The sequence below is a fragment of the Pseudomonas sp. NCHU5216 genome (assembly GCF_052156495.1).
Classification (GTDB): Bacteria; Pseudomonadota; Gammaproteobacteria; order Pseudomonadales; family Pseudomonadaceae; genus Aquipseudomonas.
The window spans coordinates 1-57,411 of the sequence record NZ_JBQLIX010000025.1 but is presented as its reverse complement, the minus strand read 5'-3'; the positions used below and the strand labels follow the sequence as shown (position 1 = coordinate 57,411).

Annotated in this window: 45 protein-coding genes (1 of these 45 only partly in view); 20 read left to right on the top strand and 25 right to left on the bottom strand. The window is 63.9% G+C overall.

What is annotated here, in order from left to right:
• Positions 1-246, top strand: the end of a protein-coding gene (gene nahK / locus ACSVIK_RS17305) for a hybrid sensor histidine kinase/response regulator NahK/ErcS' (protein ID WP_442445483.1). Its footprint begins 2,400 nt before the window's first position; the window shows 246 of its 2,646 coding nt (coding positions 2,401-2,646); its start codon lies off the left edge, out of view; it ends in the stop codon at positions 244-246.
• A 1,210-nt stretch (positions 247-1,456) separates the two neighbouring features.
• Here nahK and ACSVIK_RS17300 read toward each other — a convergent pair.
• The 4 genes from ACSVIK_RS17300 to fnr form a co-directional block, all read right to left on the bottom strand.
• A complete protein-coding gene (locus ACSVIK_RS17300) occupies positions 1,457-2,293 on the bottom strand; it encodes a metal-dependent hydrolase (RefSeq protein ID WP_442445482.1) in 837 nt (278 codons plus the stop codon).
• 297 nt (positions 2,294-2,590) lie between these two features.
• Complete coding sequence (locus tag ACSVIK_RS17295; RefSeq protein WP_442445481.1) at positions 2,591-3,403, bottom strand: ion transporter; 813 nt, start codon at positions 3,401-3,403, stop codon at positions 2,591-2,593.
• Positions 3,404-3,626: 223 nt separating this feature from the next.
• Positions 3,627-4,175, bottom strand: a complete 549-nt coding sequence (locus ACSVIK_RS17290; protein WP_268177939.1) for an adenine phosphoribosyltransferase — start codon at positions 4,173-4,175, stop codon at positions 3,627-3,629.
• A 96-nt stretch (positions 4,176-4,271) separates the two neighbouring features.
• Positions 4,272-5,006 (bottom strand): fumarate/nitrate reduction transcriptional regulator Fnr, encoded by a 735-nt coding sequence (fnr, locus tag ACSVIK_RS17285; protein ID WP_268177938.1) that lies wholly within the window; start codon positions 5,004-5,006, stop codon positions 4,272-4,274.
• Between the two features lie 146 nt (positions 5,007-5,152).
• Here fnr and ACSVIK_RS17280 point away from each other — a divergent pair, with 146 nt between their 5' ends.
• Positions 5,153-5,602, top strand: coding sequence for a hypothetical protein (locus tag ACSVIK_RS17280; protein ID WP_442445480.1), 450 nt, complete (start codon positions 5,153-5,155; stop codon positions 5,600-5,602).
• 159 nt (positions 5,603-5,761) lie between these two features.
• On the opposite strand, the gene hemN is transcribed toward ACSVIK_RS17280, so the two are convergent.
• The 14 genes from hemN to ccoN (ACSVIK_RS17210) all read right to left on the bottom strand — a co-directional run bounded on the left by hemN (position 5,762) and on the right by ccoN (ACSVIK_RS17210) (position 19,540).
• Positions 5,762-7,144, bottom strand: coding sequence for an oxygen-independent coproporphyrinogen III oxidase (hemN, locus tag ACSVIK_RS17275; RefSeq protein WP_442445479.1), 1,383 nt, complete (start codon positions 7,142-7,144; stop codon positions 5,762-5,764).
• A gap of 165 nt (positions 7,145-7,309) precedes the next feature.
• Entirely contained in the window at positions 7,310-7,993 is a 684-nt protein-coding gene (locus ACSVIK_RS17270) for a sulfite exporter TauE/SafE family protein (protein ID WP_442445478.1), read from the bottom strand.
• Positions 7,986-8,192, bottom strand: a complete 207-nt coding sequence (gene ccoS, locus ACSVIK_RS17265; protein WP_442445477.1) for a cbb3-type cytochrome oxidase assembly protein CcoS — start codon at positions 8,190-8,192, stop codon at positions 7,986-7,988. Before ccoS ends, ACSVIK_RS17270 begins: the two co-directional genes overlap by 8 nt.
• A 101-nt stretch (positions 8,193-8,293) precedes the next feature.
• Positions 8,294-10,690 (bottom strand): heavy metal translocating P-type ATPase, encoded by a 2,397-nt coding sequence (locus ACSVIK_RS17260; RefSeq protein ID WP_442445476.1) that lies wholly within the window; start codon positions 10,688-10,690, stop codon positions 8,294-8,296.
• An 8-nt stretch (positions 10,691-10,698) separates the two neighbouring features.
• Positions 10,699-11,217, bottom strand: a complete 519-nt coding sequence (locus tag ACSVIK_RS17255; protein WP_442445475.1) for a FixH family protein — start codon at positions 11,215-11,217, stop codon at positions 10,699-10,701.
• Positions 11,218-11,230: 13 nt separating this feature from the next.
• Entirely contained in the window at positions 11,231-12,640 is a 1,410-nt protein-coding gene (gene ccoG / locus ACSVIK_RS17250; protein ID WP_442445474.1) for a cytochrome c oxidase accessory protein CcoG, read from the bottom strand.
• 161 nt (positions 12,641-12,801) lie between these two features.
• On the bottom strand, positions 12,802-13,797 hold the full coding sequence (gene ccoP / locus ACSVIK_RS17245) for a cytochrome-c oxidase, cbb3-type subunit III (RefSeq protein ID WP_442445473.1): 996 nt from the start codon (positions 13,795-13,797) through the stop codon (positions 12,802-12,804).
• A complete protein-coding gene (locus tag ACSVIK_RS17240; protein ID WP_268177928.1) occupies positions 13,794-13,988 on the bottom strand; it encodes a cbb3-type cytochrome oxidase subunit 3 in 195 nt (64 codons plus the stop codon). The genes ccoP (ACSVIK_RS17245) and ACSVIK_RS17240 overlap by 4 nt, the downstream gene beginning before the upstream one ends.
• 6 nt (positions 13,989-13,994) lie before the next feature.
• A complete protein-coding gene (gene ccoO / locus ACSVIK_RS17235; protein WP_322981204.1) occupies positions 13,995-14,603 on the bottom strand; it encodes a cytochrome-c oxidase, cbb3-type subunit II in 609 nt (202 codons plus the stop codon).
• The gene (gene ccoN / locus ACSVIK_RS17230; protein WP_442445472.1) at positions 14,603-16,045 is read right to left on the bottom strand and encodes a cytochrome-c oxidase, cbb3-type subunit I; all 1,443 of its coding nucleotides are present in this window, start codon (positions 16,043-16,045) and stop codon (positions 14,603-14,605) included. Before ccoN (ACSVIK_RS17230) ends, ccoO (ACSVIK_RS17235) begins: the two co-directional genes overlap by 1 nt.
• 342 nt (positions 16,046-16,387) lie before the next feature.
• On the bottom strand, positions 16,388-17,314 hold the full coding sequence (gene ccoP / locus ACSVIK_RS17225; RefSeq protein WP_442445471.1) for a cytochrome-c oxidase, cbb3-type subunit III: 927 nt from the start codon (positions 17,312-17,314) through the stop codon (positions 16,388-16,390).
• A complete protein-coding gene (locus tag ACSVIK_RS17220) occupies positions 17,311-17,487 on the bottom strand; it encodes a cbb3-type cytochrome oxidase subunit 3 (RefSeq protein WP_268177924.1) in 177 nt (58 codons plus the stop codon). Before ACSVIK_RS17220 ends, ccoP (ACSVIK_RS17225) begins: the two co-directional genes overlap by 4 nt.
• 5 nt (positions 17,488-17,492) lie before the next feature.
• Complete coding sequence (gene ccoO, locus ACSVIK_RS17215) at positions 17,493-18,101, bottom strand: cytochrome-c oxidase, cbb3-type subunit II (protein ID WP_442445470.1); 609 nt, start codon at positions 18,099-18,101, stop codon at positions 17,493-17,495.
• The gene (gene ccoN, locus ACSVIK_RS17210) at positions 18,101-19,540 is read right to left on the bottom strand and encodes a cytochrome-c oxidase, cbb3-type subunit I (protein WP_442445469.1); all 1,440 of its coding nucleotides are present in this window, start codon (positions 19,538-19,540) and stop codon (positions 18,101-18,103) included. The genes ccoO (ACSVIK_RS17215) and ccoN (ACSVIK_RS17210) overlap by 1 nt, the downstream gene beginning before the upstream one ends.
• Before the next feature lie 101 nt (positions 19,541-19,641).
• Here ccoN (ACSVIK_RS17210) and ACSVIK_RS17205 point away from each other — a divergent pair, with 101 nt between their 5' ends.
• The 4 genes from ACSVIK_RS17205 to ACSVIK_RS17190 all read left to right on the top strand — a co-directional run bounded on the left by ACSVIK_RS17205 (position 19,642) and on the right by ACSVIK_RS17190 (position 24,087).
• Entirely contained in the window at positions 19,642-20,337 is a 696-nt protein-coding gene (locus tag ACSVIK_RS17205) for an alpha/beta family hydrolase (RefSeq protein WP_442445468.1), read from the top strand.
• A 593-nt stretch (positions 20,338-20,930) separates the two neighbouring features.
• The gene (locus ACSVIK_RS17200) at positions 20,931-22,340 is read left to right on the top strand and encodes a circularly permuted type 2 ATP-grasp protein (RefSeq protein ID WP_442445467.1); all 1,410 of its coding nucleotides are present in this window, start codon (positions 20,931-20,933) and stop codon (positions 22,338-22,340) included.
• A 2-nt stretch (positions 22,341-22,342) separates the two neighbouring features.
• A complete protein-coding gene (locus tag ACSVIK_RS17195) occupies positions 22,343-23,293 on the top strand; it encodes an alpha-E domain-containing protein (RefSeq protein ID WP_442445466.1) in 951 nt (316 codons plus the stop codon).
• Complete coding sequence (locus tag ACSVIK_RS17190; protein ID WP_442445465.1) at positions 23,290-24,087, top strand: transglutaminase family protein; 798 nt, start codon at positions 23,290-23,292, stop codon at positions 24,085-24,087. Before ACSVIK_RS17195 ends, ACSVIK_RS17190 begins: the two co-directional genes overlap by 4 nt.
• A gap of 80 nt (positions 24,088-24,167) precedes the next feature.
• On the opposite strand, the gene ACSVIK_RS17185 is transcribed toward ACSVIK_RS17190, so the two are convergent.
• Positions 24,168-24,971, bottom strand: a complete 804-nt coding sequence (locus tag ACSVIK_RS17185; RefSeq protein WP_442445464.1) for a c-type cytochrome — start codon at positions 24,969-24,971, stop codon at positions 24,168-24,170.
• The gene (locus tag ACSVIK_RS17180) at positions 24,968-25,321 is read right to left on the bottom strand and encodes a rhodanese-like domain-containing protein (protein WP_442445463.1); all 354 of its coding nucleotides are present in this window, start codon (positions 25,319-25,321) and stop codon (positions 24,968-24,970) included. Before ACSVIK_RS17180 ends, ACSVIK_RS17185 begins: the two co-directional genes overlap by 4 nt.
• 587 nt (positions 25,322-25,908) lie before the next feature.
• Between ACSVIK_RS17180 and ACSVIK_RS17175 the strand changes: the two genes are divergently transcribed.
• The 3 genes from ACSVIK_RS17175 (at position 25,909) to rluB (ending at position 30,728) form a co-directional block, all read left to right on the top strand.
• The gene (locus tag ACSVIK_RS17175) at positions 25,909-27,114 is read left to right on the top strand and encodes an acetyl-CoA C-acetyltransferase (RefSeq protein ID WP_442445462.1); all 1,206 of its coding nucleotides are present in this window, start codon (positions 25,909-25,911) and stop codon (positions 27,112-27,114) included.
• A 161-nt stretch (positions 27,115-27,275) separates the two neighbouring features.
• Positions 27,276-29,420, top strand: a complete 2,145-nt coding sequence (locus ACSVIK_RS17170) for a 3-hydroxyacyl-CoA dehydrogenase NAD-binding domain-containing protein (protein WP_442445461.1) — start codon at positions 27,276-27,278, stop codon at positions 29,418-29,420.
• Positions 29,421-29,579: 159 nt separating this feature from the next.
• Entirely contained in the window at positions 29,580-30,728 is a 1,149-nt protein-coding gene (gene rluB / locus ACSVIK_RS17165) for a 23S rRNA pseudouridine(2605) synthase RluB (RefSeq protein ID WP_442445460.1), read from the top strand.
• Between the two features lie 63 nt (positions 30,729-30,791).
• Here rluB and ACSVIK_RS17160 read toward each other — a convergent pair whose 3' ends face one another.
• The 5 genes from ACSVIK_RS17160 to ACSVIK_RS17140 all read right to left on the bottom strand — a co-directional run bounded on the left by ACSVIK_RS17160 (position 30,792) and on the right by ACSVIK_RS17140 (position 35,582).
• Entirely contained in the window at positions 30,792-31,718 is a 927-nt protein-coding gene (locus ACSVIK_RS17160; RefSeq protein WP_442445459.1) for a GGDEF domain-containing protein, read from the bottom strand.
• Between the two features lie 217 nt (positions 31,719-31,935).
• Positions 31,936-32,676 carry a YciK family oxidoreductase gene (locus ACSVIK_RS17155; protein WP_442445458.1) on the bottom strand — a complete coding sequence of 247 codons (741 nt, stop codon included), beginning with the start codon at positions 32,674-32,676 and terminating at the stop codon, positions 31,936-31,938.
• Between the two features lie 90 nt (positions 32,677-32,766).
• Positions 32,767-33,438 (bottom strand): N-acetylmuramic acid 6-phosphate phosphatase MupP, encoded by a 672-nt coding sequence (gene mupP, locus ACSVIK_RS17150; protein ID WP_442445457.1) that lies wholly within the window; start codon positions 33,436-33,438, stop codon positions 32,767-32,769.
• Positions 33,439-33,443: 5 nt separating this feature from the next.
• Positions 33,444-34,142: a bifunctional 2-polyprenyl-6-hydroxyphenol methylase/3-demethylubiquinol 3-O-methyltransferase UbiG gene (gene ubiG / locus ACSVIK_RS17145; protein WP_442445456.1), complete on the bottom strand. Its 699-nt coding sequence runs from the start codon at positions 34,140-34,142 to the stop codon at positions 33,444-33,446.
• Between the two features lie 114 nt (positions 34,143-34,256).
• Entirely contained in the window at positions 34,257-35,582 is a 1,326-nt protein-coding gene (locus ACSVIK_RS17140; protein ID WP_442445455.1) for a TRZ/ATZ family hydrolase, read from the bottom strand.
• Between the two features lie 153 nt (positions 35,583-35,735).
• Here ACSVIK_RS17140 and mtnA point away from each other — a divergent pair, with 153 nt between their 5' ends.
• From mtnA to recD, 11 genes are all read left to right on the top strand, one after another.
• Complete coding sequence (mtnA, locus tag ACSVIK_RS17135) at positions 35,736-36,812, top strand: S-methyl-5-thioribose-1-phosphate isomerase (RefSeq protein WP_442445454.1); 1,077 nt, start codon at positions 35,736-35,738, stop codon at positions 36,810-36,812.
• A 222-nt stretch (positions 36,813-37,034) separates the two neighbouring features.
• Positions 37,035-39,812, top strand: coding sequence for a DNA gyrase subunit A (gyrA, locus tag ACSVIK_RS17130; RefSeq protein ID WP_442445453.1), 2,778 nt, complete (start codon positions 37,035-37,037; stop codon positions 39,810-39,812).
• Positions 39,813-39,949: 137 nt separating this feature from the next.
• Positions 39,950-41,035: a 3-phosphoserine/phosphohydroxythreonine transaminase gene (gene serC / locus ACSVIK_RS17125; RefSeq protein WP_442445452.1), complete on the top strand. Its 1,086-nt coding sequence runs from the start codon at positions 39,950-39,952 to the stop codon at positions 41,033-41,035.
• Position 41,036: 1 nt separating this feature from the next.
• Positions 41,037-42,131 carry a prephenate dehydratase gene (gene pheA, locus ACSVIK_RS17120; protein WP_442445496.1) on the top strand — a complete coding sequence of 365 codons (1,095 nt, stop codon included), beginning with the start codon at positions 41,037-41,039 and terminating at the stop codon, positions 42,129-42,131.
• Positions 42,132-42,242: 111 nt separating this feature from the next.
• On the top strand, positions 42,243-43,352 hold the full coding sequence (hisC, locus tag ACSVIK_RS17115; RefSeq protein WP_442445451.1) for a histidinol-phosphate transaminase: 1,110 nt from the start codon (positions 42,243-42,245) through the stop codon (positions 43,350-43,352).
• Positions 43,353-43,363: 11 nt separating this feature from the next.
• Positions 43,364-45,595 carry a bifunctional prephenate dehydrogenase/3-phosphoshikimate 1-carboxyvinyltransferase gene (locus ACSVIK_RS17110; protein WP_442445495.1) on the top strand — a complete coding sequence of 744 codons (2,232 nt, stop codon included), beginning with the start codon at positions 43,364-43,366 and terminating at the stop codon, positions 45,593-45,595.
• Positions 45,592-46,257 carry a (d)CMP kinase gene (gene cmk, locus ACSVIK_RS17105; protein ID WP_442445450.1) on the top strand — a complete coding sequence of 222 codons (666 nt, stop codon included), beginning with the start codon at positions 45,592-45,594 and terminating at the stop codon, positions 46,255-46,257. The genes ACSVIK_RS17110 and cmk overlap by 4 nt, the downstream gene beginning before the upstream one ends.
• 170 nt (positions 46,258-46,427) lie before the next feature.
• Positions 46,428-48,110: a 30S ribosomal protein S1 gene (gene rpsA / locus ACSVIK_RS17100; RefSeq protein WP_268177900.1), complete on the top strand. Its 1,683-nt coding sequence runs from the start codon at positions 46,428-46,430 to the stop codon at positions 48,108-48,110.
• A gap of 145 nt (positions 48,111-48,255) precedes the next feature.
• A complete protein-coding gene (recC, locus tag ACSVIK_RS17095; protein WP_442445449.1) occupies positions 48,256-51,672 on the top strand; it encodes an exodeoxyribonuclease V subunit gamma in 3,417 nt (1,138 codons plus the stop codon).
• Positions 51,669-55,301 (top strand): exodeoxyribonuclease V subunit beta, encoded by a 3,633-nt coding sequence (recB, locus tag ACSVIK_RS17090; RefSeq protein WP_442445448.1) that lies wholly within the window; start codon positions 51,669-51,671, stop codon positions 55,299-55,301. The genes recC and recB overlap by 4 nt, the downstream gene beginning before the upstream one ends.
• Complete coding sequence (gene recD / locus ACSVIK_RS17085) at positions 55,298-57,304, top strand: exodeoxyribonuclease V subunit alpha (RefSeq protein WP_442445447.1); 2,007 nt, start codon at positions 55,298-55,300, stop codon at positions 57,302-57,304. Before recB ends, recD begins: the two co-directional genes overlap by 4 nt.
• Positions 57,305-57,411 lie beyond the last annotated feature (107 nt).

The window sequence follows — 57,411 nt, the reverse complement described above, 5'->3', positions numbered from 1 at the left end:
GAGGCCGACCTGTTGATCGCCGACTACCACCTGGACGACGAGCGCAACGGCGTCGATGCCGTGGCGCAGATCAACGCGCGGCGCAGCACGCCACTACCGGCGCTGATGATCACCGCCAACTACAGCAACGAACTCAAGCTGCAGATGCGCGAACTTGGCCACAGCCTGCTGCACAAGCCGGTGCGGCCGATGAAGCTCAAGGCCGCGATGAACCATCTGCTCGAACGCGGTGCCGTGCAGGCCTGACTTGGCAGACTGTTGAAAAACGGGTTCTTCGCGGAACCTCGGGGAAATCAGCATTGATATCGGACTGGCAAGTTTGTGTGTTGGCTTGTGTTGGTGTTCTGGACGCCGCTTTGGGTGTTTTCAGAGACTCCGGGTTTCGCCCCCTCGGGCGACTCACTTTTCTTTGAAGTGCGCAAAGAAAAGTAAGCAAAAGAAACGCACCCCCGCCATCCGGGTCTCGCTTCGCTCGACTTCCCTCACTCCGGCACTGCTCCGGGGTCGGCTTACAAGGGCCATCCCTGGCCCTTTAAGCCTCTCGCGGCATCCATGCCGCTCGCCCCCTGCGCAGCGCCTACGTTCGGCCTCCTGAAGGGGGCATTTGCGCGCCTGAACGAACGGGCACTTCATAGGTTGCTCAGCGTGTTCTGGTAGCTGTGGAGTCGTGATGTGGCCGTCGAATTAAACCAATAGTTTCATTCGCGCAGTTTCATTCGCTTGAACAGCTTGCCGGCTTGCAGCCGGCATCTCGGTCAGATACAAGGGCGTACTCGCGAAGCAGTACGCCGTTGGGAGTATTGGACATGAGCCGTGGTGTCGAACTGAACATGGCCCGGCGGACTGTTCGCTGGCGCTACGAGCGGTCGGCGCCCCGATCCGCCCTACGGCTGACCTCATGTTCAAGCACTCCACGCTATTCTGGGTTACCGCTGGTTCAGGCGCGTGCAGAGCCCGCCCAGGAGGGCGAACGGAATCGTCGTGGAAGAAGTTGAGCGACATGGATGTCGCGAAAGCCGCGATAGGCCATGGATGGCCCACCGCGGCGGGCCTCTGGAGCGGCGATGGAGTGAGCGAACCCTCGCGCAGCGAGGGCCGGATGAAAGGGCGGAGGTTTTGGTTACTTTTGCCCCAAAAGTAACTCGCCCGGGAGGGCGAAACCAAAAACATCAACAAAAACGCGGCAATTCGGAACAAGCACCCGAACAAGCAACAGGCCCACACGCAAAACTGCCAGTCCGGTGGCAACCAGGCATTCCCCCTGAAAGTGCGAAGAACCGAAAAGCTACCTGCCTCGCCCAATGCCAATCAGTTACGCGTCCACCTGGGGTTTGGTTTCCACGCCCCCACAAACGTGTAGGAGCGAATTCATTTGCGATCATGGTCAGGCACGGAGCCAAACCTTATCGCGAATGAATTCGCTCCAGTGGCAAAACCTTATCTTTTCAACGGCCTGTTAGCTGGAGAAGCCCAGGCGCTCGCGCCAGCGGTTTTCCAGCTCGGTGGTGTCGTGATCCTTGGGGTGGAAGCCTGGGCGGTAGTAGTCCAGGTAAGGGCCGATCATCTTGGTGAAGAAACCTTCACGAGGGCCGAACAGTTTCTTCAGACCCAGCGCCCAGCTACGCCAGTTGAACAATTGACCGTCCTTGCGCAGCAGGTGCAACTGGAACCAGCCGATCACCCCGGCGAACATCACCGTGGTCGTCATCATCACGAATACGCGGGTGAAGTAGCCGCCGTAGAGCGACTGGTAGACGTCATAGCAGACTGCCTTGTGCTCGTTTTCCTCGATGGCGTGCCACATCCACAGTTGGTAGAGCTTGGGGTCGTTCATCTGGGTGGTGAGGTCTTCGCGCTTGAGCAACTGCTCGGCCATGGTCGCGGTGAAGTGTTCCAGCGCGCAGGTAGCCGCCAGGCGATGCTTCTTGGTGCTGAAGCGGGTCGTCCATTCCAGCAGCACCTTGATGCGCAGTTCCAGGCGCTCCAGGTCGATGCCGTGCTCGTTGGCGTAATCGTTGTAAGCCGCGTGCTCCTTGGAGTGCATGGCTTCCTGGCCGATGAAGGCACTGATGTCCTTCTTCAACTGCGGGTCGGTGATCTCGTCACGCACGGCGCGCACGCTGTCGACGAAGAACTTTTCGCCATAAGGGAACAGCGACGACAGGTTGTTCATGAACTGGCTCATGAACGGGTCGTTGTAGAACCAGTACTTGGGCGTCGCAGTGAAGCTGAAATCCATACGGCGAACCGGGAAACTGGATTTCGGTTGGGGCAGAGCGGTGCTTGCATTCATCGTTCGAGTCCTTGGGAGTCGTGCTCCCGATTGTTATGCGGCTCTCTTTGGCGCCAGTCGCGGGTAGGGCCGCATGCCTCCTGCGGCGACTTTGCCATTGAACGATGTAACTATCGGATTTCATGCGGCCCAACGCCGCCAACTTTAGGCGGGTCTTACACCTGCCAAGGTCTGTTGACGCTTCGTTCGTGGCCGTGACGGAGCCAACCTTTTTGCGCAGCCAGGCACGAAGTTACGGGGGGCTGCTCACTCAAATGAGTCCCCGGCAAAACGATATGCGCGAAACGGCAACAGCCCCTATGACTTCTGACGCAGCTCGGCCACTTCCTGGCGCAATGCGCGAAGCTCGTCGAGGATGGCCTGCTCGCGTGCCACCGCCGCCTGTTCTTCGGCATTGGGCTCATGGGTGCTCTGCATGGCGTTGACGATCACCGCGATGAACAGGTTGAGCATCATGAAGGTGGCGATGAGGATATAGGGCACGAAGAACAGCCAGGCCAATGGGTGCTGTTCCATCACCGGGCGGACGATGCCCATTGACCAGCTTTCCAGGGTCATCACCTGGAACAGGGTATAGAGGCTGGCGCCGATGTTGCCGAACCACTCGGGAAAGCTCTGGCCGAACAACTGCGTGGCCATTACCGCGGCGACATAGAAGATCAGCCCCATAAGCATGACGATGCTGCCCATGCCCGGCAGCGAGGCCAGCAGCGCCTGCACCACCTTGCGCATGCTCGGGTTGATCGACACCAGGCGCAGCACCCGCAAGACGCGCAGGGCGCGCAACACGGCGAAGGGGCCGCTGGCTGGAATCAGGGCGATGCCGACCACCAGGCAGTCGAACACTGCCCAGGGGTCGCGCAGCAGCTTCAGGCCGCGTGCGGTGAAGCGCAGAGCCAGCTCGATGACGAAGCAGACGAGGATCAGCGCGTCGAGAATCAGCAGTGGTTTGCCCCATTGCGCCATGATGTTCGTCGAAGTCTGCATGCCGAGGATGGCGGCATTTATCAGGATCAATACCGTGATCAGACGCTGTACGGACTTGCCGTCCATGACGGCGCCCAGGCGCTGACGCCAATCAGGGCTCGGATGCGTAGTGAGTTCGTTCATGGTCAAGGGGCAATCGAGATTCGGTCAGGGGAGTGAGCGAAGGATTCTAAGGTTTCCAGACCGAAGCTGATCAGGTGCTGGAGGGCTTGCCCTGGGTATTTAGGGTTACCCATTGTTTCCGTGAGCCGCTGAGCCCTTGTCGCCAGGCTTCGCTCACAGCCGTTGCGGCCGTGACGAAGCCCTGTGCGGATCGGAGCGCCTGGAGGCGGCGCTGACCTGGGGATTACTGCTCGTCGAGGGCGAAGGCGGTCAGGGTGAAGGTGGCGATGCCGGCGTCCTGCAGCTTCTGCGAACCGCCCAGCTCGGGCAGATCGATGATCGCGGCTGCCTCATGGATGGTTGCACCCATGCGCCTTACCAGATTGGCGGCGGCGATCAGGGTGCCGCCGGTGGCGATCAGGTCATCGAAGATCAGCACCGAATCGCCTTCGCACAGGCTGTCGGCGTGCACTTCCAGGAAGGCTTCGCCGTACTCGGTCTGATACCCCTCGCTGAGCACGTCGGCTGGCAGCTTGCCTTGCTTGCGAAACAGCACCAGCGGCTTGTTCAGTTCATAGGCGATGATCGAGCCGATCAGGAAACCACGGGCATCCATGGCGCCGATATGGCTGAACTCGGCTTCGACGTAGCGCTGGATGAAGCTGTCGGCGACCATGCGCAACGCACGGGGTGACTGGAACAGCGGGGTGATATCACGGAACACCACGCCGGGCTTGGGGAAGTCCACCACCGGGCGGATCAGGGTCTTGATGCTGAATTCGTCGAAGATCATGGGGTGTCCTGCTGGAATCGCGCGGACGAAAACGCCGCGCATGCGCGGCGCTGTCGTGCTGGAGGGAAACCGCTGGTGTCAGAGACAGCGGTGGTTTCAGATGTCGATATTGCCACCGGCCAGGGCGCACAGCTCGATGGGGTCGAGAATGTGCACTTCCTTGCCTTCGGCCTCGAGCAAGTTGTTCTGCTGGAAGCGGGTGAACACGCGGGACACCGTCTCCACGGCAAGACCCAGGTAGTTACCGATTTCGTTGCGCGACATGGCCAGGCGGAACTGGTTGGCGGAGAAGCCACGGGCGCGGAAGCGGGCGGAGAGGTTGACCAGGAAGGTGGCGATGCGCTCGTCGGCGGTCTTCTTCGACAGCAGCAACATCATCTGCTGATCGTCGCGGATTTCGCGGCTCATGATGCGCATGAGCTGGCGACGCAGTTGCGGCAGTTGCAGGGCCAGGTCATCCAGGCGCTCGAAGGGGATCTCGCACACCGAAGTGGTTTCCAGAGCCTGAGCCGACACCGGGTAGCGCTCGCCATCGACGCCGGACAGGCCGACCAACTCGCTGGGCAGGTGGAAGCCGGTGATCTGTTCCTCGCCCGAGTCGCTCAGACCGAAGGTCTTCAACGCGCCGGAGCGCACCGCGAACACCGAGCCGAAGGCATCGCCCTGGCGGAACAGGAACTCGCCTTTCTTCAGTGGCCGACCGCGTTTGACGATTTCGTCGAGGGCGTCCATGTCTTCCATGTTCAGCGAGATCGGCAGACACAGGCTAGCCAGGCTGCAATCCTTGCAATGGGCTTGGTGCTGTGCCCGCAGCTTGATGTTCTCGGACATCGTTCCGCTTCCTGATAAACACGCAATGGCGTTAAAGATTACAGCAGGGCAAGGCTTGCGGCCAGTCGAAAGAAAGCTGAACTGACGTTCAAGTTTTTCCGGGTGCGGCCGACAACGGAGCAATCGAGAGCAAGGGAGGTGCGAAGATGCGCATCGACGCCAATACTCCGCTGAGCAACCTGAGCAAAGCTTCTCAGCGACAAAATATCGCAGTCGAGCAGACGCCTGAAGAGGTGCGCGATGGCTTGCGGGTCAGCCTGTCGGAGTTGGGCAAGAGCCTGTCTGCCAGCAAGGGCGAGGCAAGCAACAAGGACATCGATGAGAGCGGCTTGCCGGACAGCATCAAGGAGTTGCTGAAGATGATCCGCAAGCTGAAGGCGGAGATCGCCGCCAAGCAGGCCGAACTCAAGGCGCTGATGGCCGACCAGAGCCTGGATGCGGAAACCAAGCGGGCCAAGGCCGAAGCCTTGCAGACGGAGCTGAGCAGCCTCAACAGCGCACTGACCTCGGCCAATGCCAACCTGATCAGGCAGATGCGTGAGCAGGGGCTGAGCAAGGAGCAGATGCAGACTGCTTCATCCCTGGCCATGGGTTGAACACGGTGCGGTGCCAGCCCGTTTCGCGGATGAATCCGCTCCTACCGACCGTGCCTCCAGGCGCAGCGGATGCTCTGCTGTTGTAGGAGCGAATTCGTTCGCGATTGGCGCCAACCCTTTCGCAGAGAAAGCCGCACCCCAAACCACTGGCCGTGCTGCTCAGATCACCCGTGAGAAGCGCTGACGCACCTGGTCGGTCAGGTAACGGTCGAACAGCATGCACAGCGAGCGCACCAGCAGGCGGCCGGCGGCCAGTACCCGGATGCCGTGTTCGCCAAGTTCGATCAGGCCGTCATCGTGCAGGCGCTGCAGATCCGGCCAGAGCGCCGAGAAGTAGTAGCGGAAATCGATGGCGTAAGCCTGTTCGATACCCCGGAAATCCAGCTCGAAGTGGCAGATCAGTTGCTGAATCACGGCGCGTCGTACGCGGTCGTCGGCGTTGCAGTGCAAGCCACGGCGCGTGGCCAGTTGGCCATTGCCGAGGCTCTGCTGGTAGTTGCCGATGTCGCTGTCGTTCTGGCTGTACAGGTCACCTATCTGGCTGATGGCCGAAACCCCCAGGCCGATCAGGTCGCAATGACCATGGGTGGTATAGCCCTGGAAGTTGCGCTGCAGGGAGCCTTCCTCCTGCGCCACCGCCAGCTCGTCGTCGGGCAGGGCGAAGTGATCCATGCCGATGTAACGGTAGCCGGCCTTGGTCAGTTGCTCGATGCTGGACTGCAGCATGGCCAGCTTGTCGGCCGCCGGCGGCAGATCCTCTGCGTTGATGCGCCGCTGTGGCATGAAGCGTTCCGGCAGGTGCGCATAATTGAACACCGACAGACGATCGGGTTGCAGGGCGATCACTTCGGCCACGGTGCGGGCGAAGCGCTCCGGGGTCTGCTTGGGCAGGCCGTAGATCAGGTCGATGTTCAGCGAGCGAAACTGCAGGGTGCGTGCCGCCTCGACTATGGCGCGGGTCTCCTCCAGGGTCTGCAGGCGGTTGACCGCGCGCTGCACCTCGGGGTCGAGATCCTGCACGCCGAGGCTGACGCGGTTGAAACCCAGCTCGCGCAGCAGGCCCATGGTCGACCAGTCCGCTTCGCGAGGGTCGATCTCGATGCTGTAGTCGCCGGAGTCGTCATCCAGCAGGTTGAAATGCTGGCGCAGGTGCTGCATCAGGCGGCGCAGTTCGTCGTGACTGAGGAAGGTGGGTGTGCCGCCGCCGAAGTGCAGTTGCTCGATCACCTGTTCCTTGCCGATGTAGCGGCTGACGATCTCGATTTCCCGTTCCAGTTTCTCCAGATAGGGCAGGGCGCGACCGCGATCCTTGGTGATCACCTTGTTGCAGGCGCAGTAATAGCAGATGTGCGAACAGAACGGGATGTGCACGTAGAGCGACAGTGGGCGGCCTGCCTTGCGGCTGTCGCGCAGCGCATGCAGCAGGTCGAAGGGGCCGATGTCGTCGTGGAACTGCACGGCGGTCGGATAGGAGGTGTAGCGCGGGCCGGCGAGATCGTAGCGGCGGATCAGGTCGGCATCCCACTGGATGGCGTCGAGCATGGGAAATAATCCTGTACAGGCTGTGCGGCCAGTCTAGGGATGCGCGCGGGTGGGAGCCTTGACCTGAATCAACGGGGAGAAAGGCAGGGCGGCAGGCTGCAGGCTACGCACGTGCTCGTGCTTCTGCTTTTACTTGTCGCTTGAGGCTTGCAGCTTGTAGCTGCTCTAGTGCCCCATCAACCAATGCTGGTGCGGGCCGGGCAGTGTCCAGATACCGAAGAGAATGACCAGCAGGCCGCCGGCGATACGCACGCCGCGTTTGCGCAGCAGCGCGGTGATGCGCTCGGCGGCCAGGCCGGTGGCCAGCAAGACCGGCCAGGTACCAAGGCCGAAGGCCAGCATCAGCAGGGCGCTGTCCACTGCATTACCCTGGCTGGAGGCCCACAGCAGGGTGCTGTAGACCAACCCGCAGGGCAGCCAGCCCCAGAGTGCGCCTAGCAGCACTGCCTTGGGTACGCTGGTGACTGGCATGAAGCGCCGGGTCAGGGGCTGGATGTACCGCCACAGGCCACGGCCCAGCGCTTCGATGCGTGTCAGGCCGCCCCACCAGCCGGCCAGGTACAGGCCCATGGCGATCAGCAGCAGGGCGGCCAGGCTGCGCATGACCCGCTCGGCGCTGCTGCCGGCCAGCGCCCAGCCCGCCAATCCCAGCAACAGGCCGGCGGTGGCATAGCTGAGGATGCGCCCGAGGTTGTAGGCCAGCAGCAGACGCAGGCGCCTACCGCGTTGCTCGGCTGGGATCGCCAGGGTCAGGGCGCCCATCAGGCCGCCGCACATGCCCAGGCAATGACCGCCGCCGAGCAGGCCGAGTATCAGCGCCGAGACCAGCAGGGGCGCCAGTTCAAGCATCGGGTTTGTCCTGCTTGCCCTGTTCCTGGGCCTGCTCGACGCCGGCCTTGTGCAGCGGATCCTCGTCGTCGAAGAGAATGCTGTGGGCGGGGCTGTCGAGGTCGTCGTACTGGCCGCTGTCCACCGCCCAGAAGAACAGCCAGATGGCGAACGCGACCAGGGCGATGGCGACGGGAATCAGGATGTACAGGGCGGACATAGGGTCTCCGGGGGCATCTGGGTAGGAGCGAGCTGTGCTCGTGAAGAAATGGTTCGCGAGCAGAGCTCGCTCCTACGTGTTCGGGCTACGCCTGCTGCAGCTTACCGGCTCAGACGCAGGGCATTGAGTACCACCAGTAGCGAGCTGAACGACATGCCCACCGCTGCCCAGATGGGGGTGATCCAGCCGAGCGCCGCGAACGGCAGCACCAGGCCATTGTACAGGGTCGCCCAGCACAGGTTTTCGATGATGATGCGCCGCGTGCGCTTGGCCATGCTCAGGCCCTGCACCAGGCTGCTCAGGCGGTTGGACAGCAGCACGGCATCGGCACTGGTCTTGGCCAGGTCGGAGGCCGAACCCATGGCCACGCTGATATCGGCAGCAGCCAGCACTGGCACGTCATTGACGCCATCGCCGAGCATCAGCACGCGACGGCCTTCGCCATGCAACTGCTTGAGCACGGCCAGCTTGGCATCCGGGGTCAGGCCGCCCCGGGCATCCTCGATGCCCAACTGGCGTGCCACTTCATCCACCATCGGTGAGCTGTCGCCGGACAGCAGGTGGATGTTCCAGCCACGGGTGCGGGCGGCGGCGATCAGTTCGGGCGCATCCTCGCGCAGACGATCGTCGAGCACGAACCACGCCAGCGGGCCCTGCTCATCTCCCAGCAGCAGCCACTGGCCATGTTGGCTGGCAATCGCTGGCACGGCCTGGCGACTCAAGGCGCAGACGAAGCCGGCTTCGCCGATGCGCAGCAGGCGGCCGTCGACGCGGCCCTGCAGGCCCTGGCCGGGATGGCTGTCGACCGTTTCGGCCGGCTGAGGCGCCAGGCCGAAGGCGCGGGCGATGGGGTGTTCGGAACGGTTCTCCAGGGCGGCAGCCAGGGCCAGGCAGGCGTCTTGATCCAGCTCGCGCAAGGGATGGATTGCGCTGAGGGTCAGGCGACCCTCGGTGAGGGTGCCGGTCTTGTCCAGCACCAGGGTGTCGATATGGTTGAGGCCTTCCAGTACATGGCCGCGGGTCAGCAGCAGGCCCAGCTTGTGCAGGCTGCCGGTGGCGGTGGTCAGGGCGGTCGGTGTGGCCAGCGCCAGGGCGCAGGGGCAGGTGGCCACGAGCAGGGCGAGCACCACCCAGAAGGCGCGGCTGGAGTCGATTTCCCACCAGGCGAAACCGACCACGGCAGCAGCGACGAGGATGAACAGCAAAAACCACTGCGAAACCCGGTCGGCGATTTCCGCCAGGCGCGGCTTCTCGCTCTGCGCGCGCTCCAGCAGGCGCACGATGGCCGACAGCCGAGTGGCGTCGCCGAGCGCCTGCACGCTCACCGTCAATGGCCCTTCCACGTTCAGCGTACCGGCGGTGACCGGGTCGCCGATGCTGCGTGCCTGCGGCAGGTATTCGCCGGTGAGCAGCGATTCGTCGACGCTGGATTGCCCGGCGAGAATGCGCCCGTCAGCCGGGATCAGTGAGCCAGGCTGCACCAGAACCTGATCGCCTTCGCGCAGTTCTTTCAGCAACACGCGCTGACTCTGGCCGCTTGCATCCAGGCGCAGGCAGGACGCCGGCAGCAGCTTGACCAGTTGCGCGGTAGCCGCCGCGGTGCGTTCGCGGGCGCGACGTTCCAGATAACGGCCGGCGAGCAGGAACAGGGCGAACATGCCCACGGCGTCGAAATACAGTTCACCCTGGCCGGTGATGGTCGACCAGATGCCGGCGACATAGGCGCCACCTATGGCCAGCGAAACCGATACGTCCATGGTCAGGTGACGGGTACGCAGGTCGCGCAGGGCACCCCGGAAGAACTGCCCGCAGCAATAGAAGACAATGGGCGTGGTGAGGAACAGGCTGGTCCAACGCAGGATCTTGTCCAGCTCCGGCGACAGGTCGATGTTGAATTCCGGCCAGGTGGCCATGGTCGCCATCATTACCTGCATCCAAAGCAGGCCAGCCACGCCCAGCTCACGCATGCGTCGGCGGTTTTCCGCGGCCAGGCGCTCGGCAGCCTGATCGGATTGCCAGGGGTGGGCGGCATAGCCGATGCGGCGCAGTTCGGCGAGCAGTTGGCTCAGTGGGATCTGGCTGTCCTGCCAGCGCACCTGCAGGCGGTGATTGGACAGGTTCAGGTGCGCCTCGGCCACGCCCGGCACGCCGCGCAGGTGCTTCTCGATCAGCCAACCGCAGGCGGCGCAACTGATGCCTTCGATCAGTAGCTGGGTTTCGCTCAGTTCGCCTTCGTGCTGCACGAAGGGTTGCTGCACGTCGCTGCGGTCATAGAGCGCCAGTTCGTCAGGCAGCGCCTGGGGCAGGGCCTGCGGGTTGGCGGCGTTCTCGCTGCGATGGCTGTAGTAATGCTCCAGGCCTCCGGCGACGATGGCCTCGGCCACGGCCTGGCAGCCGGGGCAGCACATCTCGCGGGTTTCGCCGAGCACCACGGCATGGAAGCGGCTGCCGGTGAGCACCGGCAGACCGCAGTGATAGCAAGGGGTAGGTGAGGGCATCGGCAGCGTCAGTACGAGGGGTTGTCACCGATCATGATGGTCTGGCCATCGCTGATGGTTTCTTCCTCGAACAGGCGCCAGTTCTGGCTGCCTTCCTGGCCGAGCAGTTCGACGAAACGGCGACCACTGACCTCGTCGACCATCTGCCCACGGTACTGGCCGTCCGCCGTCGGTTGCAGGATGACGCGGCGATCACGCTCCGGCTGGGTCGGCGAGATCAGATTGAGCACGATCTGCTGCGGGCGGCTGTTGCCTTGCAGGCTGAGCAGGGCGGTGCCGGTGCTGTTGTCCAATACCAGCTCGCCATGCAGTTGCAGGCGTTCGGCCAGTTTCTCGCGCTCCAGCGACTGGTTGATGCCTTTGCCGACATCGTAGTAATCGTCGGAAATCAACCCCGGCGGGTTCTTGGTGGCCAGGGTGAGCAGGGCCAGGCCCTGCACCACCGAATAGCCCAGCAGGGCGATGATGAACCAGGGCCAGAACTGCTTGTACCAGGGTTTGGCTGGCGATGGTGCGTGCTCGGTCATGCTCTTTCCGTTGTCAGCGGACGCTGGGGCCGATGAAGCGGCTGTCGGCGTCGTTCTTGATACTGGGGTCGTCCGCCGATTGTACGTGGAAGACGATGTTGTTGGCGCTCGAGGGCAGCTTCTCCGGGGCGATGGAGAGTTCCACCGGGAAGGAGTACACCTCGCCGGCCAGGGCGTGCACTTCGCGCTTGCCTTCGTAGACCAGGCCGTCGAGGCCGTCGGCACTGATCACGTAGGTCATGTCGTGCTGCGCCTTGTTCATGATCTTCAGGGTGTAGACGTTCTCGATGTAGCCACGCTCGTTCTCGCGGAACAGCACGCGATCCTTGAGCACGTCCAGTTCCACCAGCGGACGGTTGGCCACGGCCCAGGCGAACAGGCCCATCATCGCCACCAGCGCGACAGCGTAGCCGATCAGGCGTGGCCGCAGCAGGTGGGTCTTGTGGCCGGACAGGTTGTGTTCAGTGGTGTAGCTGATCAGCCCCTTGGGATAGTTCATCTTCTCCATGATGCTGTCGCAGGCGTCGATGCAGGCCGCACAGCCGATGCATTCGATCTGCAGGCCGTCGCGGATGTCGATGCCAGTGGGGCAGACGTGCACGCACATCTTGCAGTCGATGCAGTCACCCAGGCCCTGAGCCTTGTAGTCGGCATCCTTCTTGCGCGGGCCACGCTTCTCGCCGCGGCGCGGGTCGTAGGAGACGATCAGGGTGTCCTGGTCGAACATTACGCTCTGGAAGCGCGCATAGGGGCACATGTAGATGCACACCTGCTCGCGCAGGTAGCCGGCATTGCCGTAGGTGGCGAGGGTGAAGAAGCCGATCCAGAAATAGGCCCAGCCGCTGGCCTGGCCGGTGAAGATCTCCACCACCAGGTCGCGAATCGGCGTGAAGTAACCGACGAAGGTAATGGCGGTCAGCAGCGATACGCCGACCCAGATGCCATGCTTGGCGAGCTTGCGCCCCAGCTTGTTGCCGCTCATGGCTTGCTTGTCCAGCTTCATGCGCTGGTTGCGGTCACCCTCGGTGACTTTCTCCGCCCACATGAAGACCCAGGTGAATACGCTTTGCGGGCAGGTATAGCCGCACCAGACGCGGCCGGCGAAGACGGTGATGAAGAACAGGCCGAAGGCGCAGATGATCAGCAGCCAGGACAGCAGCATGAAATCCTGCGGCCAGTAGGTGGCGCCGAAGATATGGAACTTGCGCTCCGGCAGGTTCCACCACACGGCCTGGCGACCATCCCAGTTGAGCCAGACGGTGCCGAAGAACAGCAGGAAGAGCAGGGCGCCGCCTGCGAGTCGCAGATTGCGGAACAGCCCGGTGAAGGCGCGGGTGTAGATCTTCTCGCGGCTGGCGTAGAGGTCGACGCCGGCATTCTTGGCAGGGGGGGTGATGTCCTGGACAGGTATCTGATTGCTCATCGATGCGCACCACAGCGGTTGGTTGGCAGCCCAGGCCGATACGTGCCGGTCAGGGTCAATTCACGGTATCCATATGGTACGCCTGAAAGACAACGCCCGGGTGCGACCAGCGGTCGCGACCCGGGCGTTCATTGACCCTTGTCAAAAGAGTCGTATTGGGCTTACTGCTCTTCGTTCGGGTGCGACAGGCTGTACACGTAAGCGGCCAGCAGATGCACCTTGTCGTTGCCGAGGAATTCTTCCTGGGCTGGCATCTTGCCGTGGCGGCCATAGCGGATGGTCTGTTGCAACTGAGCATAGCTGCTGCCGTAGATGAACGCTGCCGGGTTGGTCAGGTTCGGCGCGCCCATGGCCGGGGTGCCCTTGCCGTCGGCGCCGTGGCAGGCGAAGCAGGTGCCGGCGAAGACTTTCTGGCCGGCAGCGATGTCGGCTTCCACACCTTCCGGCAATTGACGGCCAGCCAGTTGGGTCAGCACGTAGGCGGCGACGTTGCGTACACCGTCTTCGCCGATGGCCGGGCCCTGGGCGGGCATGGCGCCTTCACGACCATGCAGGATGGTGGTCTTGATGGTTTCCGGCGAGCCGCCCCAGCGCCATTCGTTGTCGGTCAGGTTGGGGAAGCCATAGCTGCCCTTGGCGTCGGAACCGTGGCACACCGAGCAGTTGGAGGCGAACAGACGGCCACCCATTTTCAGGGCCTGCTCGTCCTTGGCCACTTCCTCGATGGGCATGGCGGCGTACTTGGCGAACAGCGGGCCGTATTGCGCATCGGCGCGCGCCATTTCCTTCTCCCACTGGTGCACGCCGGTCCAGCCGGAGTGACGCATGGAGCCGTCGGCGATCTCTACACCGGCTGCGAAGGGGGTCTTGCTCTCGCTGTCTAGGTAGTCGTAGCCCGGCAGCAGGCCTTTCCAGTTACCCAGGCCCGGATACAGGGCCAGGTAGCCCAGGGCGAAGACGATGGTGGCGACGAACAGCATGAACCACCACTTGGGCAGCGGGTTGTCATACTCCTCGATGCCGTCGAAGCTGTGGCCGACGGTTTCGTCGGTCACTTCCTGGCGCTGCCCCTTGCGGGTGCCGAAGATCAGCCAGGTCAGGGCGAAGATGGTGCCCAGGGAGAGGATGGTTACGTACCAACTCCAGAACGTGGTCATTGGTTATTGCTCCTGGAAGAGTCTTGGTCGCGCTTGGACTCGGGCTTGGTTTCGGGGTCGTCGGCGAAGGGCAGGTTGGCGGCTTCGTCGAAGCTGGACTTGCGCTTGCTGCTGTAGGCCCAGAGCACCACACTGATGAAGGCGATGAACACCACCGCCGTGCCGATTCCGCGAATAGTCCCGATATCCATGGCGTCTTACCGTTTGTTCTTGATGGAAGTGCCGAGAACCTGCAGGTACGCGACCAGCGCGTCCATTTCGGTCTTGCCTTTCACTGCATCACGGGCACCGGCGATGTCCTCGTCGGTGTAGGGGATGCCGAAGCCACGCATGACTTCCATCTTCTTCGCGGTGTCCTTGCCATCGAGCTTGTTTTCCACCAGCCAGGGGTAGGCGGGCATCTTCGACTCGGGCACGACGTTGCGCGGGTTATAAAGGTGGGCGCGGTGCCACTCGTCCGAGTAGCGGCCGCCGACGCGGGCCAGATCCGGGCCGGTACGCTTGGAACCCCACAGGAAGGGATGATCCCAGACGCTTTCGCCGGCGACGGAGTAGTGGCCGTAGCGCTCGGTCTCGGCGCGGAACGGACGGATCATCTGCGAGTGGCAACCGACGCAGCCGTTGGCGATGTAGATGTCACGGCCTTCCAGTTGCAGCGCGGTGTAGGGCTTGAGACCTTCCACCGGCTCGTTGGTGACGTCCTGGAAAAACAGCGGAACGATCTGGGTCAGGCCACCGATGCTGACGGCAATCACCATCAGCAGTGCCATCAGGCCGATATTCTTCTCGATGATTTCGTGTTTCATCAGTGAGCTACTCCGGCGGGAATCTGCGCAGCCGCATCGTATTCAGCCGGCTTGGCGGCACGCACGGTGCGGTAGGTGTTGTAAGCCATCAGCAGCATGCCGGTGACGAAGAAGGCGCCGCCGATCATGCGCACGATGTAGCCTGGGTGGCTGGCCTGCAGGGCTTCGACGAAGGAGTAGGTGAGGGTGCCGTCTTCGTTGACTGCGCGCCACATCAGACCCTGAGTGATGCCGTTGACCCACATCGAGGCGATGTACAGCACGGTGCCGATGGTGGCCAGCCAGAAGTGGGCGTTGATCAGGCCGACGCTGTGCATCTGCTCGCGACCGAACACCTTGGGAATCAGGTGATACAGCGAGCCGATGGAGATCATCGCTACCCAGCCGAGGGCACCGGCGTGTACGTGGCCGATGGTCCAGTCGGTGTAGTGGGACAGGGCGTTGACGGTCTTGATGGCCATCATCGGGCCTTCAAAGGTCGACATGCCGTAGAACGCCAGGGAAACGACCAGGAAGCGCAGGATCGGGTCGGTGCGCAGTTTGTGCCAGGCACCGGACAGGCTCATCATGCCGTTGATCATGCCACCCCAGCTCGGCGCCAGGAGGATCACCGACATGGCCATGCCGAGGGACTGGGCCCAGTCCGGCAGCGCGGTGTAGTGCAGGTGGTGCGGGCCGGCCCAGATGTACAGGGTGATCAGCGCCCAGAAGTGGACGATGGACAGGCGGTAGGAGTAGATCGGACGCTCGGCCTGCTTGGGTACGAAGTAGTACATCATGCCCAGGAAGCCGGTGGTCAGGAAGAAGCCCACGGCATTGTGGCCGTACCACCACTGGATCATCGCGTCGGTGGCGCCGGAGTACATGGAGTAGGACTTGGTCAGGCTGACCGGCATTTCCATGCTGTTGACGATGTGCAGCATGGCGGTGACCAGGATGAAGGCGCCGAAGAACCAGTTGCCCACATAGATGTGCTTGGTCTTGCGCTTCATGATGGTGCCGAAGAACACCAGCAGGTAGGTGACCCAGACCACACCCAGGAGGATGTCGATCGGCCATTCCAGCTCGGCGTATTCCTTGGAGCTGGTGTAGCCCAGGGGCAGGGTGATCACGGCGAGCACGATCACGGCTTGCCAGCCCCAGAAGGTGAATGCAGCCAGACCATCGGAAACCAGACGCGTCTGGCAGGTACGCTGGACCACGTAATACGAAGTCGCGAACAGTGCGCATCCGCCGAAGGCGAAGATCACCGCATTGGTATGCAAGGGACGCAGACGGCCGAAGCTGGTCCACGGCAGGCCTAGGTTGAGTTCCGGCCACACGAGTTGTGCGGCGATGAACACGCCTAGACCCATCCCTATGACCCCCCAGATCACCGTCATAATGGCGAACTGGCGGACCACCTTATAGTTATAAGCAGTCTGACTGATTGCTGTGCTCATGCTAGGGGTTCCACGGTTAATGGATTTTTATGGGGCAAAAATCGGCGGCAAGTATGGAGAAAGCAGGTAGCCATTGCAACGCAACCCACCGACACGATCAGGGTTTCAGGGCTTTTCATCGGCCTGTTGGTCAGGCCTGAAAAAGCGCCTTGCACCTCGTTGCGCAAGCAGTTTGCGCGGCGCTAGGAATGGATCGCCTTGGAATTGTATGCAGATGGCGACTGTCAACGAGCTTAGCGCAGGTGAAGGAGCCTGCGTTGCTGTTGGTCGGATGGTGCGACATCGGGTCGCATGAAGGGAGGGGCCGGTGGTCGCGGCTGCGACCACCGGCAAGAGGCGGGGTTATTGCTCTTCGCTGTGGCTCAGCTTGTAGACATAGGCGGCCAGCAGGTGGGCCTTGTCGTTACCGAGGAAATCTTCCTGAGCAGGCATGTTGCCATTGCGACCATAGCGAATGGTCTGCTGCAGTTGCGCGAAGCTGCTGCCGTAGATGAACGCGCTCGGGTGGGTCAGATCCGGTGCGCCGAGGGCGGGTGTGCCCTTGCCGTCTGCGCCATGGCAGGCGAAGCAGGTGCTGGAGAAGATCTTCTCGCCCGCGGCGACATCCGCCACTTCGCCTTCCGGCAGTTCACGTCCACCCAGTTTGGTCAGCACGTAGGCGGCCGCGTTGCGTACGCCGTCTTCGCCGATCACCGCACCCTGCGGCGGCATCATGCCGTGACGCCCCTTGAGGATGGTGGTCTTGATGGTCTCCGGCTCGCCGCCCCAGCGCCAGCTGTCGTCGGTCAGGTTGGGGAAACCGTAGCTGCCCTTGGCATCGGAACCATGGCACACCGCACAGTTGGAGGCGAACAGACGACCGCCCATCTTCTGCGCCTGCTCGTCCTTGGCCACCTCGGCGATGGGCATGGCGGCGTACTTGGCGAAGATCGGGCCGTACAGCTCATCGGCACGATCCATCTCGCGCTGCCACTGGTTGACCTGGGTCCAGCCGTCTTCGTAGCCGGGCAGCAGGCCCTTGAAGTTGCCCAGGCCCGGGTAGAGCAGCAGGTAGGCTGCGCCGAACACCAGAGTGGCGAGGAACAGCATGAACCACCACTTGGGCAGCGGGTTGTCATACTCCTCGATGCCATCGAAGGCATGGCCCATGGTCTGCTCGGTCGGGTTCTTGTGCACTTCGCTCTTGCGGGTGGCGAAGATCAGCCAGAACAGCGCGACCATCGTGCCGACGGTGAGCAGGGTGACGTAGATGCTCCAGAAGGCTGTCATGCTTCATTACTCCAGACATCGGGCTTGTCGTCGGCGAACGGCAGGTTGGCCGCTGCGTTGAACTCGTCGCGGCGCTCGCCGCTATAGGCCCAGAAGGTGACTGCGGTGAAGGCGATCAGTACCAGTGCGGTACCCAGACCGCGCAACGTACCCACATCGATGAACTCGAACATGGCGCTTACCTCTTGTTCTTCACGGCGGTGCCGAGCACCTGCAGGTAGGCGACCAGCGCCTCCATCTCGGTCTTGCCCTTGACCGCGTCGCTGGCGCCGGCAATGTCGGCGTCGCTGTAGGGCACGCCGAGAGTGCGCAGGGCGCTCATCTTCTTGGCGGTGTCCTGGCCGTCGAGGGTACCTTCCACCAGCCAGGGGTAGGCGGGCATCTTCGACTCGGGCACGACGTTGCGCGGGTTGTACAGGTGGGCGCGGTGCCACTCGTCCGAGTAACGACCGCCGACCCGTGCCAGATCCGGGCCGGTACGCTTGGAGCCCCACAGGAAGGGGTGATCCCAGACGCTTTCACCGGCGACGGAGTAGTGGCCGTAGCGCTCGGTCTCGGCGCGGAACGGACGGATCATCTGCGAGTGGCAGCCGACGCAGCCTTCGCGGATGTAGATGTCACGGCCTTCCAGTTGCAGGGCGGTGTAGGGCTTGAGGCCTTCGACCGGCTCGTTGGTGATGTCCTGGAAGAACAGCGGGACGATCTGCGTCAGGCCACCGATGCTGACCGCCAGGATCATCACCAGGGCCATCAGGCCGATGTTCTTCTCGAGAATCTCGTGTTTCATCAGTGGGCTCCTTCTACCGAGAACTGCGCGGCTGCTTCCATCTCCACGGATTTGGCGCTACGCACGGTCAGCCAGACGTTCCAGGCCATCAGCAGCATGCCGCTGAAGAAGATGGCGCCGCCGATCACCCGCACCACGAAGCCGGGGTGGCTGGCTTCCAGCGCCTCGACGAAGGAGTAGGTGAGGGTGCCGTCCTCGTTGACCGCACGCCACATCAGGCCCTGGGTGATGCCGTTGACCCACATCGAGGCGATGTACAGCACGGTGCCGATGGTGGCCAGCCAGAAGTGGCCGTTGATCAGGCCGATGCTGTGCATCTGCTCGCGACCGAACACCTTGGGAATCAGGTGATAGAGCGAGCCGATGGACACCATGGCGACCCAGCCGAGGGCACCGGCGTGTACGTGGCCGATGGTCCAGTCGGTGTAGTGGGACAGGGCGTTGACCGTCTTGATGGCCATCATCGGGCCCTCGAAGGTGCTCATGCCGTAGAAGGCCAGGGACACCACGAGGAAGCGCAGGATCGGGTCGGTACGCAGTTTGTGCCAGGCACCGGACAGAGTCATCATGCCGTTGATCATGCCGCCCCAGGAGGGTGCCAGGAGGATCAGCGACATCACCATGCCCAGCGATTGCGCCCAGTCCGGCAGCGCGGTGTAGTGCAGGTGGTGCGGGCCGGCCCAGATGTACACCGCGATCAGCGCCCAGAAGTGGACGATGGACAGGCGGTAGGAGTAGACCGGGCGACCGGCCTGCTTGGGCACGAAGTAGTACATCATCCCCAGAAAACCGGCGGTCAGGAAGAAGCCCACGGCGTTGTGGCCGTACCACCATTGGATCATCGCATCGGTGGCGCCGGCATACAGCGAGTAGGACTTGGTCAGGGTGACCGGGATCTCCAGGTTGTTGACCAGGTGCAGGATGGCCACGGTGAGGATGAACCCGCCGAAGAACCAGTTACCCACATAGATGTGGCTGACCTTGCGCTGCATCACCGTACCGAAGAAGACGATGGCGTAGGACACCCAGACGATGGTGATGAGGATGTCGATGGGCCATTCCAGTTCGGCGTATTCCTTGGAACTGGTCCAGCCCAGTGGCAGGCTGATGGCTGCGAGCAGGATCACCAGTTGCCAGCCCCAGAAGGTGAAGGCTGCCAGTTTCGGCGCGAACAGCGTGGTCTGACTGGTGCGTTGCACCGCGTAGTAGCTGGTGGCGAACAGGGCGCAGCCACCGAAGGCGAAGATCACCGCATTGGTATGCAGCGGGCGGAGCCGGCCGAAGCTGGTCCAGGGTAGGTTGAAGTTCAGTTCGGGCCAGGCCAGCTGGGCAGCGATGAATACGCCGAGTCCCATGCCGACGATGCCCCAAACCACCGTCATAATGGCGAACTGGCGAACCACCCTGTAGTTGTAGGCGGAACGGGTTGTTGTGTTCATGTCTGGGCTTCCATCCACGGTTATGGCAGAGCGGCCGATACCCGTGGCACCCCTAGGCATGAGCAGGCCACGAACACCACGGATATCGACGCGAGGTAAGCATGAGCAAAGGGCCATCTGGGTTTATTGACGCCGGTCAATGTGAGTCGGGGCTGCCCTGGCAGTGGGACGAAGCGCCGCAGGGCAGTGGAATCACCCTGATCCTCGCCCACGGCGCAGGCGCCCCCATGGACAGCCCGTTCATGCAGAACATGGCTCGAGGCCTTGCCGCACGCGGCGTGCAGGTGGTGCGCTTCGAGTTCGCCTACATGGCGCAGCGACGTGTGGATGGGCGTAAGCGTCCGCCCAATCCACAGGCGCAATTGCTGCAGCAATGGCGCGAGGTGCATGCCCAGGTGTGCCAACGGGTCGCAGGGCCGGTGGCCATCGGCGGCAAGTCCATGGGCGGGCGCATGGCCAGCCTGCTGGCAGATGAACTGGGGGCGGCAGCCTTGGTCTGCCTTGGCTATCCCTTCTATGCCGCTGGCAAGCCGGAGAAGCCGCGGGTCGCGCATCTGGCCGAGCTGCGCACGCCGACCCTGATCGTCCAGGGCGAGCGCGATGCTCTGGGCAATCGCGAGGCCGTTGCCACTTACGACCTGTCAGCGGCCATCGAGCTGCACTGGTTGCAGGCAGCCGACCATGACCTGAAACCCCTCAAGGCGTCCGGCTTCAGTCATGAACAGCACCTCGACACGGCGACCGGAGCCATCGTCGAGTTCCTCGCTTCGGATCCTGTTCGGTTACACAAGCGCTAGGGGCTGTTGCCGCTTCGTCGCGTGCGCGATGCGGCAACAGAGCCTAGGCTGTTTCATGACCGTCGCAGACGCTGGCCGCTCGTGCCGTGCCATTAGCAAGCGCTGCTTTGCAGGCCAGCTAGCAGGCTGTTGAAAAACTACCTGCGTTGGCAATACCGCGTTAAAAATGGCCTCAAAATGCTCATTTACAGCACGTAAACTGCGCTTTTTCGGCCATTTTTGCCTTGTCTTGCCTGCCTCGCCGACGTTTTTCAACGGCCTGCTAGGCACTTTCATTCGGATACCTTTTCGTGCCCGGCGTGTTGCAAAAGCGGTTGCGCTTGACCGATGGGTCACGCAATGTGACATCTGAGTGTCCGGCCCGGCGCAGAGCGGCTGACAAAGGTTTCTGGCCTTATTCGGTTGCATGTCCGGGTGATGGCAGTCGCGGCTGCCACGCAATGGGGCGGCGCTTCATGACGAAAACATGGCGGTGCACCTTTGTGGTGCGATTTGTTCGGATGCTGTTGGTATGTACTTGAAATTAAAGGATTAACTGCTCTGGCTCGGGGCTTGCACAGGTACCTGCAAGTTCGGGTGACAAGGAGTACGGCATGGCCCGCACCTTTTATGACGAGATGTACGACGCGAGCGGCGCTGTCCGCCCGCATTACCGCGAATTTTCCCGCTGGCTGGCAGAGACGCCGGACGATCTGCTGGCCCAGCGCCGCCGAGAAGCCGACCTGTTGTTCCACCGCGCCGGTATCACTTTCACCCTTTATGGGGATGATCAGGGCACCGAGCGCCTGATTCCCTTCGACATCATTCCTCGCGCGATCCCTGCAAGCGAATGGCGCATGGTCGAACGCGGCTGCATCCAGCGCGTGCAGGCGCTCAACCTGTTCCTCGCCGACCTCTATCACGAGCAACGCATCATCAAGGCGGGGATCATCCCGGCCGAGCAGGTGCTGGCCAACGAGGGCTACCAGATGGCCATGCAGGGCCTCGACCTGCATCGCGATATCTACGCGCACATCGCCGGGGTCGATCTGGTGCGTGACGGCGACGGCAGCTACTACGTGCTGGAAGACAACCTGCGCACTCCCAGCGGCGTCAGCTACATGCTCGAAGACCGCAAGATGATGATGCGCCTGTTCCCTGAGCTGTTCGCCGCGCAGCGCGTGGCACCGGTGGACCACTACCCGAACCTGCTGCTGGATGCGCTGAAGAGCTCCAGCCCGCTGGACAATCCCACGGTGGTGGTGCTGACCCCGGGGCGTTTCAACAGCGCCTACTTCGAGCATGCCTTCCTCGCCCGCGAAATGGGTGTGGAGCTGGTGGAGGGCGCCGACCTGTTCGTGCGCGACGACAAGGTGTACATGCGTACCACGGCCGGCGCCCGTCAGGTGGACGTGATCTACCGCCGTCTCGACGACGCCTTCCTCGATCCGCTGGCCTTCAACCCCGAGTCCATGCTCGGCGTCGCCGGGCTACTGTCGGCCTACCGCTCGCGCAACGTAGTGCTGGCCAACGCCATCGGTACCGGTGTGGCCGACGACAAATCGGTCTATCCCTTCGTCGGTGACATGATCCGCTTCTATCTCGATGAGGAGCCGATCCTCAAGAACGTGCCCACCTGGCAGTGCCGCAAACCCGAGGAGCTGTCCCACGTGCTGGCCAACCTGCCCGAACTGGTGGTCAAGGAAACCCAGGGCTCCGGCGGCTACGGCATGCTGGTCGGCCCGGCGGCGAGCAAGGCCGAGATCGAGGCCTTCCGCGAGCGGCTCAAAGCCAAGCCGGAGGCCTACATCGCCCAGCCGACGCTGAGCCTGTCGACCTGTCCGACCTTCGTCGAGCGCGGCATCGCCCCGCGCCACATCGACCTGCGCCCGTTCGTCCTCACCGGCCGCGAAACCCGCCTGGTGCCCGGTGGCCTGACCCGCGTGGCATTGCGCGAAGGCTCGCTGGTGGTCAACTCGTCGCAAGGCGGCGGTACCAAGGACACCTGGGTGGTGGAGGACTGAATATGCTTTCGAGAACTGCCTCCGACCTGTACTGGATGTCGCGTTACCTGGAACGTGCCGAGAACCTGGCGCGCATGCTCGACGTCAGCTATTCGCTGTCGCTGATGCCGCAGGACGGCCGTGGCGACGGCCTTGACGAACTGGCCATGCCGCTGCTGATCACCGGCACCCTGGACGACTACCTGGAGCGCCATGGCCCGCTGCATGCCGAGCGTATGCTGCACTTCTTCGCCCTTGATGCGAGCAACCCGGGCAGCATCTACTGCTGCCTGCAGGCCGCGCGCAGCAATGCCCATGCGGTGCGCGGGCGGATCACCGCCGACATGTGGGAGAACATCAACGCCACCTGGCTGGAGATGCGCGGCATCGCCCAGCAGGGCCTGGGGCGCTATGGCATCAGCCGCTTCTGCGAATGGGTCAAGGAGCGTTCGCACCTGTTCCGTGGCGCCACCTTCGGCACTATCATGCGCGGTGAGGCCTATCGCTTCATCCGCCTGGGCACCTTCATCGAGCGCGCCGACAACACCCTGCGCCTGCTCGATGCCCGCTACGAAATGCTCGGCGAGGAAATCGACGAGCTGGAAGAACGCACCGCGCGCAGCTATTACCAGTGGAGTGCGCTGCTGCGAGCACTGTCCTCGTTCGAGGCCTTCGCCGAGATCTACCGTGGCTCGCCGCGGACGCGCAAGGTCGCCGAGCTGCTGCTGTTGCGCCCGGACGTGCCACGTTCGCTGCGCGCCTGCATGGAAGAACTCAACCTGATGCTCGCCGGTCTACCGGGGGAGAACGGTCGTCCGGCGCAACGCCTGGCCGCCGAACTGGATGCTCGTCTGCGCTACACCAGCATCGATGAAGTGCTCGATGAAGGCCTGCACGCCTGGCTGACCGACTTCATCCTGTTGGTGCGCCAACTGGGCAACACCATTCACACGTCCTATCTGGAGGTCGCATGAGACTCTCGATCAGTCATGACACCACCTACCATTACGATGATCAGGTGCGCGCGAGTATCCAGTACCTGCGTCTGACCCCGCATGACAGTGAACGCCAGCAGGTGCTCAGTTGGCAGCTCGACCTGCCACGCCCGGTGCACGCCCAGCTCGACCCCTACGGCAATATCCTGCACGTACTGACCCTGGACGAGCCGCACGAGTCCATCGTCATCGGTGCCCGTGGCCAGGTGGAAATCGACGAGAACTGCGAAGCCGAACACGAGCCGCAGTCGGCGTTGCCGTTCTTGCGCTTCACTCGTCTGACCCAGGCCGACGACGCCATCCGTGAATTCGCCGCTCAGCACGCCAAGGCGCACAGCGACCGCAATGGCCTGATCGATCTGATGCACGCGCTCAACGCTCATATCGCTTACCAGCCAGGCAGCACCGAAGTGGACACCAGCGCCGCCGAGGCTTTCGCCGGTCGCCGTGGCGTCTGCCAGGATCATACCCATGCCTTTCTCGCCTGCGCGCGCAGCCTGGGTGTGCCGGCGCGCTACGTATCGGGCTACCTCTACACCGACGACGCCGAGCACCTGGCCAGCCACGCCTGGGCCGAGGCCTGGGTGGGGGATGCCTGGTACAGCTTCGACGTGACCAACTGCCTGGCACGCCCGGAGCGCCACCTCAAGCTGGCGGTCGGTCTGGACTACCTCGATGCCTGCCCGGTACGTGGCATGCGCCGTGGTGGCGGTTGCGAGCAGATGCATGCCCAGGTGCAGGTGGCGCCGTTGTTGCAGGTGCGGCAACAGTGAAGTGTCGATAGGTGTTGGGAAGGAGTAGGGTGCGCTGTGCGCACCTCCGACCGAAACATCGGTGCGCACGGCGCACCCTACTACAGATTCGTGCTGCCCTTGCGCTGTGCCATGTGCCGCAGGTAGGCGATCAGGCGCTCTAGTTCGGCGCTCGGCAATACCGTTTCGCTGAATCCCGGCATACGTCCCTGCGGCCAGCGCCGCAGGCTTTGCGGGTCGCGGATGTACTGGCGCAGGAAGGCGCCGGTGAAGTACTCGGTGGGGTTGTGCGGCAGGTTCAGATCCGGGCCGAACTCGGCATCGCCCGCGCCATTGAGGCGATGGCAGGCCATGCAGTTCTTCTGATACAGGGCGAAGCCGGCCTGCACGTCAGCGCTGGCATCCGCTGCTGGCAGCAGGGCGGGGAAGCGCTGGGCGACCGGCGCCAACTGGCGAATCGTCGCGACCTGGAAGGGCCATTGCTCGGGGCCGATCTGGCTGGTCGCCGGGTCGCTCCAGACCAGGTAGAACGGCCCGGCGCTGTGCTTACCCTTGGCCAGTGCCGGCCAGGGCTGGCGTTCGTCCTCCACGGCCAGCCAGGCGCGAGCCCCCTGTGTGGCCAACAGAGTGGCGGCGGGCAATTCAGCGGCGAAACCATCGAGCGCCACCGCTTGCAGGTGATCGCCTGGGGCGATGCGATCGAGCAGCACGCTTATCGGCACGGCGCGATAGTGCATGCTGCGCTTGTAGGCCACATCGTCGGGGATTTCGATATCGCGCGCTTGCGGGTGATTCAGCAGCTCGGCGCTGCTCCAGGTGCGCTTGGCATCACCCTGGATCACTTGCAGTTCGGCGCTCTGTACGCTGCAGGCCAGAAGCAGCAGGCTAGCGAGCAGGGCTTTCATCGGGCCGACTCGAGCAGCGCAGCCAGATCGTCGTAGGCGCCGGCATTGATCACTTGGCTATAACCCATTGCCTGCAGATCCTCCTGGGCCAGCGACGAGCGCCGTCCGCTGCGGCAATAGAGCACCAGTGGCCGATCCTTGTCAGGGGCCAGCTCGGCGATTTGCGAGGCAACCTGCTCATGGCCGATGCGAATGGCGCCGGGCAGGGCGCCGTCGGCGAACTCCTGCTCGGTGCGTACATCGATCAGCAGGGCAGTGGGCTGGCGCAACGCAGCCAGGGCAGCGTCCTGGTCGATCTCCCCGGCCTGGGCCAGACCACTCAAGGCGAGAAGCAGCAGTAACGGGCGCATGTCGAACTCCTGTGCAGGGGCGTACAGCATCGCCTGACAGAAAGCCCGGGTCTAGGGGCTGCGCCTCAACTGACCAGCCGGGTCAGGTTGGGAATGATCAGGATGACGGTGGTGGCGAAGAGAATGATGCCCGCCTGGCGGAGTTTCGGTTGTTTGAACATGGCCGGTGCCTTTGTTGTTATTGGCTGGTGTTCGGCACCGCTGCGCGACCGCTTGGCTGCTGCGACTTCTGGGCCTGATCCTGTCACTCGCCCCGGCATGACCCGGCGACGATCCCATGCACCTTGACGACTGCGTGCACGAACAACTCTAGGCCGGGTACCGGCAGTTTTTTAGACGACTTGGTTGCAAGCAGCGCAGTCATCGTACCTTCGCGTTATGCCAGTTCCTGACCGCTGGCACAGGAACCTTGCGCTAGACGGCTTGCTCGATCAGACGAGGCTTCCGGGCGCTGGATGACCGTTCGTCTGAGCTTTGTAGTCAATGCCCCTGAGCGCTTAGGTCATTGAGCCAGCAGGCGGCGGCGCTATGGTAGGGGGGCTCGACAAGAACAGGCCTGCTAGCGCCACACCATCTCCGAGGACACCATGACCGAAGCCTATATTTTCGATGCCGTGCGCACGCCACGCGGCAAGGGCAAGAAGGACGGCGCGCTGCATAGCGTCAAGCCCGTGCAACTGGTCGCCGGCCTGCTCAAGGCTCTGCAGGCCCGCAACGATCTGGATAGCAGCCAGGTGGACGATATCGTCCTCGGCTGCGTGACCCCGGTGGGCGATCAGGGCGCCGATATCGCCAGGACCGCCGCCATGGTCGCGGATTGGGACGTCAGCGTGGCCGGCGTGCAGCTCAACCGCTTCTGCGCCTCGGGCCTGGAGGCGGTGAACATGGGGGCGATGAAGGTGCGCTCCGGTTTCGAGGATCTGGTGGTGGTGGGCGGCGTGGAGTCCATGTCGCGCATTCCCATGGGCTCCGACGGCGGCGCCTGGGTGATGGACCCGGAAACCAACATGCACAGCAACTTCGTGCCGCAAGGCATCGGTGCCGACCTGATCGCCACTCTGGAAGGTTTCAGCCGCAGCGATGTCGATGCCTTCGCCCTGCGCTCGCAGCAGAAGGCCGCGCGCGCCCGCGCAGATGGTTCCTTCAACAAATCCCTGGTGCCGGTGGCCGACCAGAATGGCATCGTGCTGCTCGACCATGACGAATTCATCCGGGCCGACTCCACCCTCGAAGGTCTCGGCAAGCTCAAGCCCAGCTTCGAGATGATGGGGCAGATGGGCTTCGATGCCACAGCGCTGCGCGTCTACAGCTTTGTGGAGCGCATCGACCATGTGCATACGCCGGGCAACAGCTCGGGCATCGTCGATGGCGCGGCGCTGATGCTGATCGGCTCCGAGGCCAAGGGCAAGGAACTGGGCCTGAAGCCGCGTGCGCGCGTCGTCGCTACGGCGGTGACCAGCACCGATCCCACCATCATGCTTACCGGCCCTGCGCCGGCCACACGCAAGGCGCTGGCCAAGGCGGGGCTGGCCATCGACGACATCGACCTGTTCGAGGTCAACGAGGCCTTCGCCTCGGTGGTGATGAAGTTCATGCAGGACATGGGCGTCAGCGAGGACAAGGTCAACGTCAATGGCGGTTCCATCGCCATGGGCCACCCGCTGGGCGCCACCGGCTGCGCCATCCTCGGCACGCTGCTCGACGAGTTGGAGAAGCGGCAGTTGCGCTACGGCCTGGCCACCCTTTGTGTGGGCGGCGGCATGGGTATAGCGACCATCATCGAACGTATCTAAGGAGCTATCACGGGCTACTGCGCTCGGCCATGCCGCGTTGGAAATCCTCCGGAAATGCTCATTTGCCACGGCAAACTCCGCTTTCCGAATGATTTCCGCCTAGCCTGACCTTCGCTCGTGACGCCCCTGAAGCGCTCCCCGAACATTGGGAAGTGAATGCAATGACTGACGCCATCCGTTACGAAAAAGGCCAGGACAATATCGTCGTCCTGACCATGGACATGCCCGGCCAGAGCGCCAACACCATGAACGCGGCGTACCGCGAAGCCATGGGCCAGATCGTCGAGCGCCTGGAAGCCGAGAAGGATTCGCTTGCCGGAGTGATCATCACCTCGGCGAAGAAGACCTTCTTCGCCGGCGGCGATCTTAATGAACTGATCAAGGTCACCCAGGCCGAGGCCCAGGGCTTCTACGAGATGATCCTCAAGGTCAAGGGTCAACTACGCCGCCTGGAAACCCTCGGCAAGCCGGTGGTTGCCGCCATCAATGGCGCGGCGCTGGGCGGTGGCTGGGAAATCGCCCTGGCCTGTCACCACCGTATCGCCCTGAACGAAAGCCACGTGCAGCTTGGCCTGCCGGAAGTCACCCTGGGCCTGTTGCCGGGCGGCGGCGGGGTGGTGCGCATGGTACGCCTGCTCGGTCTGGAGAAAGCGCTGCCGTACCTGGCCGAAGGCAAGAAGGTGCGCCCGGAGGCAGCGCTCGAGGCCGGGCTCATCCACGAGTTGGCCAGCGACCGTGATGACATGCTGGCCAAGGCCCGCGCCTGGATCGCTGCCAACCTGGCCGCCAAGCAGCCGTGGGACGTGCAGGGCTACAAGATCCCTGGCGGCACGCCCAGCTCGCCCAACGTGGCGCAGATGCTGGCTATCGCCCCGAGCGTGCTGCGCGACAAGACCAAGGGCTGCTTCCCGGCGCCGGAGAAGATCATGTGCGCCGCCGTCGAGGGTGCGCAGGTCGACTTCGATACCGCGCAGATCATCGAGGCGCGTTACTTCACCGAGCTGGCCTGCGGTCAGGTGACGAAGAACATGATCGGCACCTTCTGGTTCCAGCTCAACGAGATCAACGCCGGCGGCTCGCGCCCGCAGGGCCATGCGAAGACCCAGACCAAGAAGGTTGGTGTGCTCGGCGCGGGCATGATGGGCGCCGGTATCGCCTACGTCTCGGCGGCGGCCGGTATCGAGGTGGTGCTCAAGGACGTATCCGTCGAAGCGGCAGAGAAGGGCAAGAGCTATTCGGCCAAGCTGCTGGACAAGAAGGTCAGTAGGGGCCACATGACGGCCGAGCAGCGCGAGGCCTTCCTGGCGCTGATCAAGGCCACCGACAGCGAGGCGGATTTCGCCGGCTGCGACCTGATCATCGAAGCGGTGTTCGAGGATCGTGCGCTCAAGGGCAAGGTTACCGCCGCCGCCGAGGCCGCTGCGCTGAGTGATGCGGTGATTGCTTCCAACACCTCGACGTTGCCGATCACCGGCCTGGCGACTGCCGTGGCCAAACCGGAGCATTTCATCGGCCTGCATTTCTTCAGCCCGGTGGACAAGATGCCGCTGGTGGAGATCATCCGTGGCGAGAAGACCTCGGATGAGACGCTGGCGCGCGGCTTCGACTACGTCATGCAGATCAAGAAGACCCCCATCGTGGTCAATGACAGCCGTGGCTTCTTCACCTCGCGGGTATTCGCCACCTTCACCAACGAAGGCCTGGCCATGCTCGGCGAGGGTGTCAGCGCGGCGCTGATCGAGAACGAGGCGCGCAAGGCCGGCATGCCGGTCGGGCCGCTGGCGATCAGCGACGAGGTGTCGATGAGCCTGATGAATCATATCCGCCAGCAGACCCTCGCGGATCTCGCCGCCGAAGGCAGATCCATCCCCGAGCACCCGGCCTTCGCCGTCATCGACCTGATGGTGAGTGAGTACAAGCGTCCGGGCAAGGCGGCTGGGGCCGGCTTCTATGAATATCCGGCCAGCGGCAAGAAACACCTGTGGCCTGAGCTCAAGGCGCGCTTCGAGAAGGCCGATGCGCAGATCGCTCAGGAGGACGTGCGTGACCGCATCCTGTTCATCCAGGCCATCGAAACGGTGCGCTGTATGGAGGAGGGCGTGCTGAAGTCGGTGGCCGACGCCAATATCGGCTCGATCTTCGGCATCGGTTTCGCCGCCTGGAGCGGGGGCGCGCTGCAGTTCATCAACCAGTACGGGGTCAAGGACTTCGTGGCCCGCGCGCAGTATCTGGCCGAGCAGTATGGTGAGCGCTTCCTGCCGCCGGCGCTGCTGCTGGAGAAGGCGGCCAGGGGCGAGACGTTCTGAGAACGGGCGGGGCGGCAGGGGCATCGCAGCCCTGCCGCCGGCCTGGTGCCGCTGGTCGGGTTGCTGCCAGCGGCCGATCTTCGTCTACCCTAAGTTCGCTGCAGGGCGTATGATTCGCGCCCTTTTGATCATCCATCCTTACACCGGGAGGTGCCTTAGATGAGCGAACTCGAAACCCAGCGTCCGGCTGGGGAAAAACTGCAGAAAGTCCTGGCGCGCATGGGCCTGGGCTCGCGCCGCGAGATCGAAACCTGGATCAGTGAAGGCCGCGTCAAGGTCAATGGTGCCGTCGCCGAACTGGGGCAGCGCGTCGAGATCAGCGATGCCATCGTCCTCGACGGCCGCCTGCTCAAGCGCGAAGAAGTCGCCACCTCGGTGCGTCGCGTGCTGATCTACAACAAGCCCGATGGTGAGATCTGCACCCGTGACGACCCGGAAGGCCGCCCCACGGTTTTCGAGCGTCTGCCGCGCCCGCGTGAGGGCCGCTGGATCAATATCGGCCGTCTCGATATCAACACCACCGGCCTGCTGCTGTTCACCACCGACGGTGAACTGGCCAACCGCCTGATGCACCCCTCCTACCAGATGGACCGCGAATACGCCGTGCGCGTGCGCGGTGAAGTCACCGAAGAGATGCTGGAAACCCTGAAGAAGGGGGTGATGCTCGAGGATGGACCGGCCAAGTTCACCGACATCAAGGAAGCGCCCGGCGGCGACGGCCTCAACCACTGGTATCACTGCGTGGTGATGGAAGGGCGCAACCGCGAGGTGCGTCGTCTCTGGGAATCTCAGGGAGTGGTGGTCAGCCGCCTCAAGCGCGTGCGCTTCGGCCCGGTGTTCCTCACGTCCGACATCACCATGGGCCGCTGGCGCGAGATGGATCAGCGCGAAGTGGACATCCTCAGCGCCGAAGTGGGCCTGACGCCGCAAGCGTTGCCGGTGATGAAGGAAAGGGTGCGCGAGAAGCTCGACCGCCTGCAACGCAAGTCGGCCAAGCCGGTCGAGGCACGCGGCAAGCGCGTGCTGCGTCCTGCCTTGGATGAAGCGGGCGAGGGCGAGCGTGCGAGCCGGCCGGCGCGTCAGCGTGACGGTGAGCCGCGTGGGTCTCGCGGCCCGCGTCAGGAAGGTGGCGAGCGTCGTGAGCGCGGCACCCCTGTGGCCGAGCGCCCGAACGATGTGAAGAAGCGTCAGCCGCGCCCTGCGGTGGAACTGGCTGATCGCCCCGCGCGCAAACCGCGCCCCTCGACACCGGGCAAGCGCCCGTCGGGTGGTGATGGCCAACGTCCAGGCTTCGGGCGTAAGCGATAGAACAGCTTCAAGCTGCAAGCCGCAAGTGGGTCATCGCTTGTAGCTTGTAGCTTGTAGCAGCTCTTATCCCGCCATGCTCAGGCGGTTACGCCCTTCGCGCTTGGCGATATAGAGGGCGTTGTCGGCGCGGCGTAGCAGGCTTTCGCTGGACTCGCCCGGCAGCAGGCTGGCGCAACCGAGGCTGATCGACACTTCGATGGGTTGGCCGGCATTCAGGCACTGCAGTTCCAGCACGGCGAAGCGCAGGCGTTCGCCGACCTGAGCGGCTGCCTCGCGGCCCGTATTGGAGAGGATGATGAGGAACTCCTCACCACCATAGCGGAACACCATGTCGACATTGCGCAGTTGCTGCTTGAGCGTCTGCGCGACGGCCTTGAGCACCTCGTCGCCCTGAGCGTGGCCGTGCGTGTCGTTGATCATCTTGAAGTGGTCGATGTCCAGCATCAGCAGCGACAGCGGATGCAGGTTGCGCCTGGCCATGTCGACTTCCCGTTGTAGCACCTGATCCATGGCGATGCGGTTACCTGTATTGGTCAGTGGGTCGCGCAGGGCGCTGAGCAGAGCCGTGCGATAGAGCAGGGCGTTGCGCAGGGGGAACAGCAGGCAGGCCAGCAGCGACTCGAGCTGGGCCAGTTCATCGTCGTCGAAGCGTTGGCGGCGGCGAAAGGTCAGCTCGCCCAGGTACTCACCGTCATGGCTGAGGCGGTAGCCCGCCGAATGCGGAGCGCGCTCGCCCAACTCCAGGCGCAGGTCATGAGAGGTGTGCTGGAAGCCCATGGCGTCGATTGGCACCAGCGATTGCACCTCACGGTAGAACAACTCGAGGATGCGCTCGATCTCCAGGCTGGTTTGTAGCTGCAGGTTCAGTTGCTGGCGCAGCTCGGCGAGCGTGGTGGGTTTGAGCGGCAGGTTGCGATTGCCGGAAAAACCCAGGCGCTGCAGTTTGGCTGCATCGAAATCAATGGTGTTGGGGCGGCGGGGGGGAGCCATACGACTGAACCTCTGGCGCAAGAGTGCGACGACGAAGAGGTTAGAGCGAATTCCGTGCCAGGTGTTTCGTGGTTGTTTAAAAGCCCTTATTAATCAGTTAGTTGTCTGATAATCAAAAGGCTTGCCGGCAAGTATTTGCCGGCTTTTCATGAGGGATGCTGGCAAATTGATGCCGCTTGCGCCGGAAAGCTGTCGCCGCCCCGATCAGGGCTGGCAGCTATTGCGCGTCCAGTGCCTGACCATTGACGCCCTGGCTGTCCGGGCCCATCAGATAGAGGTAGAGCGGCATGATCGCTTCCGGCTCGGGGCGGCTTGTCGGATTCTCCGCCGGGTAGGCCTGGGCGCGCATGGCGGTGCGGGTGGCGCCGGGGTTGACGCTGTTGGCGCGCACGTTGGCGATGCCGTCCAGCTCGTCGGCCATGACCTGCATCAGGCCTTCGGTGGCGAACTTGGATACCGCGTAGGCGCCCCAGTAGGCGCGCCCCTTGCGCCCGACGCTGCTGGAGGTGAAGACCACCGAGGCGTCCTGCGACAGCTTGAGCAGCGGCAGCAGGGTGCTGCTGAGCATGAACATGGCGTTGACGTTGACGTGCATCACGCGCATGAAGTTGTCGCCGGAAAGCTGCTCCAGCGGCGTGCGTGGGCCGAGGATGGAGGCGTTGTGCAGCAGGCCGTCGAGGCGGCCGAACTCGTTCTCGATCATCACCGCCAGTTCGTCGTACTGATGCGGCAGGGCGGTTTCCAGGTTGAAGGGGATCACCACCGGCTGCGGATGGCCGGCGGCTTCGATCTCGTCATAGACCTGGCTCAGGTTGGCTTCGGTCTTGCCCAGCAGCAGCACGGTGGCGCCATGGGCCGCGAAGCTCTTCGCGGCGGCCGCACCGATGCCACGGCCGGCGCCGGTGATCAGGATCACTCGATCCTTGAGCAGGTCGGGGCGGGCGCTGTAGTCGTACATGGACAAATCTCCTTCGCAGAGCTGCAAGCCTCAAGCTGCAAGCTTCAAGAAAAAACAAAAACGAAATGGTGGCCGTCTGCCGCTGTTGGGTTAGCAGCCGCAGATGGCGCGATCGAGCACGGCGCGTAGCTCCGAGGGGTGGTCGACCACCACGTCGGCGCCCCAGTTGCGGGGGTTGTCTTCGGGGTGGATATAGCCGTAGGAGACTGCCACCGTGCGGCAGCCGGCCGCGCGGCCTGAGTCGATATCGCGGGCATCGTCGCCGATGAATAGGGTTTCCTCGGGTTTCACGCCCATTTTCTGGCAGGCCAGCAGGAGCATGTCCGGCGCCGGCTTGCTCTGCTCGACGTGATCCGGGCAGACCAGCACCGCCGAGCGCTCGGCCAGGCCCAGGCGCTGCATGATCGGCTCGGCGTAGCGCACCGGCTTGTTGGTGGCCACTCCCCATGGCAGGCGGGCGTGCTCGATGTCGGCGAGCAGGGTTTCGATGCCGTCGAACGGGCGGGTCAGCACCGCACAGTGTTCCTGGTAGCGCTCGAGGAATTCCAGGCGCAGGGCCTCGAAGGCGGGCGAGTCCGGCGCTTCGTCGAAGGCGCAGGCGACCATGGCGCGCGCGCCGCCGGAAACCTGATCGCGAATGGCCTTCTCCGGTAGTGGCGGCAGGCCACGGGCAGTGCGCATGGCCTGGGTGATGGCGATGAAGTCCGGCGCCGAGTCGAGCAGGGTGCCGTCCATATCGAAAAGAACCGCTTGCAAACGCATGCGTCTCACTCCTTGCGCAGCGTCTGGATCATGTAGTTGACGTCGACGTCGGCGGCCAGTTTGTAATGCTTGGTCAGCGGGTTGTAGGTCAGGCCGATGATGTCCTTGACCTCCAGCCCGGCGGCACGGCTCCAGGCGCCCAGTTCGGAGGGGCGGATGAACTTCTTGAAGTCGTGGGTGCCGCGTGGCAGCAGGCGCAGGATGTACTCGGCGCCGATCACCGCGAACAGATAGGACTTGGGGTTGCGGTTGATGGTGGAGAAGAACACCTGGCCGCCGGGTTTGACCAGCTTGTGGCAGGCGCGGATCACCGAAGATGGATCGGGCACGTGTTCGAGCATTTCCAGGCAGGTGACCACGTCGAACTGGCCGGGTATCTCTTCGGCCAGGGCTTCGGCGGTGATCTGCCGATACTCGACTTCGACGCCGGACTCCAGCTGGTGCAACTGAGCCACCGACAGTGGCGCCTCGCCCATGTCGATGCCGGTGACGCTGGCGCCGCGCTGGGCCATGGCCTCGCTGAGAATGCCGCCGCCGCAGCCTACGTCCAGCACGCGCTTGCCGGCCAGGCCGACGCGCTCGTCGATCCAGTTGACCCGCAGCGGGTTGATGTCGTGCAGGGGTTTGAACTCGCTTTCCCTGTCCCACCAGCGGTGGGCCAGGGCCTCGAATTTGGCGATTTCGGCGCGGTCGACGTTGCTCATAAGTCTCTCGATCGGAAGCAGGGGAAGCCTAACCCTGTCATGTTGCCAGTTTAAGGCGCCACAGGGCACGGCACGGATTCGTTCAATCTATGTCAGTTTGTCGCAGGGGCGGTGTCATGCTCTGGCGTCGCTGATCCTGCTGCCCCAGGCCCTGGCCTTGGCAATCAGCTCGTTTTCGTCCATGCGCGTCAGGCGGCCGTCTTCCAGGAGCTGCTTGCCGCCGACCCACAGGTGCCTCACGCAGTCGCGGCCACTGGCATAGATCAGCTGCGACACCGGGTCGTAGATCGGTTGCTGGGCGAGCCCGGAAAGGTCGAAGGCTACCACGTCGGCCAGCTTGCCCACTTCCAGTGAGCCGACCTGCGCCTCCAGGCCGAGGGCGCGGGCGCCATTGAGCGTGGCCATGCGCAGGGCGCTATGGGCGTTCAGCGCGGTAGCCGAACCGGCCACCGCCTTGGCCAGCAGGGCCGCCGTGCGGGTTTCGCCGAGCAGGTCGAGGTCGTTGTTGCTCGCCGCACCGTCGGTGCCGATGGCGACGTTGACGCCGGCCTGCCACAGGCGCTCCACCGGGCAGAAGCCGCTGGCCAGCTTGAGGTTGGATTCCGGGCAGTGGATCACGCTGCAGTTGTGCTCCACCAGCAGCGCCAGATCCTCGTCGTCGATCTGGGTCATGTGCACGGCCTGGAAGCGTGGCCCGAGCAGGCCCAGGCGGGCCAGGCGCGCCAGCGGTCGTTCGCCCTGCTTGGCCATGGCTTCGGCCACTTCCTGAGCGGTTTCGTGCACGTGCATCTGGATGCCGGCATCGAGTTCGTCGGCCAGCACGCGTATCTCTTCGAGCTTGTCGTCGTTGACCGTATAAGGCGCGTGCGGGCCGAAGGCGATGCGCAGGCGTGGGTGCTGCTTGAGGTCATCGAACAGTTGCAGGCCCTTGCGCAGCGCTTCTGCCGCGTTGAGCGCGCCGGGCACGGGGAAGTCCAGCACCGGCACGCTGATCTGCGCGCGCACGCCGGCGTCGTGCACGCATTGGCAGGCCACCTGTGGGTAGAAGTACATGTCGGAGAAGCAGGTGATGCCCCCCTTGATCTGCTCGGCGATGGCCAGCTCGGTGCCGTCGCGAACGAAGTCCTCGTCGACCCATTGGCCCTCGGCCGGCCAGATGTGCTCGTGCAGCCAGGTCATCAGTGGCAGGTCGTCGGCCATGCCGCGCAGCAGGCTCATGGCCGCGTGGCCGTGGGCGTTGATCAGGCCGGGCGCGAGCAGGCACTGCGGCAGCTCAAGCACCTCCCGGGCGCCCTGGCGCAGGGCTTCCTCGCGCGGGGCGAGCAGGGCGATCTGGCCATCGCGAATGCCCAGGGCATGATCGCGCAGCACGACGCCAGCCGGCTCCACCGGCACCAGCCAGGTGGGGAGAAGCAACAGATCGAGTGGAGCTGAGGGCATCAGGGCTATCCGTTTGCGTCGAGGACGGGGTGGGCGCCAGTTTATAGAGGAACATCAAGCGCTTGAAGCGCCGGCCTGGATACTCTTGCTGCCTGAGTGGTGGCCAGGCGGCGTATACTCAGCGGTTTTCGATTGCCAAGGGTGAGGTAATAGATGCGCGAGCAATTGCTGGCCGCAGAGAAGGTTCAGGCAATCGATTGGCGCGATGGTGCGCTCTATCTGCTCGATCAGCGCCTGCTGCCGCAGGAGCAGGTCTGGTTGCGCTTCGATTCGGCTGCCGAGGTGGCGCAGGCCATCCGCGACATGGTGGTGCGCGGCGCGCCGGCCATCGGCATCGCAGCGGCCTATGGCGTGGTGCTGGGGGCGCAGGCCTGCCTGGCCGCAGGTGGCGACTGGCGTCAGGCGCTGGAGGCCGATTTTCAGCGGCTGGCGGCTTCGCGCCCGACCGCGGTGAATCTGTTCTGGGCGCTGCAGCGCATGCGTGAGCGGCTGCAGCGCCTGAAGGGCGAGCAAGGTGTGCTGGAGCAGCTCGAAGCCGAGGCAGTCGGCATTCACGCCAGTGATCGCGAAGCCAACCTGACCATGGCGCAACTGGGCATGGAGCTGATCCGCAAGCATCAGGGCAGCGAGCAGGTCTTGATGACCCACTGCAATGCTGGCGCCCTGGCCACCGGCGGCTTTGGTACGGCGCTCGGGGTGATTCGCGCGGCCCACCTGGAGGGGCTGGTGGAGCGGGTCTATGTCGACGAAACCCGGCCCTGGCTGCAAGGTGCACGGCTGACCGCCTGGGAGCTGGCCGGCGATGGCGTGCCGGTGAGCCTGAACGTGGACGCCGCTGCCGCGCACCTGATGAAGGTCAAGGGGGTGTCCTGGGTGATAGTCGGCGCCGATCGCATCACCGCCAACGGCGACGTGGCCAACAAGATCGGTACCTATCAGCTTGCGGTCAACGCCATGCACCACGGCGTGCGCTTCATGGTGGTGGCGCCCAGCTCCACCATCGACATGGCCCTGGAAAGCGGCGAAGACATTCCCCTCGAAGAGCGCAGCGGCGATGAGCTGCGCCTGCTGGGTGGGCGGCCGATCGCCGCCGAGGTGGCGGTGAGCAACCCAGTGTTCGATGTGACGCCAGCGGATCTGGTGGACTACATCGTCACCGAGAAGGGTGTGGTCGAGCGTCCGGACAGCGAAAAACTGGCGCAGCTGATGTGCCGCAAGCGCCTGCACTGAGCCATCCGCCACAGCCAGTGGCGGGGTAGGTGCAGGGCGGGCTTTGTGGTAAGCTCCGGCAGTTTTCATGGGGCCTGCCGGCAGTGATCCCGGCGCCTCTTTAGCGCGGCATAACCCGTTGATTTATCGCGAGTCGTCATGGCCAGGCGCCATGCCGACGAACTTCGTAGCGTTCAGGAAGAATGACGCGGAGTTTCACCAGAAAAAGGAACCAGGCTTCTCATGGGCGAACTGGCCAAAGAAATTCTCCCGGTCAATATCGAAGACGAGCTGAAACAGTCCTACCTCGACTACGCCATGAGCGTGATCGTCGGGCGTGCGCTGCCGGATGCGCGCGACGGCTTGAAGCCGGTCCACCGTCGTGTGCTCTACGCCATGAGCGAGTTGGGCAACGATTGGAACAAGCCCTACAAGAAATCCGCCCGTGTGGTCGGTGACGTGATCGGTAAATACCACCCGCACGGCGACACCGCGGTGTACGACACCATCGTGCGCATGGCCCAGGACTTTTCCCTGCGTTACCTGCTGGTCGACGGCCAGGGCAACTTCGGTTCGGTGGACGGCGACAACGCTGCAGCCATGCGATACACCGAAGTGCGTATGACCAAGCTGGCGCATGAGCTGCTGGCCGACCTGGAAAAGGAAACCGTCGACTGGGTACCCAACTACGACGGCACCGAGCAGATTCCGGCGGTGATGCCGACCAAGGTGCCGAACCTGCTGGTCAATGGCTCGTCCGGTATCGCCGTGGGCATGGCCACCAACATCCCGCCGCACAACCTCAGCGAAGTGATCGATGGCTGCCTGGCGTTGATGGACAACGCCGAGCTGACCGTCGATGAGTTGATGCAGTACATCCCCGGCCCGGATTTCCCCACCGCCGGCATCATCAATGGTCGTGCCGGCATCATCGAGGCCTACCGCACCGGCCGTGGGCGCATCTACGTGCGCGCCCGGGTCGAGGTGGAAGATATCGACAAGGCCGGCAACCGCCAGCAACTGGTGGTCACCGAGCTGCCGTACCAGCTTAACAAGGCGCGCCTGATCGAGAAGATCGCCGAGCTGGTGAAAGAGAAGAAGATCGAAGGCATCACCGAGCTGCGCGACGAGTCCGACAAGGACGGCATGCGCGTGGTGATTGAGCTGCGTCGCGGCGAAGTGCCGGACGTGGTGCTCAACAACCTGTACGCCCAGACCCAGATGCAGAGCGTGTTCGGCATCAACGTGGTGGCGCTGGTCGACGGTCAGCCGAAGACCATGAACCTCAAGGACATGCTCGAGGTGTTCGTCCGTCACCGCCGCGAAGTGGTGACCCGGCGTACCGTCTACGAACTGCGCAAGGCGCGCGAACGTGGCCATATTCTCGAAGGCCAGGCCGTCGCGCTGTCCAACATCGACCCGGTGATCGAGCTGATCAAGAGCTCGCCAACGCCGGCCGAGGCCAAGGAACGCCTGATCGCCACCGCCTGGGAATCCAGCGCGGTGGAAGCCATGGTCGAGCGCGCCGGTGCCGATTCCTGCCGTCCGGAAGGGCTGGACGAGCAATACGGGCTGCGCGACGGCAAGTACTACCTGTCGCCGGAGCAGGCCCAGGCCATCCTCGAGCTGCGCCTGCACCGCCTGACTGGCCTGGAGCACGAGAAGCTGCTGGCCGAGTATCAGGAAATCCTCGCCCTGATCGGCGAGCTGATCCGCATCCTCACCAGCCCCGAGCGCCTGATGGAAGTCATCCGCGAGGAGCTGGAGAAGGTCAAGGCCGAGTTCGGCGATGCCCGCCGCACCGAGATCATCGCTTCGCGTCAGGACCTGACCATCGCCGACCTGATTACCGAAGAAGAACGCGTCGTTACCATCTCCCATGGCGGCTATGCCAAGAGCCAGCCGCTGGCTGCCTACGAGGCGCAGCGTCGCGGTGGCCGCGGCAAGTCCGCCACCGGGGTGAAGGACGAGGATTACGTCGAACACCTGCTGGTGGCCAACAGCCATTCGACCCTGCTGCTGTTCTCCAGCAAGGGCAAGGTCTACTGGCTGCGCACCTTCGAGATTCCCGAGGCGTCGCGTACCGCCCGTGGCCGTCCGCTGGTCAACCTGTTGCCGCTGGTTGAAGGCGAGCGCATCACCGCCATGCTGCAGATCGATCTGGAGGCCCTGCAGCAGAGCGCGGGCGCTGACGAAGAACTGGAAGACGAAGGCGTGGTGATCGAAGGCGAAGCCGTCGAGGTTGCCGAAGTCGCCGAGGTAGAGGAAGTCGAAGAGGTCGAGGGCGAAACCCCTGAGCTGGTGGCCGAGCCGACCGGCGCCTACATCTTCATGGCCACTGCCTTCGGTACGGTGAAGAAGACCCCGCTGGTGCAGTTCAGCCGTCCGCGCAGCGCCGGTCTGATCGCTCTGAAACTGGAAGAGGGCGACACCCTGATCGCCGCCGCCATCACCGATGGCGCGAAGGAAGTCATGCTGTTCTCCGATGCCGGCAAGGTGCTGCGCTTCGCCGAGAGCAAGGTGCGCACCATGGGCCGTACTGCCCGCGGTGTGCGTGGCATGCGCCTGGGCAAGGGCCAGGAACTGATTTCCATGCTGATTCCCGAGTCCGGCGCGCAGATCCTCACCGCCTCCGAGCGTGGCTTCGGCAAGCGTACCAGTCTGGGCAAGTTCCCGCGTCGCGGTCGCGGTGGCCAGGGCGTGATCGCCATGGTCACCAGCGAGCGTAACGGCAAGCTGGTCGGCGCCATCCAGGTGCAGGACGGCGAGGAAATCATGCTGATTTCCGACCAGGGCACGCTGGTGCGTACCCGTGTCGACGAGGTGTCCAGTTCCGGCCGTAACACTCAGGGTGTGACCCTGATCAAGCTGGCCAAGGACGAAACCCTGGTCGGCCTGGAGCGCGTGCAGGAGCCGACGCCGGTTGAGGAAGACGAGTTGCTCGAAGGCGAGGAGGGCGCTGAAGTCGCCGAAAACGCCGAAGCACCAGTCACTGATGCCGAGGAAGGCAGCGAGGAATAAAGTCGGGCTCCGTGGGAGGGGCCGGGCGGCGTTCCGATTAGCCGCGACTGTCGTGCTAAAGCCTCCCATAGACATGGTGACAGTTTGGACATGCCATCGCCTGGTGGTGGCGTTCTGTGAATCTGAGAGAGACAGACGTGAGCAAGCGAGCTTTTAACTTCTGCGCCGGCCCGGCCGCGCTGCCGACCGCTGTACTGCAACGTGCCCAGGCCGAAATGCTCGACTGGCAGGGCAAGGGCCTGTCGGTGATGGAGATGAGCCATCGCAGCGACGAGTACGTGGCCATCGCCAGCCAGGCCGAGCAGGATCTGCGCGATCTGCTCGCCGTGCCCAACGACTACAAGGTGCTGTTCCTGCAGGGCGGTGCCAGCCAGCAGTTCGCCGAAATCCCGCTCAACCTGCTGCCGGAAGACGGTGTGGCCGACTACATCGAGACTGGCATCTGGTCGAAGAAGGCCATCGAAGAGGCGCGCCGCTATGGCGCCATCAACATTGCCGCCAGCGCCAAGGCGCACGACTACTTCGCCATTCCCGGGCAGAACGACTGGCAACTGTCGAAAGATGCCGCCTACGTGCATTACTGCAGCAACGAAACCATCGGCGGCCTGCAGTTCGACTGGGCGCCGCAGACCGGCGATACCCCGCTGGTGGTGGACATGTCTTCGGACATTCTCTCGCGCCCCATCGACGTGTCGCAGTTCGGCCTGATCTACGCCGGCGCGCAGAAGAACATCGGCCCCAGTGGCCTGGTGGTCGTGATCGTTCGCGAAGACCTGCTCGGCCGTGCCCGCAGCGCCTGCCCGACCATGCTCGACTACAAGGTTTCGGCCGACAACGGTTCGATGTACAACACCCCGGCCACCTATTCCTGGTACCTATCCGGTCTGGTGTTCCAGTGGCTCAAGGAGCAGGGCGGCGTCGAGGCCATGGAGCGCGTCAACCGCGCCAAGAAGGAGCTGCTGTACAAGGCCATCGACAGCAGCGATTTCTATAGCAACCCCATCGCCCATAACGCCCGTTCCTGGATGAACGTGCCGTTCCGCCTGGCCGACGAGAAGCTGGACAAGGCCTTCCTCGCCGGTGCCGACGAGCGTGGCCTGCTCAACCTCAAGGGGCATCGTTCGGTAGGCGGCATGCGCGCGTCCATCTATAACGCCGTCGGCCTGGATGCCGTCGAGGCGTTGGTGGCCTACATGGCCGAGTTCGAGAAGGAGCATGGCTGATATGTCGGAACAGGAGCTGCAGGCGCTGCGTGTACGCATCGACAACCTGGACGAGCGCATCCTCGAGCTGATCAGCGACCGTGCTCGCTGCGCCGAAGAAGTGGCGCGGGTGAAGATGAAGGAACTCAAGGAAGGCGAGTCGCCGGTGTTCTATCGTCCCGAGCGTGAAGCCCAGGTACTCAAGCGCATCATGGAGCGCAACCAGGGCCCGCTGGGCAACGAGGAAATGGCGCGGCTGTTCCGCGAGATCATGTCCTCCTGCCTGGCCCTGGAGAATCCGCTCAAGGTGGCCTACCTCGGCCCGGAAGGCACCTTCAGCCAGGCCGCGGCGATGAAGCATTTCGGTCACGCCGTGATCAGCGTGCCGATGGCAGCCATCGACGAAGTGTTCCGCGAAGTGGCCGCCGGTGCGGTGAATTTCGGTGTGGTGCCGGTGGAGAACTCCACCGAGGGCGCCATCAACCACACGCTCGACAGCTTCCTCGAACACGACCTGGTGATCTGCGGCGAAGTCGAACTGCGCATTCACCATCACCTGCTGGTGGGCGAAACCACCAAGACCGACAAGATCACTCGCATCTATTCCCATGCCCAGTCCCTGGCGCAGTGCCGCAAGTGGCTGGACGCGCATTACCCGAACGTCGAGCGCGTGGCGGTCTCCAGCAACGCCGACGCGGCCAAGCGGGTCAAGAGTGAGTGGAACAGCGCGGCCATCGCTGGCGACATGGCGGCCAACCTGTATGGCCTGAGCAAACTGGCGGAGAAGATTGAGGATCGCCCGGACAACTCCACGCGTTTTCTCATCATCGGCAATCAGGAAGTGCCGCCGACCGGCGACGACAAGACCTCGATCATCGTCTCCATGCGCAACAAGCCCGGCGCGCTGCACGAGCTGCTGGTGCCGTTCCACAACAACGGCATCGACCTCACCCGCATCGAGACGCGGCCGTCGCGCAGCGGCAAGTGGACCTATGTGTTCTTCATCGACTTCGTCGGTCACCATCGCGACCCGTTGATCAAGGACGTGCTGGAAAAGCTCGCCCAAGACGCCGTGGCGCTCAAGGTGCTGGGTTCCTATCCGAAGGCGGTACTTTGAGCCGCAAGCGTCAAGCCGCAAGCTGCAAGAGAGAAGCAGTTTGTCGCCTGATGCCGGAGGCGCTGCCGTGAGTCGCTTTTTCTTGAAGCTTGTAGCTTGAGGCTTGTAGCTATGCCCTGTGATTTCCTTGCCCTGGCCCAGCCGGGCGTGCAAAAGCTTTCTCCCTATGTGCCGGGCAAGCCGGTCGATGAGTTGGCGCGCGAGCTGAATCTTGATCCGGCCGGTATCGTCAAACTGGCCAGCAACGAGAACCCGCTCGGCCCCAGCGACAAGGTGCTGGCGACGATTCGTGCCGAACTGGACGAGTTGACCCGCTATCCGGATGGCAATGGCTTCAATCTGAAAGCCGCGCTGGCGACCCGCTATGGCGTCGAGGCTGCACAGGTAACGCTGGGCAATGGCTCCAACGACATCCTCGAACTGGTGGCTCGGGCCTATCTGGCACCTGGCCTCAATGCCGTGTTCAGCGACTATGCCTTCGCGGTGTATCCCATCGCCACCCAGGCCGTTGGTGCCCAGGGCAAGATCGTGCCGGCCAGGGACTATGGCCACGATCTGGACGCCATGCTGGCCGCCATCGACGACGAGACTCGCGTGGTGTTCATCGCCAACCCCAACAACCCGACCGGTACCTGGTTCGGTTCGCAGGCTCTGGAGGCCTTCCTGGCCAAGGTGCCGGAGACAGTGCTGGTGGTGCTGGACGAGGCCTATATCGAGTACGCCGAAGGCGATGAACTGCCCGATGGCCTGGATTACCTGGCGCGCTACCCCAACCTGCTGGTTTCGCGCACTTTCTCCAAGGCCTATGGCCTGGCGGCGCTGCGCGTCGGTTATGCCATCAGCTCGCCGGCCATCGCCGACGTGCTCAACCGCGTACGCCAGCCATTCAACGTCAACAGCCTGGCCCTGGCGGCCGCCTGCGCCGCGCTGGCCGATAGCGACTATCTGGCCGAGAGCCGTCGTCTCAACGATGCCGGCATGCGGCAACTGGAAGAGGGCTTGCGCGCGTTGGGCCTTGGCTGGATTCCCTCCAAGGGCAATTTCATCGCCGTCGACTTCGGCCGCGATGCCGCCGCAATCAACCAGGCGCTGCTGCGCGAAGGGGTGATAGTGCGGCCGATGGCCGGTTACCGCATGCCCAATTTCCTCCGTGTCTCCATTGGGTTGCCGCGCGAGAATGCGCGTTTCCTCGATGCCCTGGCCAAGGTGCTGGCGGCGTGACCGAGACTGTAATGGCAGTGCAACCGAGCCCCCCTAAGATCGGCCGCCTGGTGGTGGTCGGCCTGGGGCTGATCGGCGGCTCCTTTGCCAAGGGGTTGCGCGAGCGCGGGTTGTGTCGGGAGGTGGTGGGTGTCGATCTGGATCCGCAGTCGCGCCATCTGGCCGTCGAGCTGGGGGTGGTCGATCGCTGCGAGAGCGATCTGGCTCTGGCCTGTCAGGGCGCCGAGGTGATCCAGCTGGCGGTGCCGATCCTGGCCATGGAGAAGGTGCTGGCCGAGCTGGCCAAGCTGGAGCTGGGCCAGGCGATTCTCACCGACGTCGGTAGCGCCAAGGGCAACGTGGTGCGCGCGGCGCGCACGGCCTTCTTCGGGCGGGCGGTGCGCTTCGTGCCGGGGCACCCCATTGCGGGCTCCGAGCAGAGCGGGGTGGAGGCCTCGAACGGCGAGCTGTTCCGCCGTCACAAGGTCATCCTCACCCCCAGCGAGCACAGCGACGATGCGGCGCTGGAGCTGGTACAGAGCTTGTGGCAAGCCTTGGGCGCGGATGTCGAGCAGATGGACGTGGAGCATCACGATCAGGTGCTCGCGGCCACCAGCCATCTGCCGCACCTGCTGGCCTTCACCCTGGTCGACTCGCTGGCCAAGCGCAGTGAGAATCTGGAAATCTTCCGTTATGCCGCTGGCGGCTTTCGCGACTTCACGCGGATCGCCGGCAGTGACCCGGTGATGTGGCACGATATCTTCCTGGCCAACCGCGAGGCCGTGCTACGCACCCTGGACACCTTTCGCGACGACCTCGACGCCCTGCGCGACGCGGTCGACGCCGGGGACGGGCATCAACTGCTGGGCGTGTTCACCCGCGCTCGTGTTGCCCGCGAACATTTCAGCAAAATTCTGGCCCGCCGGGCCTATGTGGACGCTATGCACTCGACCGATCTGATTTTCCTGGCAAAACCTGGTAGCTCGTTGTCCGGACGTATCCGCGTACCGGGTGACAAATCCATCTCGCACCGCTCGATCATGTTGGGTTCGCTGGCAGAGGGCACCACCGAGGTGGAAGGCTTCCTCGAAGGCGAAGATGCACTGGCCACACTGCAGGCGTTCCGTGACATGGGTGTGGTCATCGAAGGCCCGCAGCATGGCCGCGTGACTATCCATGGTGTCGGTCTGCATGGTCTGAAAGCCCCGGCCGGCCCGCTGTACATGGGCAACTCCGGCACCTCCATGCGCCTGCTTTCCGGCCTGCTGGCCGCGCAGCCGTTCGACACCACCCTGACCGGCGATGCCTCGCTGTCCAAGCGCCCGATGAACCGCGTGGCCAAGCCGCTGCGGGAAATGGGCGCGGTGATCGAGACCGGCGCCGAAGGTCGCCCGCCGCTGAACATCAAAGGTGGTCAGCGTCTGACCGGCATGGCCTATGAAATGCCCATGGCCAGCGCCCAGGTCAAATCCTGCCTGCTGCTGGCGGGGCTGTATGCCGCTGGCCGCACCTCGGTGACCGAGCCGGCGCCGACCCGTGATCACACCGAACGCATGCTGCGTGGCTTCGGCTACCCGGTCAGCGTCGAGGGCAGCACGGCCAGCGTCGAGTCCGGCCACAAGCTGACCGCCACGCGCATCGAAGTGCCGGCCGATATCTCCTCCGCGGCTTTCTTCCTGGTCGCCGCCAGCATTGCCGAAGGCTCCGAACTGGTGCTGGAGCACGTTGGCATCAACCCGACCCGTACCGGCGTGATCGACATTCTCAAGCTGATGGGCGGCGATATCAGCCTGGAAAATCAGCGAGAAGTGGGTGGTGAGCCGGTGGCTGACATCCGTGTGCGCGCCGCCAAACTCAAGGGCATCGACATCCCCGAAGACCTGGTGCCGCTGGCTATCGACGAATTCCCGGTGCTGTTCGTCGCCGCCGCCTGTGCCGAAGGCCGTACCGTACTGCGCGGCGCCGAAGAGCTGCGGGTCAAGGAGTCTGACCGCATCCAGGTGATGGCCGACGGCCTGGTCGCCCTGGGCGTCAAGGCCGAGCCGACCCCGGACGGCATCGTCATCGAAGGCGGCAGCATCGGGGGTGGCGAAGTCTGGGCTCATGGTGACCACCGTATCGCCATGTCCTTCAGCGTCGCCTCGCTGCGCGCCAGTGCGCCGATCCGCATTCACGATTGCGCCAACGTCGCCACGTCCTTCCCCAACTTCCTCGCCCTGGCGGCCGAGGTCGGCATCAATGTGGCAGTAGAGGGCAAGTCATGAACGCTCCGGTAATCACCGTCGACGGGCCGAGCGGATCTGGCAAGGGCACGGTCTGCGCCCTGCTGGCCAAGCAACTGGGCTGGAATCTGCTGGACTCCGGTGCCCTCTATCGTCTGCTGGCCTTCGCCGCCGGCAACCACGGCATCGACCTGACCAACGAAGAGGCGCTCAAGCAACTGGCGGCGCACCTGGATGTGCAATTCACCGACAAGCGCATCGTCCTCGAAGGCGAAGAGGTGACCGACGCCATCCGCAACGAACAGGTGGGGGCGGGGGCGTCCATGGTCGCTTCCCTGCCGGCCGTGCGCGAAGCGCTGCTGCAGCGTCAGCGCGCCTTCCGGGAAATGCCGGGCCTGGTGGCCGATGGGCGGGACATGGGCACCGTGGTGTTCAGCGACGCGCCACTCAAGGTTTTCCTCACCGCCAGCGCCGAGGAACGTGCCCGTCGCCGCTACCTGCAGTTGAAGGGCAAGGGCGATGATGTTAATCTCGCGAGTCTTCTTGATGAGATACGGGCGCGTGACGAGCGCGATACCCAGCGCGCGGTGGCGCCACTCAAGCCAGCAGCCGATGCGCTGGTGCTGGATTCCACCGAACTTTCCATCGAGCAGGTGCTGGAACGAATTCTGAGCGAGGTCGCCGCGCGCGATCTCGCCGGATAAAAGAACCCTCAGGGGTTCACCAGAACCACGGTTGCCTTAAACCGACAGGTTCGCAAGGAGGCATGCGGGAGACCAGTCCTAGTCCCGCAGGCCTCTTTTTACATGAACGAACCCACATTGTCTGGAGTGTGGTTTGGGCGAATCCCCGCCCTTGATCAACAGGAATCAACATGAGCGAAAGCTTTGCAGAACTTTTTGAAGAAAGCCTGAAATCCCTCGACATGCAGCCGGGTGCCATCATCACCGGCATCGTGGTCGACATCGACGGTGACTGGGTTACCGTACACGCCGGCCTGAAGTCCGAGGGCGTCATCCCGCTCGACCAGTTCTTCAACGAACAAGGCGAGCTGACCATCAAGGTCGGTGACGAAGTCCACGTCGCGCTGGACGCGGTTGAAGATGGCTTCGGTGAAACCAAGCTGTCCCGCGAGAAAGCCAAGCGCGCTGAATCCTGGCTGGTTCTGGAAGCTGCGTTCAACGCTGAAGAAGTGGTCAAGGGCGTCATCAACGGTAAGGTCAAAGGCGGCTTCACCGTTGACGTCAACGGCATCCGCGCGTTCCTGCCGGGTTCCCTGGTCGATGTCCGTCCGGTGCGTGATACCACTCACCTGGAAGGCAAAGAGCTGGAGTTCAAGGTCATCAAGCTGGACCAGAAGCGCAACAACGTTGTCGTTTCCCGTCGCAGCGTCCTGGAAGCCGAGAACAGCGCCGAGCGCGAAGCTCTGCTGGAATCCCTGCAGGAAGGCCAGCAAGTCAAAGGTATCGTCAAGAACCTCACCGACTACGGTGCGTTCGTTGACCTGGGCGGCGTAGACGGCCTGCTGCACATCACCGACATGGCTTGGAAGCGCATCAAGCACCCGTCCGAGATCGTCAACGTTGGCGACGAGATTGACGTCAAGGTTCTCAAGTACGACCGCGAGCGCAACCGCGTATCCCTGGGCCTGAAGCAACTGGGCGAAGACCCATGGGTTGCCATCAAGGCTCGTTACCCGGAAAACACCCGCGTCATGGCGCGCGTCACCAACCTCACCGACTACGGCTGCTTCGCCGAGCTGGAAGAAGGTGTGGAAGGTCTGGTGCACGTTTCCGAAATGGACTGGACCAACAAGAACATCCACCCGTCGAAGGTCGTCAACGTCGGCGACGAAGTGGAAGTCATGGTTCTGGACATCGACGAAGAGCGTCGTCGTATCTCCCTGGGTATCAAGCAGTGCAAGACCAACCCGTGGGAAGACTTCTCCGGTCAGTTCAACAAGGGTGACAAGATCTCCGGCACCATCAAGTCGATCACCGATTTCGGTATCTTCATCGGCCTGGACGGCGGCATCGACGGTCTGGTTCACCTGTCCGACATCTCCTGGAACGAGCCGGGCGAAGAAGCCGTCCGTCGCTTCAAGAAGGGCGACGAGCTGGAAACCGTCATCCTGTCGGTTGACCCGGAGCGTGAGCGTATCTCCCTGGGCATCAAGCAACTGGAAGACGATCCGTTCAGCAACTACGTTTCCCTGAACGACAAAGGCAGCATCGTGCGCGGCACCGTCAAGGAAGTCGACGCCAAGGGCGCCATCATCGACCTGGGCAACGAGATCGAAGCGACTCTGAAAGCCTCCGAAATCAGCCGTGACCGCGTCGAAGACGCGCGCAACGTGCTGAAAGAAGGCGACGAAGTAGAAGCCAAGATCATCAGCGTCGACCGCAAGTCCCGCGTCATCAGCCTGTCCATCAAGTCGAAAGACGTCGAGGACGAGAAGGACGCGATGAAGGAACTGCGTAACAAGCAGGACGTTGAAAGCACCGGCCCGACCACCATTGGTGATCTGATCCGTGCTCAGATGGAAAGCCAGAACTAAGTTCGGCTGATTCATCGAAGAAAAGGGCGGCCTTCGGGTCGCCCTTTTTCGTTTCTGCGGATTCGCTTGCCGCATTGCCAATGACGCACCTCGCCGGCAAATGCTGGCAAACTTGCGGTTCGTTTTCTCAGGAGTCAGACAGTCGATGCCCGCCAGCCCGGAATTGTCCCCCGGCCTCATCGTCATCCACGGTAACCATCTGGAGGAGCTGCGTGCGCTCTCGGTGGCCTGGATGCGCCGCTATCCCCTGCGGCCGCTGGAGAACGAGGTGCTGTTGGTGCAGAGCAACGGTATCGCACAGTGGCTCAAGCTGGCCCTGGCCGAGAACGACGGCTGTGGCATCGCCGCTGCACAGCAGGTGGAGCTGCCGGCGCGTTTTCTCTGGCAGGCCTATCGCAGTGTATTGGGCAAGGAGGCGATTCCTGCGCAGTCGCCGCTGGACAAGGCGCCGTTGACCTGGCGCCTGATGCGCCTGCTGCCGGGGCTGCTGGCCGAGGAGGCCTTCGCGCCGTTGCGGCGCTTTCTGGCTGACGATCAGGACTTGCGCAAGCGCTATCAGTTGGCCGAGCGCCTGGCCGATCTGTTCGACCAGTATCAGGTCTATCGCGCCGATTGGCTGGAGGATTGGGCCAACGGGCAGGATCGCCTGCGCACCTCACGCGGCGGTGAGCGCCCACTGGATCAGGCCTCGCTCTGGCAGCCTGCCTTGTGGCGGGCGCTGCTGGCCGATGTCGGGCCGCAGCACCTGGCCGAGAGCCGCGCTGGCGTGCATCCGCGTTTCGTCGCTCACTTGGCCGAGTTGGATAGCCGGCCAGCCGGCCTGCCACGGCGGGTCACGGTGTTCGGCATTTCCTCGCTGCCGGCGCAGATGCTCGAAGCGCTGGCGGCCATGGCGCGCTTCAGTCAGGTGCTGCTCTTCGTGCACAACCCCTGTCAGCATCACTGGGGCGATATCGTCGAAGACAAGGATCTGTTGCGTCATCAGTACCGCCGCCAGCGACGCAAGGGCAACCCTACCGGGCAGATAGGCCTGTTCGACGAAGTGGAAATGCACCAGCACGCTCAGCCGTTGCTGGCCGCGTGGGGCAAGCAGGGGCGTGATTACATCAACCTGCTGGATCAGTACGACGAGCCGCAGCGTTACCGTGAGCAGTTCGAGCGCATCGACCTGTTCAGCCCACCAGCGGACGACTGCCTGCTGGGCCAGTTGCAGCACGATATCCTCGATCTGCGCACGCTGGCGGAAAGCCGCAGCACCTGGCCGCCGGTGCAGCCCGAGCAGGATCAGTCGCTGCGTTTCCATGTGGCGCACAGCGCGCAGCGCGAAGTGGAGGTGCTGCACGACCAGTTGCTGGCCCGTTTCAGTGCCGACCCGAGCCTGCGTCCGCGCGACGTGATCGTCATGGTGCCGGACGTCAACGCCTATGCGCCGCATATCCAGGCGGTGTTCGGCCAGTTCGCCAGCGACGACCCGCGCTTCATTCCCTTTACCCTGGCCGACCAGGGATTGCGCGGCAAGGAGCCGCTGGTGATCGCCCTGGAGCACCTGCTGCGTCTGCCGGAGAGCCGCTTCAGCGTCAGCGAGATTCTCGACCTGCTGGATGTCGCCGCGCTGCGCGCCCGTTTCGCCATCAGTGAGGAGCAACTGCCCACCCTGCGCCGCTGGCTGGAAGGCGCCGGTATCCGCTGGGGGCTCGATGCCCGGCAGCGCGAGGCCCTCGGTGTCGGCCAGGGGCTGGAGCAGAACACCTGGCGTTTCGGCCTGCGGCGCATGCTCATGGGCTATGCGGTGGGGCGCGGCGAAGCCTATGCCGATATCGAGCCCTTCGATGAGATCGGCGGGCTCGATGCCGCCTTGATCGGCCCGCTCGACCGCTTGCTCGATGCCCTAGAGCGTTTGCTGCAAGCCTTGCACGAGCCAGCGACCCCGCTGCTCTGGGGGCAGCGCTTGCGCGACCTGCTGGAGCAGTTCTTCCTCGCCCAGGACGAGCGTGACGAGGTGTTGCGCAACCAGTTGCTGGAAGCCCTCGACACCTGGCTGGAACTCTGCGACGGTGCTGGGCTGGAGGAGGCTCTGCCGCTGGCGGTGGTGCGCGAAGCCTGGCTCGGCGGCCTCGATCAGGGGCGGCTCAGCCAGCGTTTTCTCGCCGGTGCGGTGAACTTCTGCACCCTGATGCCCATGCGCGCGATCCCCTTCCGCCAGGTCTGCCTGCTGGGCATGAACGATGGCGACTACCCGCGCAGCCAGGCGCCGCTGGACTTCGACCTGATGGCCGGCGACTACCGCCCAGGCGACCGCTCGCGGCGTGAGGACGACCGTTACCTGCTGTTGGAGGCGTTGCTCGCCGCTCGCGATCATCTCTATATAAGCTGGGTCGGGCGTAGCGTGCGCGACAACAGCGAGCGGCCACCCTCGGTATTGATCGGCCAATTGCGCGATCACCTGGCCAACGCCTGGAGCCTGGTCGGCGGTGGTGACCTGCTGCACGCATTGACCACCGAGCACCCCTTGCAGCCGTTCAGCCGGCGCTACTTTGGCGCCGATCCGCAGCTCTTCAGCTATGCCCATGAGTGGGCCGCCCTGCATGGGCAGGCGCCGCAGGCGCTGGACGAGACGGTTTTGCCGGTGTGGGAGGAGGGGCGCAGCCTGACCCCCGAGCTGTTGCAGAGCTTTCTGCGCGACCCGATTCGATGCCTGTTCAGTCGCCGCCTCAAGGTGCATCTGGACGAGCAGGCGCAGCCTCGTTTGGACAGCGAACCCTTCGCCCTGGACGGCCTGGCGCGTTACCAGTTGCAGGAGCGCCTGCTCAAGGCGGCCTTGTTGGCGGACGACGAAGCGCCCGAGCAGGCACTGACCCGTGCCGCCGAACGTCTGCGCCGCAGTGGCGTGCTGCCCCTGGCCGGTTTTGGCGAGCAATACCGTCAGGCCTTGCTGGCACCTTTGCCAGCGCAGGTGCAGCGTTACCGGATGCTGCGTAACGCTTGGCCGGGGCTGATCGACTCACCCCTGGCGTTGCATTACGAGCAGGGTGATGTACGGCTCGAGGGCTGGTTGAGTGGCCTGCGCCGTGGCCGCGATGGCACGCTGGCCAGCTTGCAGATGCTGCCTGGGGCGCTGGCCAAGGACGGCGCTTGGAAGTGGCACCGCCTGCTGCGACCCTATGTGCTGCACCTGATTGCCTCGGCCTGCGAACAGCCGCTGACCACCCTGCTGGTGGGCGAGGATCAGGCGCTGGCCTTCGACCCGGTGCCGCTCGAACGTGCCCGCGAGGTGCTCGGTACATGGCTGCAGGCCTGGGTCGAGGGCATGTGCGCGCCGCTGCCGTTGGCCCTGAAAACTTCTCTGGTCTGGTTGCTCGACGGCAACGAGGACAAGGCGCGCAGCGCCTACGAGGGCGCCTTCAAGCAGACCGGAGAGGTTCAGGCCAATGCCTGCCTGGCCCGACAGTTCCCGGATTATGCCGCCTTGACCGCTGATGGCGGCTTTGCCGAATGGAGCGAGCGTCTCTATCGACCCTTGCTCGACAGTGCGCCGCGTTCGCTCGGGGAGGTGACGCCATGAGTGCCGCCCAGCGACCTCTGGCCCTGCGTTTTCCCCTGCATGGCAGCCGCCTGATCGAGGCCAGCGCCGGCACGGGCAAGACCTACACCATTTCCGCCTTGTACTTGCGCCTGATTCTGCGCCACGGTGGCGAGGCGGCTTTCGCCGAGCCGCTGCTGCCGCCACAGATTCTGGTGGTGACCTTTACCGATGCCGCCACCCGCGAGCTGCGCGACCGCATCCGCGCCCGGCTGGTGGAGGCGGCAGCGGTTTTTCGCGGCGATCGCCAAGGTGATGCCTTGCTGGCGACGCTGCGCGATGACTTCCCTGAGGCACAGTGGCCCGATTGCGCGCGGCGCCTGGAGCTGGCCGCGCAATGGATGGACGAGGCGGCGGTGTCCACCATCCACGGCTGGTGCCAGCGCATGCTGCGCGAACATGCCTTCGACAGCGGCAGCCTGTTCAGCCAGACCCTGGAAACCGACCACAGCGAACTGCTCGCCGAAGTGGTGCGCGATTACTGGCGGCAGCATTGCTACCCCTTGCAGGGCGCTGCGCTGAGCTGGGTGGCGCAGCAGTGGGGCACGCCGGATGCTCTGGGTGAGCGGCTGCGGCCGTTGCTGGGCGAGGCGGATCAGGCCCAGGGGCAGTCGCTGAGGGAATTGCTCGAGCAGGCCTTGGCCGAGCGTGAAAGCGAACTGGCCACACTCAAAGCACCCTGGGCGAAGTGGGCCGATGAACTGCAACTGCTGCTGGACAAGGCCGTTGCCGACAAACAGGTGGACGCGCGCAAGATCCAGGCGCGCTACTACAACCCCTGGCTGCTCAAGCTGCGCGAATGGGCGAGCAGCGAAGAGGCTGCGCTCGATCTGGGCACCGGCTTCAAGCGCCTGACCCCCGATGGTCTGGCCGAAGCCTGGAAGGGCAATGCACCGCAGCATCCGGCGCTGGTCGCCATGGCCGAACTGGAAGCACGCCTGGCGGCGCTCAGTGAACCGAGCGAACCGGCGTTGCGGCAGGCCGCTGCCTGGGTACAAGCGCGGTTCGACTGGGAAAAACGCCAGCGTGCGGAAATGGGCTTCGACGACATGCTCAGCCGGCTCGATGCCGCGCTGCAAGGGGAAAACGGCTCGCGCTTGGCCGAGGTCATTCGCCGCCAGTTCCCGGTGGCGATGATCGACGAATTCCAGGACACCGACCCGCTGCAATACCGCATCTTCGACACCCTCTATCAGGTCGAGGCCAACCGCGACGATTGCGGCCTGTTCATGATCGGCGACCCCAAGCAGGCCATCTATGCCTTCCGCGGCGCCGACATCCATACCTATCTGCGTGCACGCCGCGCCACCCAGGGCCGCCACTACAACCTGGAAACCAACTTCCGCTCCAGTCAGGCCATGGTGGAGGCGGTCAATGCCCTGTTCCTGGCGGCCGAACAGCGCGAGGGCGGGGCGGGCGCCTTCCTCCTGCGTGACGATCTGCCGTTCATCGCGGTAGGCGCCCAGGGGCGCAAGGAATGCTGGACGGCGCAGGGGCAGAGCCAGCCGGCACTGACGGTGTGGCATCTGCACAGCGACGAGCCGCTGTCGAAGAAGGCCTATGTGGAGACCATGGCCGCCTCCGCAGCCAGCGAAATCACTGCGTTGCTCAACCAGGGACAACGTGACCAGGCCGGTTTCCTCCGAGGCGACGAGCTGAAAGCCCTGCAGCCCAGCGATATCGCCGTGCTGGTACGCGACTTCAGCGAGGCCCAGGCGATCCGTGGCGAGCTGGCCGCCCGTGGCGTGCGCAGCGTCTATCTGTCGGACAAGGACTCGGTGTTCGCCGCTCAGGAGGCGCGTGACCTGCTGCTGTGGCTGCGCGCCTGCGCCGAGCCGGATCAGGATCGACCCTTGCGCGCCGCCCTGGCCAGCGCCACCTTGGGCCTGCAGTTGCAGGAACTGGAAGGGCTCAACCTCGACGAGCGCACCTGGGAGCGGCGCGTCATGCAGTTCCGCGCCTATCGTCAGTGCTGGCAGCGCCAGGGTGTGCTGCCGATGTTGCGCCAGTTGCTGCAGGACTTCGCTCTGCCGCAGCGCCTGATGGGCCGCGACGATGGTGAGCGGGTGCTGACCAATCTGCTGCACCTGGCCGAGTTGCTGCAGCAGGCCGCCAGCGAACTGGATGGCGAGCAGGCGCTGATTCGTCATCTCGGTGAACTGCTGGCCGGTGCGGGGCAGGGTGCCGATGAGCAGGTGCTGCGCCTGGAAAGCGACGAGGCGCTGGTGCGGGTGGTGACCATCCACAAGTCCAAGGGCCTGGAGTACCCGCTGGTATTCCTGCCCTTCATCTGTGGCTTCCGCCCGCTGGACGAGAAGAAACCCCTGCTGGTGCAGGACGGCGAGCGACGACACCTGCTGCTCAAGGCAGACGAAGCGGCGCTGGAACGTGCCGAGCGTGAACGCCTCGGCGAGGATCTGCGTCTGCTCTACGTGGCGCTCACTCGCGCGCGGCATGCCTGTTGGCTCGGCGTGGCGGATCTGAAAATCGGCAACGCCAGGAAGTCGCGGTTGCATCAGTCCGCACTGGGTTATCTGTTGGGTGGCGGTGAGGCCCTGGCGCAGAGCGCCGATCTCGGGTGTTGGCTGGAGCGTTTCGAGCAGGCGCCCGGCAGTGCGCTGCTGCCGTTGCCCGAGGCCCGCGACGAGCGTTATCAGCCGCTGGCAGCGGCGGCGTTCCAGGCTCATTGGCGCACGCCATCGCGGCGCGCGGCCGAGCATTGGTGGATCGCTTCCTACAGTGCGCTACGCCTGGAAGAGGGGGAGGCGGCGCATGTGCAGCGCCATGAAGATGCTGCACCCGACAGCGCCGCCATGCAGAATGCCAGCGATGACGAGCCGGCCATGCAGTTAGCGCAACCCTTGCCGGTTGCGGCGCAGGGGTTGCATCGTTTCCCCCGTGGGCCGAACCCCGGTACTTTCCTCCATGGTCTGCTGGAGCTGGCAGCCAGCGAGGGCTTCGCCCAGATGCTCGATCAGCCGCAGACGCTGCGCGATCTGCTGGCCAGGCGTTGCCAGCGACGTGGCCTCGAAGCCTGGATCGAACCGCTGCAGGACTGGTTGCTGGCACTGCTGCAGCAACCTTTGAAGCTGGACGGCGAAGACTCGGTTAGCCTGGCGCAACTGGGTGAATACCAGGCTGAGCTGGAGTTCTGGTTCGAGGCGCGCCAGGTGGATGTGCAGCGCCTGGATACCCTGGTGCAGCACTTCGAGTTGCCCGGCCAGGCCAGGCAAGCGCTGCGTGCCGACCGCCTCAACGGCATGTTCAAAGGCTTCATCGACCTGACCTTCGAGTACGGAGGGCGCTATTACGTGCTCGATTACAAATCCAACTGGCTGGGCGGCGACGAACAGGCCTACACCCAGGCCGCCATGACCGACGCCGTGCTCGAGCATCGCTACGACCTGCAATACGTCCTCTATGTGCTGGCCCTGCACCGGCAGTTGCGCCTGCGCCTGCCGGACTATGACTATGACCGGCACCTGGGTGGTGTGCTCTATCTGTTTCTGCGTGCTCCGGCCAGCGGGCAGTACCTGGCCCGCCCGGCACGTGAGCTGATCGAGCAACTCGATGCGCTGTTTCTCGGCACGGCCGAGGAGGTGCGTGTATGAACAAGGCGCTGGATTCGCGCGAAGCACTCTTCACCTTGCTGGCAAGCTGGAGTGAGCGCGGCTGGTTGCGTGAGCTGGATCGCTCGTTGGCGGAGTTCTTCGCCGAGCTGGATGAGTCGGCTGCGCCGCTGCTGTTGTTGGCCACTGCATTGGCCAGTCACCAATTGGGGCAGGGGCATGTTTGCCTGGATCTGGCGGCGACACTGAGCGACCCGGACTTCGCCCTTTCGCTACCGCCGGAGGGCGAGGAGGCCGAGCAGACCGTGCTGTTGCCCTCCCAGGTATTGCAGGCGGTGACGCTGCAAGCCTGGATCGACGCCTGCCGAAGCAGCACCTTGCTGGCAGAGGATGCTGCGGCGCCATTGGTATTGCAGGGCAACTGCCTCTATCTGCGGCGCTACTGGGATTACGAGCAACGTGTTGCTGCACATATTCGCCAGCGCTTGCTCATGCCGGCTCAGGAGCCCGCGCAACTGGGTGCGCGCCTGGCCCGGTTGTTCCCCGAGCCTCTGCTGGTGGCAGGCGAGCGCCTCACCGATTGGCAGAAACTGGCCTGTGCCCTGGCGGCGCGCGGGCATTTCACCCTGGTCACCGGCGGGCCGGGTACCGGCAAGACCACCACGGTGGTGCGTCTGCTGGCGTTGTTGCAGGAAGCGGCGATGGCCGAGGGGACGGCGCTGCGCCTGAGCCTGGCGGCGCCCACTGGCAAGGCAGCAGCGCGCCTGACCGAGTCGATTGGCGCTCAGGTGGCGTCCTTGCCGCTGGACGAGGCGATCAAGCGGCAAATTCCCACCACAGTGACCACCTTGCACCGCCTGCTCGGCAGCCTGCCGGACAGCCGTCACTTCCGTCACGATGCCAGCAACCCGCTGCCGCTGGATGTGCTGGTGGTGGACGAAGCTTCGATGATCGATCTGGAGATGATGGCCAATCTGCTCGATGCGCTGCCGGTGCATGCGCGTCTGATCCTGTTGGGCGACAAGGATCAACTCGCCTCGGTAGAAGCCGGCGCCGTGCTCGGTGATCTCTGCCGGGATGCCGAGCAGGGGGGCTACAGTACGCAGACGCTGGCCTGGCTCGAGTCGCGCACGCAAGAGCCCTTGCCTGAAGGTAGTCTGAGTCAAGGTGAGCAGCCATTGGCGCAGCATATCGTCATGCTGCGCCACTCCCGACGCTTCGACAGTCGCTCGGGCATCGGTCAGTTGGCCCTGGCGGTCAATGGCGGTGATGTGGCCCGCGCCAAAACGGTATTGACGGGGGCATACGCCGACCTGCATCAGCTACTGTTGGTCGGCGAGCAGGACAGAGCGCTAGAGCGCTTGCTGCTCAAGGGCGTTGGTCAGCAGGCGCAGGGCTACCAGCACTACCTGCGGGTGCTACATCAGCAACGGCCGGCACTCGAGGCGGCGGACGCCCAGTGGGACGCATGGGCGGCGGCGGTTCTTGCCGCTTTTGATCGCTTTCGCTTGCTGTGTGCCGTGCGCAAGGGGCGCTGGGGCGTGGAGGCGATGAATCAACGCATCGCTCAGGCGTTGCAGGATGCCGGTTTGCTGGAAGCCGATCAGCTCTGGTACGAAGGCCGGCCCGTGCTGGTGACGCGCAATGATTACAGCCTGGGCCTGATGAATGGCGATATCGGCATCGCGTTGAAGCTGCCGGACGAGGAGGGCGGGCAAAGACGCCAGGTGCTGCGTGTGGTCTTCCCGCGTAATGACGGCAGTGGCGAGCTTCGGCATATCCTGCCCAGCCGGCTGAACGCCGTGGAGAGCGTATTCGCCATGACGGTGCACAAGTCCCAGGGCTCGGAGTTCGAGCATTGCGCGCTGTTGATACCTGACACACTCAATCCCGTGCTGACCAAGGAGCTGCTCTATACCGGCATCACCCGCGCCAGGAACTGGTTCAGCCTGATCGAAAGCCGCGCCGGTATCTTCGAGCAAGCGATGCAGCGCCGCGTCGAGCGCCGCAGTGGTCTGCGCGAGGCGCTCGAGGCGTCCAAGTAACAAAACTGCAAAATAAGCTTGACGCGCATGCTGCTGGATGTAGAATGCGCGCCACTTCAGCGATGAAGCGCTTCAAAAACTTCTTATTAATCAATGAGTTAAGTTAA

Excerpts from the sequence above, each read along its gene's own strand:
- ACSVIK_RS17300 (WP_442445482.1), bottom strand. The coding sequence starts at position 2,293 with ATGAATGCAAGCACCGCTCTGCCCCAACCGAAATCCAGTTTCCCGGTT.
- ACSVIK_RS17295 (WP_442445481.1), bottom strand. The coding sequence starts at position 3,403 with ATGAACGAACTCACTACGCATCCGAGCCCTGATTGGCGTCAGCGCCTG.
- ACSVIK_RS17290 (WP_268177939.1), bottom strand. The coding sequence starts at position 4,175 with ATGATCTTCGACGAATTCAGCATCAAGACCCTGATCCGCCCGGTGGTG.
- fnr (WP_268177938.1), bottom strand. The coding sequence starts at position 5,006 with ATGTCCGAGAACATCAAGCTGCGGGCACAGCACCAAGCCCATTGCAAG.
- ACSVIK_RS17280 (WP_442445480.1), top strand. The coding sequence starts at position 5,153 with ATGCGCATCGACGCCAATACTCCGCTGAGCAACCTGAGCAAAGCTTCT.
- hemN (WP_442445479.1), bottom strand. The coding sequence starts at position 7,144 with ATGCTCGACGCCATCCAGTGGGATGCCGACCTGATCCGCCGCTACGAT.
- ACSVIK_RS17270 (WP_442445478.1), bottom strand. The coding sequence starts at position 7,993 with ATGCTTGAACTGGCGCCCCTGCTGGTCTCGGCGCTGATACTCGGCCTG.
- ccoS (WP_442445477.1), bottom strand. The coding sequence starts at position 8,192 with ATGTCCGCCCTGTACATCCTGATTCCCGTCGCCATCGCCCTGGTCGCG.
- ACSVIK_RS17260 (WP_442445476.1), bottom strand. The coding sequence starts at position 10,690 with ATGCCCTCACCTACCCCTTGCTATCACTGCGGTCTGCCGGTGCTCACC.
- ACSVIK_RS17255 (WP_442445475.1), bottom strand. The coding sequence starts at position 11,217 with ATGACCGAGCACGCACCATCGCCAGCCAAACCCTGGTACAAGCAGTTC.
- ccoG (WP_442445474.1), bottom strand. The coding sequence starts at position 12,640 with ATGAGCAATCAGATACCTGTCCAGGACATCACCCCCCCTGCCAAGAAT.
- ccoP (WP_442445473.1), bottom strand. The coding sequence starts at position 13,797 with ATGACCACGTTCTGGAGTTGGTACGTAACCATCCTCTCCCTGGGCACC.
- ACSVIK_RS17240 (WP_268177928.1), bottom strand. The coding sequence starts at position 13,988 with ATGGATATCGGGACTATTCGCGGAATCGGCACGGCGGTGGTGTTCATC.
- ccoO (WP_322981204.1), bottom strand. The coding sequence starts at position 14,603 with ATGAAACACGAAATCATCGAGAAGAATATCGGCCTGATGGCACTGCTG.
- ccoN (WP_442445472.1), bottom strand. The coding sequence starts at position 16,045 with ATGAGCACAGCAATCAGTCAGACTGCTTATAACTATAAGGTGGTCCGC.
- ccoP (WP_442445471.1), bottom strand. The coding sequence starts at position 17,314 with ATGACAGCCTTCTGGAGCATCTACGTCACCCTGCTCACCGTCGGCACG.
- ACSVIK_RS17220 (WP_268177924.1), bottom strand. The coding sequence starts at position 17,487 with ATGTTCGAGTTCATCGATGTGGGTACGTTGCGCGGTCTGGGTACCGCA.
- ccoO (WP_442445470.1), bottom strand. The coding sequence starts at position 18,101 with ATGAAACACGAGATTCTCGAGAAGAACATCGGCCTGATGGCCCTGGTG.
- ccoN (WP_442445469.1), bottom strand. The coding sequence starts at position 19,540 with ATGAACACAACAACCCGTTCCGCCTACAACTACAGGGTGGTTCGCCAG.
- ACSVIK_RS17205 (WP_442445468.1), top strand. The coding sequence starts at position 19,642 with ATGAGCAAAGGGCCATCTGGGTTTATTGACGCCGGTCAATGTGAGTCG.
- ACSVIK_RS17200 (WP_442445467.1), top strand. The coding sequence starts at position 20,931 with ATGGCCCGCACCTTTTATGACGAGATGTACGACGCGAGCGGCGCTGTC.
- ACSVIK_RS17195 (WP_442445466.1), top strand. The coding sequence starts at position 22,343 with ATGCTTTCGAGAACTGCCTCCGACCTGTACTGGATGTCGCGTTACCTG.
- ACSVIK_RS17190 (WP_442445465.1), top strand. The coding sequence starts at position 23,290 with ATGAGACTCTCGATCAGTCATGACACCACCTACCATTACGATGATCAG.
- ACSVIK_RS17185 (WP_442445464.1), bottom strand. The coding sequence starts at position 24,971 with ATGAAAGCCCTGCTCGCTAGCCTGCTGCTTCTGGCCTGCAGCGTACAG.
- ACSVIK_RS17180 (WP_442445463.1), bottom strand. The coding sequence starts at position 25,321 with ATGCGCCCGTTACTGCTGCTTCTCGCCTTGAGTGGTCTGGCCCAGGCC.
- ACSVIK_RS17175 (WP_442445462.1), top strand. The coding sequence starts at position 25,909 with ATGACCGAAGCCTATATTTTCGATGCCGTGCGCACGCCACGCGGCAAG.
- ACSVIK_RS17170 (WP_442445461.1), top strand. The coding sequence starts at position 27,276 with ATGACTGACGCCATCCGTTACGAAAAAGGCCAGGACAATATCGTCGTC.
- rluB (WP_442445460.1), top strand. The coding sequence starts at position 29,580 with ATGAGCGAACTCGAAACCCAGCGTCCGGCTGGGGAAAAACTGCAGAAA.
- ACSVIK_RS17160 (WP_442445459.1), bottom strand. The coding sequence starts at position 31,718 with ATGGCTCCCCCCCGCCGCCCCAACACCATTGATTTCGATGCAGCCAAA.
- ACSVIK_RS17155 (WP_442445458.1), bottom strand. The coding sequence starts at position 32,676 with ATGTACGACTACAGCGCCCGCCCCGACCTGCTCAAGGATCGAGTGATC.
- mupP (WP_442445457.1), bottom strand. The coding sequence starts at position 33,438 with ATGCGTTTGCAAGCGGTTCTTTTCGATATGGACGGCACCCTGCTCGAC.
- ubiG (WP_442445456.1), bottom strand. The coding sequence starts at position 34,142 with ATGAGCAACGTCGACCGCGCCGAAATCGCCAAATTCGAGGCCCTGGCC.
- ACSVIK_RS17140 (WP_442445455.1), bottom strand. The coding sequence starts at position 35,582 with ATGCCCTCAGCTCCACTCGATCTGTTGCTTCTCCCCACCTGGCTGGTG.
- mtnA (WP_442445454.1), top strand. The coding sequence starts at position 35,736 with ATGCGCGAGCAATTGCTGGCCGCAGAGAAGGTTCAGGCAATCGATTGG.
- gyrA (WP_442445453.1), top strand. The coding sequence starts at position 37,035 with ATGGGCGAACTGGCCAAAGAAATTCTCCCGGTCAATATCGAAGACGAG.
- pheA (WP_442445496.1), top strand. The coding sequence starts at position 41,037 with ATGTCGGAACAGGAGCTGCAGGCGCTGCGTGTACGCATCGACAACCTG.
- hisC (WP_442445451.1), top strand. The coding sequence starts at position 42,243 with ATGCCCTGTGATTTCCTTGCCCTGGCCCAGCCGGGCGTGCAAAAGCTT.
- ACSVIK_RS17110 (WP_442445495.1), top strand. The coding sequence starts at position 43,364 with ATGGCAGTGCAACCGAGCCCCCCTAAGATCGGCCGCCTGGTGGTGGTC.
- cmk (WP_442445450.1), top strand. The coding sequence starts at position 45,592 with ATGAACGCTCCGGTAATCACCGTCGACGGGCCGAGCGGATCTGGCAAG.
- rpsA (WP_268177900.1), top strand. The coding sequence starts at position 46,428 with ATGAGCGAAAGCTTTGCAGAACTTTTTGAAGAAAGCCTGAAATCCCTC.
- recC (WP_442445449.1), top strand. The coding sequence starts at position 48,256 with ATGCCCGCCAGCCCGGAATTGTCCCCCGGCCTCATCGTCATCCACGGT.
- recB (WP_442445448.1), top strand. The coding sequence starts at position 51,669 with ATGAGTGCCGCCCAGCGACCTCTGGCCCTGCGTTTTCCCCTGCATGGC.
- recD (WP_442445447.1), top strand. The coding sequence starts at position 55,298 with ATGAACAAGGCGCTGGATTCGCGCGAAGCACTCTTCACCTTGCTGGCA.